Raw genomic sequence first — 57,671 nt, 5'->3', positions numbered from 1 at the left:
CGTTCCGTGAACATAAGCTATTCCCCATCTGCCATACCAGCTTCCGTCACGCTCTTGGCGCGACAACACCCACTTCACGGAATCGTCCACCCAACTGTGGCCGATTGTCATCTCCAGCTCCTTGCCTAGAAACTCCAGCACCCTGCAGCTGAGATCCGCTGTAGAAGGATCCGATGCGATATCGGATTTGCCGTCGAAGGTAAAGAACAAGTCCGTTATCGAGCTTCCCCTTCTTTCGAAAGCTGGCCATCCCCCATCGTCATTACGCATGGCTAACACGAAGTTCAACCCCCTCTGCCAGCTGGCGCGTCCATCCGGCAGCCGGCTCAAGTAGGGTCGGATCGTTCTCAATGCAGCTACGCTGTCGTCCACATCGGGGTAGAAGGTGTTCACGTCCGAAAAGCCCCATCCTCCCGGCTCCGTATGCGGGCTTCTGCGAATCCAATCTCCGACACGAAATTGCTGCCTGCCGGCAAGGTACAATGCGGCGTTCTCCAGCGATGTAGAGGTTTCAGAAGTCGGAAGACCGGCTTCTCTTAGTGCGTAACTAATCATGGCGGTGTCCCATATCTCGGACGAAGCTGTCTGAATGCCGGCACGATTCCAGCATTGCAGAGACAGGACGCCTTGCAGGAGTCGATCCATCAGAGGAGATGCGACAGGCTCTTGCATCGCCATAAGCGCAAATGCCATCAGAATGGTCGAAGTCGAGTATGTGAGCAGCGTCCCGTTCGGCTCCAGCCTCTCCAGCATAAATTGCCTAGCTTGCTCCAGCGCGTTCGGCGAACCGATGACAGGCAAGCTGTCAAACGGAATTGCCGATAAAAACACATTTAGCGCCGAGATCCATGTATGGTCGTTGGCAAAAGTTCGCTCCCCGTGAACAAACAGGTCTCCCATATCCGGCATCCATTCGTTGCGCGCCGAGAACTGCAGATTCGACATGATTAACGTCGGAATGAGATGGACGCGAGCATGCCCCGATAACGAAAAGAGATCGAGCCCTGCCTGCGAAAAAAACAACTCCAACGGCAGCCGCAACTGCTTCGGCCACTCTGCTTGCCCTGTCGCGGAGAAAATAACTTGCGTCAGCAAGCTTTTTGCCTGAGATAGTCCTCCCTTCGAGCGAATATATTGCTTAGCCCTTTCGATCGCACCATCCGTCTCCAAATAGAACCCTGCGCATAACAGCGCGTAACAGGCTTCCGCCGTCGCCTCCAAGCTGCCTTCCTCGTCGGGATACAGCTTCCACGCTCCATTTGGCTGCTGCAAAGAGGCTATCCGCGCGGCCAGCGGTCGGATAAAGGCGTCATCCCTTCGTCTGAGCGCTGTCAACAATACGATCCAATAACAATCCGTCGAGATCCCGGTGTCCAGGCATAAACGCCACGATCCATCCGATGACTGAGAAGCCATTGCCCCCATCGCGAGCGCACGAATCCCGTCCCTTATTTCATTCATGTCCATTGCATGCCCATCCTTTTCCCGTTTCTTTGCTACATATATATGCGTGTTAGGAGTAGGATAGGATCTGCACGAACAATAGAACTATTGACCTATACACAGGTCAATCGGCATGATATAGTCAACTAGAAGGTTCTGGAATTATATCCAGCATTCGTACCAGGCGAATCTCACGCTATCTCTGACTAAGGAGCACAACTCAATGGCACAAGAACAAGAACTAGAACAAGAACCAGCCCCCCTCGCGCCCCAACAACCGACAAAACCTTGGATTCGCTTCTGGGCGAGATACTTCGATTATTTAAGTCATGCGATTTTAATTTCTATTGTTTGGATATTAATTGATTTTGATAGCTTTCTCCAAATCAATGACAATCTTCTAGGTTTCATCCTATTGGTTGCCTTCGTTTTTCTGGATGCCCTGTACATGTACTTTTGGGGGACAACGCCTGGCAAAAAACTATTGAACATTAAAGTTCTGGATGCCGACGGAACAAGAATGCCCAAATCACTGGCCTTTAAGAGAGCCCGACTTGTCTGGTTGAGGGGAATAGGGCTTGGCGTGGGCATACTGGAAATCATCGCGAACATTATTGGCTATCGGAGATTAAAAAAAGAAGGAATAACATCGTGGGATCAGGAGTTAGGGCTTCAAGTCATACATGGAAAAATCGGCATTTTCCGAATGCTACTGACCCCTTTTATCGTCGTTCTGCTGCTAGGCATCGCGGTTTACGGCATGATATAAGAAATAACAGTATATCAGTAGGAAGAACTAGGGCGTGTCTGAATACTCCGAGGGGAGCAGATTTTGCCGAATTTTCGTTCCATGCAAGGAACTTTTGTGAAGACGTTACCTAAGGGTACGTCAAGCAAAAGTGACGAAGCAGGGGGCGGAAAGGCGGTGAAAGATGCCCCTGAGCGGGTTTTCAGACACGACCTAAACTTTCTATAACAAAAGCCATAGTTTCTAAGGGTTCATGCGGCTTTCTTTTCGGATAAAATGGAAGGAGCATTCACTCAACGCTCAAGGAGGAACTATGATGGCTAAACGCAACGAACCCTTGGTGACTCATATCTATACAGCGGACCCTTCCGCGCATGTCTTTGAAGGCAAACTGTATATCTACCCATCGCACGACCTCGATCATGAGAAAACCTCCAACGACAACGGCGATCAATACGATATGGAAGACTACCATGTTCTCTCCATGGAAGATCCGGACGCACCTTGCGTTGATCATGGGGAAGCGCTCCATCTGCGCGATATTCCATGGGCCAAGCAGCAGCTATGGGCGCCGGACGCCGCCTTCAAAAACGATACGTATTATTTGTTTTTCCCGGCGCGTGACGGGCAGGGCATCTTCCGTATCGGCGTTGCTACCGGCAAGTCGCCGACTGGTCCGTTCGAGCCCGAAGCGGACTACATCCCGGGCAGCTTCAGCATCGATCCCGCCGTTCTTGTGGACGAAGACGATAAAGCTTATATGTATTTCGGCGGATTGTGGGGAGGACAGTTGGAAAAGTGGCAGACCGGCAAGTTCCTGCCAGACGCCGAAGGCCCTGACCCGACGGAACCGGCTCTGGGTCCACGCGTGGCAAGGCTGTCAGACGATATGCTGGGTTTCGCCAGTGCTACCATGGAAATTGCCATCGTGGACGAGAACGGACGGCCTATTCTTGCGGGAGACGAGGAGCGGCGCTACTTCGAAGGGCCATGGGTGCACAAGTACAATGGACTTTATTACTTATCCTATTCGACGGGCTCTACCCATTACATTGTCTACGCGACCAGCACGAATCCCGAAGGCCCCTACCATTATAGAGGCCGGATATTGACGCCGGTTATCGGCTGGACGACCCATCATTCCATCGTGCAGTTCAAGGAACGTTGGTATCTGTTCTACCACGACAGCTCGCTCTCAGGCGGCGCGGATAACAAACGAAGCGTCAAATTTACCGAGCTCCATTACAACGAAGACGGCACGATTCGAACGATCGACCCTTACGAGGTTTAACTATTACGGTGACGTCTGGCTCTGCCGAAGGGGCTATCCCAAAAGCCAATTTGCGACTTTTTTGGGACAGCCCCAATCGACAGATCATCATGGCTTGGGTAACGATACGACCATTCATTCAAGCAACCAGCACTACCCGCTTTGCTCCGCTCCCTCCCGCCATGCCTGTTCCCGGTATTGCCCCGGCGTCTGCCCCGTCCATCGTTTAAAGGCGCTTTGGAACGCGCTTGGCTCCGAGAAGTGCAAGGCATAAGCGATATCGCCGACCGAAACACCTCGCTTCTCCAGATAACCTTTGGCCAGCTCTTTGCGAACCCCGATGGACAAATCATTGTACGACGTCCCCTCCAGTTGGAGCTTATGCTGGAGCGTTCGCACGCTAACGCCAAGCGCCTCCGCCGTCTGCACGACGGTTGGAAACTCGGCGGGCAGACATGCCTTCATCCAAGCTGTCACCCGTTCCCCCATCCCGTGACTCTCCGTCTGTGCTAGCTGCTCAAGCGTCTGCCGTGCCATATTGTCGAACAGCTCCAACAGCTTGGAGTCGGAATACATCACTGGATAGCCGAGTACCTCAGCAGAAAAACGAAGATATGTCTCATGTTGTTCGAACATCGGCGATACACCAAACACACTCAGGTAGGGATCGACGTCAGCCGGTGGGGCATGTTGGAACGATACCTCTTGAAGGGCTATGGAACGATTGCTTAATTTGCCCATCATTTTAAATATGGAGCAAGTCATATCCTCCACGCAATGGCGGGACATCTTGTCTTTATCGGGATGCTGAAGCCGTATGACGATTCTGACCTCGTCACCATACGGCTCCACGTCCATTAGAAAGCCGCTGCACAATATATCGTTATACCGCCTATACGCGGCGAGCGCTTCGCCGACCGTGCGGGAGTGCATCATTACGTAACCGAGAATGCCCATATCCGCAAAATCCGTAATCTCGCCCTGGCGCAAGCCAAAATGATCGTCATCCGTATAAATAGCGGCGGCAATCATAAGCCGTTCCAGCTCGGCTGCAGGAATACGCGCCTCCGGATCCCGCAGCAATTCGTCGTCAAGCGATACCGATGCGCAGAATTGCTCGCGATCGTATCCTTTGTGCACAATGGTCTTTAAAATGGGAAATACCATCGTGATCGCTACCTTTTCGCTGCTCAAGCGCCTCTCCCCTCCTTTCTCTTGCGTAAATTCACAATCCGGGTTGCGCCATCCATCATCCACATGCACTTCCAAATGGCGTATGCTGAATCTGGCATTACGAATCCCATGATCGATGGAGGTAACTTCCCATGACCCTAACAAACAAATCCAACATTCTTATTATTAACGGCCATCCCGATTCTGCCAGCTTTAATGCCGCGCTAGCCGACGCTTACGCAACCGGCGCCCTTGGCAGCGGCGCGCAGGTACGCAGGCTAAATCTTGCCGAGCTTGCTTTCAACCCTAATTTGTCCTTCGGCTACCGTAAGCGCACCGAGCTCGAGCCAGACTTAATTCGCGCTCAGGAGCTGATCCGGTGGGCTCATCACCTGGTATTCGTCTACCCAACCTGGTGGGGAGCCATGCCAGCCTTGCTGAAGGGCTTCATCGATCGTGTTTTCCTGCCTGGCTTCGCCTTCAAATACCGCGAGAACTCCGCTCTCTGGGATAAGCTGCTTGTCGGCCGCACTGCGCATTTGCTCGTTACGATGGATACGCCATCCTGGTACAATCGGCTCGTATATCGCAATGCGGGACATATTGTGATGAAAAAAAACATATTGAAGTTTTGCGGGATCAATCCTGTCCGCATTACAGAACTTACTCCAATCAAACCATCCACTCCCGAGCAGCGCGCCAAGTGGCTTAAGAAGGCAAAAACTCTCGGCGAAAAAATGTCTTAAGCAGGTTTTGAACCGCTTCCTAACCACAATTATTTGGCCACGGCGAGCGATAGCTCGCCTTGTAGATGAAAAGGTGTTCGGGAAACAGCCGACAGCTAAACAGACCGTTACTGATTTCCGTTGTTTAACGGAGGCACATGGCCAAGCTTGTCGGGGTTGCAAATGCAATAAATATGATCGATAACCCCGTCCCGGAAGCCGAAAGAATAGATGTATCGGTTCCCGTCGTCGAAATCGAAACGGAGTCCCGGCGTGCCGTTCATCCAAACATAATCGAATTGGTACGTAGCGTCATACATGACAAGCAGATTTTGCAGCAAGGACAGAACGGCCTTTGCGCCGCGCACAGGCACTTGAGCCGCCCGCACCTTGCCGCCGCCATCTGACAGAAAGACGATGTTGTCGCTGACCAGTTCCAGAATTCGCGACTGATCGCCCTTAAAAACGGACTGCACGAACGACTTGACAAGAGATTCCGCAACTTCTGCAGTTGGATGCTCACCCTTGCTGTCGCGAATGCTCTTATGCGCCCGATGATAAATTTGCCGACAATTCGCTGCATGCTTGCCGACGATCTCCGAAATGTCCTCATAAGAATATTGATACAGCTCCCGGAGCAAAAATATGGCTCGCTCTACCGCGTTCAGCTGCTGCAGCAGCATGAGATACGCCGTGGACATCGATTCGCTACGCTCGTAAGCCAGCGCGGGATCTTCGCCGCCTGTTGCACCGCCGTTGAAGTCTCCGAGCAGCGGCTCCGGCAGCCATGGCCCGACATAGAGCTCCCGCTTCTTCGCCGAGGACCGAAGCAAATCCAGGCAGCGATTCGTCGCGATTCGATATAGATAAGCCCGTACGTTCCGAACCGGCTCGACGCTTAAAGATTGTCCGTACGCAATAAAGGTTTCCTGTACGATATCCTCCGCATCCATAACGCTCCCCAACATGCGGTACGACAACGCGAACAGCTCCGCTCGATGTTCCTTATATAACGACTCGATGTCCATTTCTTGAGTTGCCCTCCCCGATGCCGCTCCCCAGCATATGCCGGACGGCCCTTTTCGCGCTGGCCGTGGCGGCGTCTACCAACAATTCGCCATGGGACGCCCATTCGCCTGCCACATATAATCCGCTGATCTCCGGTACGTTCGGACCCGGATGCACTCGACCGCGAACATGGAGGAAATCATGGCACACTGTTATTTTCGGCAAATATTGTTTCGCGACCAGCTCCCCTCGCCATCCCGGCTGCACGAGATCAAGCGTCTCCTCCAGCTCCTTCAGATCCTTCTCCGGATTCGAACCCGCCCCTTGATACTTAATGAGACATACGACTTGGGCGCCATCATCGCTTAGTCTGGCCGCACGGGACTGATTCGTCAGGAAAATCGGCCTATCGATGCCATAGACGAATTGCTGGTTAGGCATCGGGAGCTTCCTCAGCGCAACATCCAGGCAAGCGGACGTGATTTCGATGGATTGTTCCTTCCATACGCGCAGTGCGGTAGCGTCGGCTTGAGGAACGAGCTTATGCGCAACGGCTGGCGACGACGCGACAATGACATGTTCTGCGCTAATGGATGACCCATCGTCCAGCACGACGCCAGTAACGGCACCTAGCTCATGCAAAACGCTTGCCGCGTTTGTACCGGTCAAGAACGAGGCTCCCTCTCGGGAAGCTTTCTCCTGCAGCTCCCGAACAAGCGCCCCCCAGCCTTCATCCAGATAAATAACGCCTTGCATGGCGCTGGCAAGCCCTCGCAGCACCGGACCCGCCGCTTGCAGATCGGGCGCCATCCCATAACTCGCCGTACGCAGAAGCGAATAGAACACATGCCGCACCATAGGGTCTTTGATATTTCCTTCAATCCAATCTCTTAAGCTGATTCCATCGTAATTCCGGGTATCCATCTTCGGAAATTTCATCAGCCAACTCGCGAACTCCAGCTTGCCCCTCCAAGACAACAGCGGCGACGCCAGCAGCGAAGAAACGCTGGTAGGCAGCACGCTGAGCTTCCCGTTCCATATGCCGAAGGCGTCAATGGACGGCTCCCCTCCCTGCAACGAACATCCGAACTCCCGGAACGTCTCGTAGGCATCGCCTTTGTATAAAGCATGGCCTCCCAGGTTGAAATAAGCTCCTTCCTTCCGATTCGTCATCGCCCTGCCGCCAAGCCGGTTCTGCTTCTCGATGACAACAACTCGTTTGCCAGCCTTGCTGGCCAGAACCGCGGCCGTTAATCCAGCAATACCTCCGCCCACGATCGCCACGTCATACCTTTCCATCCCCATCACCCTTTCGCGTATTTGCCAATATGACGGGGAGGTCGATTGATTTGTGACATCTCTATCCGAAAAAAATAAACCAGCATGTTCGCATTTCCATATCCTTCCGCAGTCCTGCTGTGCTATAGTGAACCTAATTATGCCAAATGGGAGGAGAATAATGGACTATATTCGGGATTATGCCATGTACGCAGCCATTTTCGGCATGTTCAGCTTCAGTTGGTTCGGCTGGGCACAGGAAAGACCTCGCAATTCATGGCGTCTTTATTTGGGAATCGCTTCGGGACTGGCACTCCTCGTTTGTTTACTAGGCGTTTATCTCAGCATTACGAACTGGGATGAGGCATCCGCATTAAACGAAGCAAGCTCGTTCCGTGTTTATCTCATAACCGTGTACGCCGAGTTTATTATCGCGGGCATAGGGGCTTTGCTTCTCATTCGCAAGAAGCTGTCCGATTTCGTGGCGCCGTTAATCGCCTTTATCGTCGGTATTCATTTTATCGGGCTTGCTCCGGTGTTCGAGGATGCCAGCCTTTACGTGCTTGCCGCCTTGCTGACGGCTGCATCCATTTTATCGGTATTCGTCGCACCCAAGCTGGGAGTCGCCCGCAGCGCGATTGCTGGCATTTGCAGCGGAACTGTGCTGTTTGCTTTCGCAGTTCTCGGTCTTATTCGTTACTTCTCGGTATAAATCCAAGTAAAGCAGCCCCTTCTTGATAAACGGAACGATTCGCTAGTCGGTCGCTCGCTGTTTAGACAAGATATAGGGCTGCGTTTTCTTGCCACGATGTGATTGTTTTATTAAATCAACTTATGCTTGTACCACTTGTCTCCTTTGTACCTCCAGTAGAACACAGCCCCGCGCACGCCCCATTCGGCAACCATCGCGACCCATACGCCCATTAATCCGAACCCGAGCGTAATGCCAAGCACATAGCCCAAAATAATGCGGAGCAGCCACATCGTCAGCAGCGACGATATGGACGTAAACTTCGAATCGCCCGCGGCCCGAAGCGCCGAAGGCAAGATGAAGCTAATCGACCACAGCAACGGCTGCGAGACGGAAATTAAGACGATAAGTGCGAATATATCCGGCACAATCTCCTCCGGCGGTGCGTACAGATGAACGAGAAGCGGGAAGATCGCCAGCAGGATGATCGTAATCACCACGAAAAATACGTTGGACAAGCCAAGAAAAGAGGAAATAAACTTTCTTGCGTCGTCCATATTTTTGCGTCCTATGGATTGTCCGACGACGGTAACGATAGCCGCTCCGAGCGCCATGCCCCCAATCTGGAACAGCATGGACAGCGAATTCGCAATCGCGTTGACCGTAATGGCCAGCGTGCCGAGCTGGACGATAAACGTCTGCGTCAGCAGCTTGCCGCCATTAAAGAACATCTGCTCCAGCGCAAAGGGCACGCCGATGTACATAATCTTGCGAAGAAGCGACCAGTTCGTTTGCAACAGATGTTTCAGTTTGAAGCGCAATGTCTGGTTATAACGAAGCAGGTAGATAATCGAGACGACCATCCCCAACACACGTGCGGCAATTAGCGAGATGGAAAGCCCGACTACGCCCAGATCAAACCCTTTAACCAGCACGAGATTGAGCAGGAAATAAGAGAGATTCATGATTACCGATAACATCAGGCATGCTTTCGTCTCCGCGACACCGCGCAGGGCGCCGGTCACCGCCTGATAAATGGCGAGGAACGGATACGAGATGCAGCTCCCTATCAGAAAGATCTTCGCATTTTGCAGGACGTCTGCCTCTGCGCTCCCGAAGAGCATTTCAATCACCGAGCCATGAAAGACGATCATGACCACGCAGAGCACGATCGACAGCAAGGCCACGGTCGATACCGATTGGGAGGCTGCCTTCGACACCATCGCGTCATTGCCGCTGCCCTTGTATTGCGCGACTATGACCGTCCCTCCCGTCGCAACGGCCACGAACAGATTGATAATGAACATGTTAATGGAGTCGACCATGCTGACGGCGCTCACCGCCGCAACCCCCGAGGAACTGATCATGGCCGTATTCATAATCGCCATCAATACGATAAACGCGGAATCCACGAAGATGGGAATAATAATGGCGAAAATTTGTTTGTAATCCATAGAACTACCGGTAAAAAAACGATTCAATAGCGCCACGCTTCGATTGCGCAGTCTCGTTGTCAAGCCGTGCACGGCATCATCACTTCTTTTCTGTTACGATAGCGGGAGTAACGACATCGTCGCCTCCAGCCTTCCCAGTATAACAAATAAAGCAGACTTTCGGCCGCTTTTCGAAATAAAATTTCAGTTCTTGAGCGCACCAAGATCCGGCTTGCCAATCGGCGTATATGGCAGCTCATCCATTATGACGATGGACCTGGGCAACTGGTATCTGGCCATACGCGGCCGAAGCCATATCATCAGCGACTCTTCCGACAGAACCGCTTGCTTTTTCAGCTCTACATATGCGGCAAGCCGTTGACCGAACGTATGATCATCTACCCCGATAACGATTGCGTCTTCCACGTCGGGATGCTGTCGCAAAATCCCTTCAACTTCAGCGGGAAAGACGTTTTCTCCTCCGGATACGATCATGTCGTCGATTCTGCCCAACAGCCGGTACAACCCGCTGCTTTCCCTGACGCCGACATCCCCCGTCTCGATCCAGGAGGCGCGTTGTCCCGGCAATCCTTTCCGTCTTCTTATGCACAGCCGTCCGACTTCGCCAGCCCGAGCCAAGCGTCCTGACTCGCTCAGCACATACAGCGGGACGCCTCTAATGGCTTTGCCTATGGTTCCCGGTATCCTTCGCATATCCCGCGGCGTCGCAATTGTAGTGAGTCCTCCCTCTGTTGTTCCGTAAAGGTTAAATAACACCTCGCCCAGCGTGTTCATAGTCTCCATTGCCAGATTGCCGCTCAGCGCAGCTCCTCCTGATACGATGCAGCGTAGCGATGCCAAAGCTCCGGAATCATGCCCGAGCATCCGCTTCACCATCAAGGGAACGACGATCGTTACCTCTACACCATGCTCGCGGATCAGGGCGCAAGCATCTTCGGCTTTGAATCGAGGCGTCAGAATCAGCTTATAACCAAGCGCGACAAACAGGAACAAATTCGCGATCCCATAACCGTGGGCCATAGGCGTCGCAATATAGACGGTACGGCTACCAAGCAGGGGCAGTCTGTTAAGAAGCGCGGCAAACGGTGGCAAATAATGCAACAGGGAAGGTTTATGCGCCACGCCCTTCGGCCGCCCGGTCGTACCGCCGGTCAGCAGCATGATGCGTCCGGATGAGGAGCGAGGAAGGTTTGACGTCTCGCCTGCCGTCAACAATTGCCAATCCAATGACGCCAAGCTGACGATCGCCCAGCCTTTATGCTCCGGCGTCTCTATGTCGAGCGCCCTTATGTCATCATATATAATAAGATCCAGTTCGTTGTTAGCCGCCAATTCCTTTAATTGGCTCGGGCTCAGCTCTGCATTCATCATATACAGATCCGCTCCGGTTGCCGAGACGGCAAAAATAGAGCGCACTAATGCCAGCTTATTCCTCCCTATGAGTCCAATCTTCATGCCACGTTTTACTCCATGACGGGAAGTTAGAAGCGAAGCAAGCCGATTTGCCTTCGTAAGCAGCTCGCGATAGGAGACACTGCCTCGGTCATCCACGATGGCTGGAGAGTCTCCATGCGTTCGCTCCGCAATTCTAAGCAGGGCCATCACATTTATGCCATGCCTGCCAATCGCCGACAACAGACGCCACAGGCCAGCTGGCGTAAGCAGCCGAAGCTTGTACATCACCTCGAGCAGAAGCAGAAATCGCATTACCGCCTCTCCCTTCTCCGCAATAGGAGAGGAGCCGCTCGCTCCCATGCCCCTCTGCCCCATAAGGAAGCAAGCTCACCGAAAGGAAGCCACCATGGCCTGATTCTTCTTTGTCGCGTGTAAATGGCTCTTGCGATAAGCTGCGCGGCATGTTCGGCGCTCATCGCCGGACTGCTCTCGTAAGCTTTGGTCGGCGCGATCATGGGCGTGCGAACAAGCGGAAGATAGACCGACGTCGTGGCGATCCCTGCCGCATTCAGCTCCGGCGCGGCAGAACGGAACCAGGTGTCGAAGGCGGCTTTGGACGCTTGGTACGCAGACCAGTGGGGGAATGGAATTAAGGACATATTAATCGTGGAGATATTGATGATTTGACCGCCATTACTTCGCAGACTGGGAATAAGCCCTAGCAGAAGCCTAAGCGGCGACGTATAATTAATCGCGATCGTACGATCGAAGTCATGAGCGCGATCGAGTGAGTCGAAGATGGCTCTGCGGATCGATAAGCCCGCGTTGCTCACGACGATATCCGGCTGGTTCGGAAGTTCCCGAATAAAAGCATGCAGCGCCTCCAGCTGCGCCGCATCCCGAAGATCCGCGCTAAAAATCGACACTTTCGCTCTCTCCGCCTCCTCTTCGATCGACCTCTTGACCGCCAGCAGTTTCTCCTCTCGTCTTGCCGTAAGAATGAGACTTCCTCCACATCTGCCTGCCAGATAAGCAAGCTGTTCCCCTATGCCGGAGCTGGCGCCGGTAATTAGAACCGTTTTGCCACTCAGCGCCTCCTTTAGTTTCATCTCGCTCAATCGAGTACGGGGGAACAAAATTCGCTCCAGTACGCTGTAGCTCTTCATGTTGTTCGCCCCCCTTCCGTCTTCGTACTATCCGAATCATTGACCGTCGAATAGATTTTTATAGTCGCTTCGAGCCGTCTTCACCTTTGACTATCGAGTAAACCTTTAAGTCGCAATGAACGCCCTTGTTCAACACAACCTTGCGCAACGTTCCTTCGTAAGTCATGCCCGTCTTCTCCATCACCCTGGCCGAGCCAATGTTAGGTACGAGACATCTTGCCTCGAGACGGATAAGGTCCATCTCCGTAAAACCGAATTGAATGATTGCGGCCGCGACCTCTGTCATGTATCCCTTACCCCAATAGCGCCGGGACAACGCATATCCCAGTTCAGCTCTACGGTGAACGGGGTCCCAATGCACGAAGCCGCAAGTACCGATTAATCGATTTTCTTCCTTGTCCACGATACCCCACGGCGCAACTTCGCCGCTATCGTATTTGCGCTCCAGATGGCGGATAAAGCCGAGCGTGTCATCGAGCGTCCCATGGGGATACCAGGTCGTGTATTCGGAAACGGCTTCGTCCGAGCAATAGCGGTACATATCTTCAACATCCTGTAAAGTGACAGGACGAAGCTTCGTCCGCTCCGTCTCTAGTAAGGGAAGCTTTCCAAATACGTCTTTTATTTGCATAGCCGCAGCCTCCTTAGTATTCGATTCAATAGGTTGATGTATAAAGAGTCCTTATAGTCCGAAGCTTGAATAAGGTGTATCATTATAGTTACATCAAGTGCGGGATGAAGGAGAGTGGACGTAATGTCTCGTTATATAGATCAATTTGTGCGCAATGAAGAAGAACGTTTACGTGTGGAGAAAGTCGAGCGTTTGGCTGCGAAATTCGCGGAACGTGCGGCCCGGCATGATGAGGAGGGCTCCTTCCCATTCGATAACTTCGCCGACCTGCGGGAAGTCGGTTATCTAAAGCTGACTGTCCCGGCGGAATACGGCGGCGACGGCATCGACTTGCATGGTCTAGTCCTGCTGCAGGAGCGCCTGGCTTACGGCGATGGCTCCACGGCTCTCGCAGTAGGCTGGCATGTCGGGCAAATGTTCCACTACCGGGAATCGGGCAAGTGGCAGCAAAAATTGTTCGCGGAATTATGCCGCTCCGTCGTTCGGGACGGCACGATGATCAACACGTTCGCAAGCGAAGCCTCGACGGGAAGCCCCAGCCGCGGCGGCAGGCCGGAGACAATCGCCGTCCGTTCGGATGGCGGCTGGCGGTTGACGGGCCGCAAGACGTTTAGCACTTTGTCGCCGATTCTGGACCGATTCGTCGTATCCGCCTTTATTCCGGAAGAAGCTGCCGTCAGCGAATTTCTAGTCATGAAGTCGGAAAACGTAACGCTGGTAGAGACCTGGAATTCGTTAGGGATGCGGGCGACAGGCAGTAACGATGTCATATTGGACGGCGCGTTCGTTCCATCGGAGCATCGCATCGCGGGCGGCGGCATCGACGACGGGTCCGGCTGGCTGCTGCATATACCGGCATGTTATATGGGCATTGCGCTTGCCGCCAGAGATTACGCGCTGGAATTCGCCCGCACCTATCAACCGAACTATACGGACAAGCCGATCGCTTCCTTCCCGGCCGTTCAAGCTTCCATCGGCGAGATGGAGCTGGCGCTGCGTTCTGCGCGTACCATCCTGTTCGCTGCCGCGGACCGATGGGACAAGGAACCGGACAATCGTTCCGCTTTGAAGTCCGAGCTTGGTCTCGCGAAACATGTCACGACCAACAACGCGATTCGCGTCGTGGATCTTGCCATGCGGATTGTCGGGGGCACCAGTCTCTCTCGCAGCCTGCCGTTGGAACGTTACTACAGGGACGTGCGGGCAGGACTGCATAATCCGCCCATGGACGGCACGGTCATTCAGAATCTGGCATCCTCCGCCCTTTCCGACGGCGTTTCATCGTAAATATACCGCTCCAAAAATCCGTTCCGGAATTTCCGCTCGGGATCGAACTTCTGCACCAGCTCCCTAAAGGCCGGCAGCTTCGGATAGAGGGCTTGCAGCTTGGCCGGCTCCATGGCGAAGAGCTTGCCCCAATGCGGACGCGCGCCGAACGGCTCAAGACCGGCTTCAATGATCGGCAACGCCGCGCTGACTCCCTCCCAATCCGGCTTCCATGTAAAGTGGATGCCAACGGAGTCTTGTCCGAAGCACGGACTTAACCACAGGTTATCGCTTGCAATCGTTCGCACCTCCGTTACGAACAGAAGCGGAGAGATGAGATCGCGCAGGCCATCCAGCGCCTCGAGAGCAGCGTAGGCATCCTTGCGCGCCACAAAATATTCGCTCTGCAGCTCCTCGCCCGCGCTTGGCGTGAAGTCCATGCGGAAGTGGGCCAGCCTCTCATGCCAAGGTCCTACGATGCCGCGTTGATCGCTGCAATTGTCCGCCGCATAGCCCGGCACTGGATGGAGATTGACATCGGATAACAAGGCTCCGTAACAGCTAATGGGATCTCCCCCCGTTGGCTCATCGCCTGGCTTTACAACGGACTTCCTCCACACTTGGTGGAAGGACGAAGACTTCCAATCCGTAAACAGGCTGACGCTGTATCCGGAAGCGAATAGGTCCTCAAAGCAGTCCGCAAGCTTGGAGAGCGGCAAACCCTCGTAGACATGTTGCTTTATTTCGAAGGCTGGCACGAGATCCAGCGTCAGCTTTGTCACGACACCCAGCGCTCCAAGACCAACGATTGCTCCCGCGAACAGACCATCCTCGTCATCCCTGGTCAGAGTGATCAGTTTCCCATAACCTGTAGCCAGCTCGATGCCATAGACCACTGTTGCCAGATTGCCGTTGCGATCCCCGGAGCCGTGCGTCGCCGTCGCGCAAGCTCCCGCAATCGTAATATGCGGCAGAGAAGCCAAATTGTGAAGCGCATAACCATTCTCATGCAAATAACCGCACAGCTCGCCGTAGCGGATGCCGCCCTCGACGGTTACTCGATGTTGGACACGATCCAGCTCAACGACGCCATTTAACCTCTCCAGTGACACATGTGCCGCGTCCGTATCCGCGATGGCGTTGAAGGAATGTCTGGAGCCAAGCACCTTTATTTGATCCAGTCGGCCCACTAACTCGCGCACCTCTTCGGCCGTCCCCGGCACATGACATTCCTTGGCTTGGTACATGTAATTGCCTGCCCAATTCCGTTCGTATCTCAAGCTGCTTCGCTCCTTTGGCGTCTTTATTTCACTAAAATTTATTCAATAAAGTTCTTATTCAGTTTATCGCAGAACGGAATTCTTGTCTTTATCGAGTTGCCAGGATACCGAACAATGATTGCCCAGTATTTGCTAAAACGTGGTAAAATAGGCTTAGTCTTTTATCATTCAAAACTGCAAGGGGGATTATCGCATGGGATTGTTCGACGGTTTAATGGGCAACGCCTCGGAGCTAAAGATGGAAGAGGTTCAGAAGGAATTTGGTCATATTCTGAGCAAGTCGGAGAGGTTCGAAAAAGCCTATAAGCTCATTCGGGATTTGTTCGTCTTTACGGATAAGCGGCTCATCCTGGTCGATAAGCAAGGACTCTCAGGCAAGAAGGTCGAGATTCACTCTTATCCTTATAAAAATATAACGCATTTTAGCATCGAGACCGCGGGCACGTTCGACATGGACGCCGAGCTGAAAATCTGGATTTCCGGCTCGGCGTTGCCCGTTCAGAAAAAATTTAATAAAAGCCTGAATATCTACGAATTGCAAAGCGTGCTTGCGGAATACGTATTGAAATAATTGCTATTCGTAAAGGGATACGGACTTCAATAGTCCATCTTCTTTGGACAGCGAGTAGGTAATGAGAATATTTCCGTTAGGAAACGGAACGTCCATTCGGAATACGTCGACTGCTTCGTTGCTGGATTCGGAATCTTGCAGCTCGGCGTACCCGAATTGTTCTCCCGCCTTCGTCAGGTATTGAAGCAGCATCCCCACTTCAGTCCCTTTATAGAGGTCTCGCAATTGCTCCGTCCACTCCTCCTCGTCCCAATCAGGGCTTTTCACATGTATCTCATGGTTTCGCAGCATGTCGAGCAGATCGACAACCATCCTTCCGTCCCCTTCCTGCAGGGCAACCGCAAGCGCGATTTGACTTCTGTTCAACGTCGGCATATAACTTTCCAGGTTTTTCGCTGCCAGCATGTCGAATATGGCATCCGGTTCATGATGTTTGGCGAACCAATAGGAATGAACGTCCATCGGATTCAACGGACTAGTGCCCGGTATGAGGAACCTGCCGTCCGCCGATACACGGTTTAATGCAGATGATTCCAGACGGGCCGAATATTTCAAGACGAACACGTTTTCGCCGTTTCCGTCGACGAAAATTCGTACGAATAGCGGTTCGCGCGGCTTCTCGTCTCCTGGAAGAATCGCAGCATAACCGTTATCGCTGGAATAATAAACGCTCCCGTCGTTCGAGCCATGACGGACAAGCCGATACAAGATCCGACTCTTGCGCTTCATCGGCTCTACCCAGATACTCGTAGTATTTCCGCTCGTCGTTCGTACCTCTTCATCTATTTCCCATGCGATGTCGGCAATACCCCGAAACTCGTCTGGCTGTCTTTCATTCCCCAGTTCCGGCAGCTTCATATCCAATTTGTAATCTTCTGAACGCCATTCGTATGCGGTGTAACGTTGTTCGGAAGCATAGTAGACATCCGAGAAGTTTGAACGGCTCATGATGCCTTCATAAGTCGGCTTCCGTGCCGAATCGAACAGAGTCAGATGTTTCCCCGACGAGGCATACACGCCTCCTGCAACCAATGTCGGAATAAGGAGGACATGGATAATGGCGATGAGGCGGTTATGCGAAGTGACGACGGGCTGCAGTTTGGGGATTGAGTCGCCGTCTTTCTTGAGATTGGATGCCAAGGTAAACATGAGAGCCACGATTAGCAGCGTGCCTATGCTGGAATGGAGAAGCAGCGGGACGGCGTAACCATACGGAGCCGGCATCATTCTCGTCAAACTGATCGCGAACGTGCACAACATGGCGATCAAAGCTAGCGGGAGCATCGCGCCGAAATAACGGCGGAACATGCCGGGCGCTTTCGCAAGAGCGTCGCCTAACGTCACGTCTTGCAGTACCATGAAGTAGGGCGTTATGGAATAAATCATCATGACCACGAGTAAAAGAAGTCCTAGCGGGAAAAATACCGCCGATAAAAAGAGCATAAGGACTCCCGCCAAAAACTGAATAATCGACCACGCCAGCATTTCGCTAAAATAGCGGCGTCCGTTTGCCCAAAACGGCGCAACCCTTCGATCGACAACCCATCCTCTCACTCCTCCCAGAAACATGCCCCTTACAAAGCTCTGAAGGACCAATACCGCTGCCGAAACGAGCACGCTTGCCGCTCCCCACAGTGGCTCACCTCTCTGAAGCGATGTATATCCCGCCTTCAAGTCCTGCAGCGACGGCATATATAGCGGCAATGTGGCATGGAAGCTTTCCGACCGGGTTTCCCAGCCTGATGCCCCGCCTCCAATGAGATTAACCGATGAGGACGAGGAAACATAGGGATAAACAGAAAAGCCGTAATAATAACCCGCCACGATCAAAGCCGTAATAAACACCTCAAACAACAACACCAGCACAATTAAACGACTATATGCCACTGTCCCTCCCACTAAAAGGAACCTCCGCACATAAGCCGATTCCACTCCTCGAGCTCCGGAAGCTCGCTTTGCTGGACGCCCGGTGGGGTAATCGCGCACAACTGTTTTAGCTTGCCCCTGTTTCCGAATGTTAGGATAACCTCCGTCCGAATCGGACGGCTGTCAATCTCGAACGTTAACTCCGCATGTCCGGTGCTGTAGCTGCCATCGTCGAATTCGGCTCTGATCCCATCGAATGTCAGCAGCTTGAAATCTTGTTTTTCGAATAATTCCCGCATGTCATTCGGCCAACTGTTGTTGGCGGTGGAATCCTCGAACCGATTCATCGCCTCATTAAAATCTTGCTTGCGAATCTGCTCTAAAAAAGCTTCTGTGTTATTTTTCAGGAGTGGCGGATTCCAAAACCAGCCTATCGTCTGGAAGAAAAAGTAGGCAGCTGTACCGATGCCAATCGCGAAAATGACAATTTTAATCCCTAAACTTGTTCGTTTGCTCACGTTATACCTCCGCTATGCTTACATATTACCCTATAATTAGAAACGCATGTTGTTCAGAAAAGTTGCCTTTCTATAGGCGATTTCTGAATTATGGCTATCTGGGAAAAAAGATCACTTTAAAAATAGAAATGGCGCTGCTAGAGAAACTTTCCCCGCACCGCCATTTCCGGCTTTTTCGCAGAAACCTGTTTCAGCGACGTTATCGTCTGTTTGCCGAAAGCTAATCGGACAATCCCCCATGTGGCTCAAACGTCCTTCGGATTGCTTCGCAATTCGCAGCCGTTATCTCGTCTTAAGAGCCGAAAGTTTCCAGCGGAATGGACATGACGTTAATTCGCGAGCCGTCCTTCGCGCTGTATTCGAACAACTCCAGCGTCAGCGTGCCGTTAACGGGCTGCCCAGATTCCGGAATTTCGAGTTCAATCGCGAACGGTGACCATGCCGGAGCCCCTTCCGCAAGAGTATGGAATTGTTCCAGCAAATAATTATGCCCGTCCTCGACGGCATAATTCATGACTGCTTCGAATACCCGCGCAGTTCCCGATACGATATATCTGCCATTAGAACCGTTGACGCTGACATTGCAAAATGCATTGTTGCATGGGCGCATATCCTCGCTTGCAGTGATATGGACTCGCCTTAAAGCATCATCCCAAGCAACCGATGCCCCCAACAGATCGCCTACGGACCGAAGGGGCACATACGTACTTCCCTGATAATTCAGCATGGGCAATTTTCCATCCGTATAAGCCACATTATTTACGAATACCGGATACGATGCTTCCGTCAAAGAATACGTCGTCTTCTGCGTCGCCGCCATCGAAGGCAGCGCCGTCATGAGCAATCCTCCCATGACCAAGCCTATTATGAATCCTTTCGCATTTTTAAACAAACTTGCACCTCTCTTCTCCTCAATTCCCTCAGCGGGATTTATTCCATCTTATGCAGAAGAATAGTGAATCCATGAATGACGAATCTTCGGCGATAGAGAAGGCGCTGGGCAAAATCGCATACAAACAAAGCAAATACTCGCCCTTGCAACTCGATTGCGCGCACGATACGGTTGTATGACTACTAACAACAGAATGGAGCGTGCGCCTGCTATGTTTGTTAATCGCCTTTCAATAAGCAGCTGGAGTCTTCATCGCTGCCTTGGTCCACTTCGCTGGACCGTCTGGGATCAGACTTCCCGGACTCAGTCCACCAACATTCAGGAGCAGCCGGAGCTTTTTTCGCTCCTTGATCTGCCATCCGACGCCGCTTCCCGAGGATTGTCGTATCTGGAGCTCTGCCATTTTCATTTCCCATCCCGAGAGGACGATTATTTAAAGAAACTCCGTTCCTCGTTTGCCGATGCCGGTATCGCCTTTCATACTTTGTTAATTGACTATGGCGACATCTCCTCTCCGGATCCCGTACGCCGGGAATCCGATATCGCTTATTTGAAGGGCTGGATGGAGACCGCTGCCCTGGCGGGCGCCGCTGCCGTCCGAATCGTCGCCGGCGAACAGCCGGCCGGAGACTCGGAGGCGATCCGGCGAAGCGCGAATGCTCTGCTTGAACTGAGCCATTACGGGACGCCGCTAGGCGTTAAAGTCGTCACGGAAAATTTCCGCGATCTGACATCCACCGTAGACAGTTGGAGAAATCTGCTTGCCGAGACGGGCAATGAGGTGTCCACTATCGTCGATTTCGGCAATCTGGCTAAGAAGGAGAAGGAAGCGGGCATCGTCTTTGGAACGCCTCTCGCGCACTCCTTCCATGCCAAGCCGGAGTACGGCGACGATGGTTCCATTAACGCCGAATCGCTGCGGCAGCTGCTCCGACTAGCCGGAGCGGGCAATGCCGATGCGCCGGTGTCCCTTATTTTCGACCGGGACGGGGATATGTGGGAAGGCATCGAGAGGATCAAGAGCGTCGTTCTGAGCGTATAAGAATAGCCCCGCGAAAAAAACAAAGACGCTCTGTCATCCAGTACATTCACTTGGATGCGAGCGTCTTTATTGTTCGGCATAAATATTGCCGCTTATGACATTTTTACGAGGCTGTAGTTCTTTTTGCCTTTGCGGATAATGATAAAGCGGCCGCCAATGGCTTGATCTTCGGACACCTCAAGCGTGAGGTCGGTTACGCGTTCGCCGTTCATGGAGATGGCGCCGTTCGTAATATCTTCGCGCGCTTGGCGTTTGGATGGTTCGATGCCGAGATCCACGAGCCAGTCGACGATGTTTTTCGCCTCGCGGCCCGATTCGAACGTCGGCATTTCCTTGAAGCCCTGCTCGATCTCGTCCGCCGTCAAGGAGCCGATATCGCCCGTGAACAGAGCCGCCGTAATACGCTTCGCCTGCTCCAGCAGTTCCTCGCCGTGCACAAATCTCGTCATCTCTTCGGCAAGCTTTTTCTGAGCTTCGCGTTTATGCGGCTCTGACTGCACCTTTTCCGCGAGCGACTCGATCTCTTCCATCGACAAGAAGGTAAAGTACTTCAAGTATTTGACGACATCGCGGTCGTCCGTATTCGCCCAGAACTGGTAGAATTCGAACGGCGTCGTTTTGTTCGGATCGAGCCAGATCGCGCCGCCCGCCGTCTTGCCGAACTTCGTCCCGTCCGCTTTGAGCATGAGCGGAATCGTTAGTCCAAATGCCTTGGCTTCGCTGCCTTCCTTCTTTCGGATCAGGTCCAGGCCGCTCGTAATGTTGCCCCATTGATCGGAGCCGCCGATTTGCAATTGCACATCCTCGTTCTGGAAAAGGTGAAGGTAGTCGAGCGATTGCAGAATCTGGTACGAAAACTCAGTGAAAGAGATTCCGCTGTCGAGACGACTGGACACGACGTCCTTCGCCAGCATCGTGTTGATGCTGAAGTTTTTGCCGTAGTCGCGCAGAAATTCGATAACGTTGATCTTGTGCGTCCAGTCGTAGTTGTTGACCATCCGGATGTTGTTGTCGCCATCCGTGACGAACAGCTTGCGCAGCTGCGCCGTTAGCGCTTCAACATTGTCCTGGATCTGCTCCAGCGTCTGCAGGGATCTCTCCGACGTACGGCCGCTTGGATCACCAATAGTACCCGTTGCGCCGCCGATCAGGATAACAGGACGATGGCCGGCCAGCTGGAATCGCTTAAGCACCATAAAGGGGATCAAATGTCCGATATGCATGCTGTCGCCCGTAGGATCCACGCCGCAGTATAGCGACACGGCTTTCTCGTTCGTCAAGGCGCGGAGTCCCTCCGCGTCGGTCTGCTGATTAATGGCGTCGCGCCATTCCAATTCGTCGATAATGTTCATTTGCTCTGCACTCCTTCGATTATTCGTGAAATAAGGGGAAACGGTTGCGCCAACCCTTTAAATGCCTGGAAACTAGGCAAAACGGCTACGCCGTCCAGTGGAGGCGGGGCGCGTTTCGTTTCGAAAATTATTGAGAAAGCACGGGGAAATCCTATACTTTCTTAACAATTAAAAAAACGCCCCTAGTCTATGGAAGACATAGGGACGATTATTAACCGTGTTACCACCCAAATTGCATCAACTAAGCAGCGCCCGCGGACGTGTCGTTGATACCACTCTAGGCGAGATATCGTTCGCCAATCCGCCCGGCATTACCCGAGATGCTCCAGAGTGTATTTCGCAGGCTTAATGTGTGCCGGGTTCCATCGCCCCCCGGCTTTCTGGGACAGGGACTAAGCCGCTACTGCGCTCTTTCGACGCAAGTCGCTTATAAGATTAAAGCAAGTATAGAGAATGACGCATGGATTGTCAACCGTCTCTATCGATGTCTGTGTCGATGCCTGTGTCGACGTCTCTCCCGGCTAAGTCTCTGTCCGTTCTATTGGCCCGTTTCTCTCTCGCATCCGAAGGGGGGTACCCGTAATATCGTTTAAACAGCTTGCTAAACGTATAAATATCGGCATACGCCAACGCATCCGCTACTTCCGTTACGGTCATGGCCGTCTCCTCCAGCAAGTGGACCGCGCGCTCCATGCGCAGCTTCGAAATCGTTTCCTTAAGCGTCAGCCCGGTATGACGTTTCATGAGCGAGCTAACGTAACGAGCGGTGAGACCCGAGGGGGCTGCTACAGCTTCGTAATCGATCTCCTCCGACAGCCGAAACCGTATCTCGTTATGCACTTGCTGGATCATCTGTTCAACATAATAGTTGCGCTGCGGCATAAGCTGCCTTTCCTTTGCCTTGCGCCAACGGGTCAGAATCAACTTAAGCAGCAGGTCGAACTCGGCTTCCTCCCCCGTCTCCGCCAAAGAAGCCAAATCGACAAGCTGGTGAAGCAACGGCTCCATCCGGTAAGTATCACCAATATGGACGCAGCGCTGCTCGGTCAAGGGATCGGGCAGCTCTCTCCCGTGCTTCGTTTTTTTATTCACGATTGTAAAATGGCAATAGAGTACAGTAAGCGGATTGTTCGGGCGATGGCTGGCTTTGATCTCGTCGCCAGGATGCAATATAAAGCATGAGCCAGGCCGAATGTTATACTTGTCTCCGTTGATCCACATATCCCCTTGTCCTTTGGCGGCATACCAGAGGTCGTAATCCGTCAGCGGAAGCGGCTGCCAGGACCAGTTCGGCTCACATCTGGCTTTGCCGCTCGAGCCGCTTCTCGCAAAAAAACGCTCTTCCCAAGGCCATGCTGCCGACTCTCCGCCAAACTTGATTCCCATCATTGCCACCCCCCATTATTAGCATCTTTGTCCAAATTCATGCGATTGGATTCCATTTCTATATCGTATGCTCCCTGATACTCTATTGGCAAGGGATATTTATTAATATTAAGGGAGGAATAGACAATGAAAGGAACCACGTTAACTCCGGAGCAAATCAATTCCATGTTATACCAATACGATAAGGTGCATGTAAGTCTAAACGGAATCAAAGAGCTGCAAGAGGTACATTATGCGCAATACAAACAAACGGGATTCCTTTCCGTCGATGGCGTGCTGAATGAGAATGAAGTTGGGCAAAGCATTCAAGCGATTATGGATTTGCTCCATGTCGATCGTAAAAAGTCGCGTCTGCAATTCACGAAACCCGAGCAAGAATTGAATACACCGGAAGAACGCGAACTGTCCATTCGGAAAATTCACGAATTCGTGGATTCCGAGGACCGATTACGCAAAATCGCCTATCACCCCGACATCATCGGCACGATTCGACGCCTATTCGGCGAAGAGCCGAAGCTGATTCAGGATATGGCGCTGCTCAAGCCCCCGCACGGCGGCGGCGAGAAACCTTGGCATCAGGATATGGCCTATGGCAACCTGACCTATACGAAGTCGGCTATCGGAGTATGGATCGCCCTTGACGAGGCTACGGCAGACAACGGCTGCATGCACGTCATTCCCGGATCCCATCAAGAGGGCGCCACGCCTCATTACGCTGTACGCGACTGGCAGCTATGCGACACGCAAGTACCGGTAAACAAAGACGTTATCGTTCCCTTAAAGCCAGGCGGCGTATTGTTTTTCCATGGATTGCTGTACCACGGAACCCCGTCCAACTTCTCCACGCTTCGCAGACGAGCCTTGCAATTCCATTACGTGCCAGCCTCTGCCGAAAAGATAAATGCTAAAGAGTACAAACGGATGTTCACGAACGAAATGACCGACGCGGAATGTTGAATCGAGCGGTGTAACTGACAAGGGGGTGCTCAACGTCTATTGTGACTTTAAGCAGCCCCATTGGGCCCGCGCATGGCCAAACGTGTATGAAATTTCATACTCAAACAGCCCATTAGGCCAGCGACTGGCCAAACGTGTATGAAATTTCATACTCAAACAGCCCATTAGGCCAGCGACTGGCCAAACGTGTATGAAATTTCATACTCAAACAGCCCATTAGGCCAGCGACTGGCCAAACGTGTATGAAATTTCATACTCAAACAGCCCATTAGGCCAGCGACTGGCCAAACGTGTATGAAATTTCATACTCAAACAGCCCATTAGGCCAGCGACTGGCCAAACGTGTATGAAATTTCATACTCAAACAGCCCATTAGGCCAGCGACTGGCCAAACGTGTATGAAATTTCATACTCAAACAGCCCATTAGGCCAGCGACTGGCCAAACGTGTATGAAATTTCATACTCAAACAGCCCATTAGGCCAGCGACTGGCCAAACGTGTATGAAATTTCATACTCAAACAGCCCATTAGGCCAGCGACTGGCCAAACGTGTATGAAATTTCATACTCAGACAGCCCATTAGGCCAGCGACTGGCCAAACGTGTATGAAATTTCATACTCACACAGCTCATTGGGCCCGCGACTAGCTGAACGCTGCAAAAGGCTTGTGAGTTACTAAGAACCCACCTAATGCCTCCGCTCGGAATGCCCCATCATCCCCACCGCTTCGCACCATTCTTCCTCACTCAGCGCTTCGCCGATCAGTTCCAAGCAAATGATGCCCATTAATCGACCATTGCGAAGCCGTGTTCGTCAACATTCAAGTAACGAATCGGTCCAGTCCCGCGACTTGAAGCCCAAGCAGAACCCCTAGGAGCTTCCCAGCGCGATATGCCAGGGATTCGATCGAAATCCTCGTACCGCCCCTGGCATGTGGACTATTTTGCCGCAGTCTCTCATTTGGCGAGCCTGTCCCCATTACGACTTGCAAGCAGCACAGAACACAAAAAAAATCGCCCTCGGTCCGTAACAGAACCGAGGGCGATTCGTCCTTTTAAATCCGTCATACCATCGGCTGGGTAATGGAGTTCTTATAACCCAACCGTTTGAGCCAATTGCCGCAAAGCTCCGTCCAACGCGCCGTATCAGGCAGATGATGCGCCAGCCCGACGCCGTGCTCGCCCTTCTCGAAAATATGCAGCTCGAACGGCACCTGATGCCGGCTCAGAGCCATAGCGAACATCATGCTGTTCTCGACCGGTACGGGTCGATCCTCGGCGGTATGCCACAGAAAAGTCGGAGGCGTCTCTGCACTCACCTGCATATCGTTGGATAACGAACGGAGCAGCTCCTCGTCCGGATTCGCGCCAAGCTGCGCTTCCACCGAACCTCCATGCGTGAAGGGTTCCATAAAAGAGATAACGGGATAACACAAGATTAGCGCGTCCGGTCTGCAGCTATGCCGTTCTACCGGATCCTCGCTCTCGACGTCGCCATTGTCAAAATGCGTGCCTACCGTCGATACGAGATGCCCTCCGGCCGAAAAGCCTAAAAGCGCTATCCGATCCGGATTAACACCCCACTCCGCCGCATGCTGCCGAGCGAATCGGACCGCCCTCTGGGCATCCACCATGGGAACCGGATATTGATAAGGTTTGACGCGGTAATGCAAGACTGCAGCAGAGATGCCAATGGAATTCAGCCAATCCGTGATGGGATAAGCCTCATGAGCCGCTCTCCCTCCATAGCCGCCGCCTGGACAAACGATGACGAGGCCTTCGCGTTCTTGTTCCGGCACGAGGAACAGCTCCAGCCTCGGGACATCTTCGTTCGACGTCCCTTTCGCCAGCGGAGCATCTCCTTCCCATAATCGGTATAGCATGTCGTTCTACCTTCCCTTCTACCCCCGGATAAAATGATGATCGCAATCGTCCTCGATCATCTCATAGTTGAGCCGCAACCGTCAATTGCTTCGCCGGCTCGACAGCATCGAACCACCAGTGGTATCCGTCCCGCGCCAGCAGTTCGTCGGCTTCGGCCGGTCCGTACGTGCCTGCCGCGTAAGTATGCAGCGGAACGCTATTTTCCTCGTAAGCTTCCAGGATCGGTTGCACCCAAGCCCATGAAGCTTCCACTTCGTCCCAATGCGCGAAGTACGTTCCGTCGCCCAAAAGGGCGTCATGAATAAGATTCTCGTATGCTTCGGGAAGATCGCCTTGGCCGGGATCGATGTCGATGCAGATCGGCTTGGAGGCTTCCTTGACGCTTGCGCCCATCGTGTTGAGCTGCAACGAGATGCTTTCGCCTGGACTCATCTCAATGACGAGCAGATTCGGTTCCGCCGCGCCGTCTTCGGATACCGAGGATTGCTTGAGCGGCTCCTTGAATTCGATGACGATGCGCGTCGACTTCTCCTTAAGGCGTTTGCCCGTACGGATATAGAACGGAACGCCGCGCCAGAAGGAATCGTCGATGCTCAGTTTGGCCGCAATGAACGTATCGTTCATCGAACCTTCCGCGATTCCGGGTTCGGAGGTATAGCCGTTAACCGGCTGACCCTGGAGGTAACCTGCACCGTATTGGCCGCGCACGATGGATTTGGCGACATCGGCCTTCTGAAGAGGCTCGAGCGCCTCCATGATATGTTTTTTCTTAAAACGCACCACTTCCGCATCGCTTCCGGTAGAAGTACGGATCGCCGTCATCATAAGCAGCTGCAGCATATGGTTCTGGAACATGTCGCGCAGCGCGCCGACATGGTCGTAATAACCCGCTCGCTCCTCTACGCCAACCGTTTCGTTTGCCGTAATCTGTACGTTGGCGATGCTGCGGTTCGTCCATAACGTCTGGATGATAGGATTGCTTTGCTGTAAAACCTTGAAGCGTTGAAGCATCGGCTTGCCAAGATAATGGTCGATGCGGAAAATCTCCTCTTCCGCAAACGCTTTGCCCAGCATCGCGTTCAGTCCTCTTGCCGTCTGCAAATCGTGGCCGAACGGCTTTTCGATGACGAGACGTTTCCAGCCGTTCGCGGAGCCAAGACCGCTTTCCTGAATATTCTCGGCAATCGTCTCGAAGTACTCCGGTCCGACCGACAGGTAGAACAATCGATTCGGCGCAAGATCCAGCTTTTGTTCGCGGGACTCGATGCGGCCTAGCAGTTTGGCATAATCCTCAAGATTGCCGATGTCCAGCACGCTGTAGCTGAATGCTTGCAAAAACGCCGCCAGCTTGGATTCGTTCACCGACTTGCGCCTGGAGAAATCGCGGATGGATTGTTCGATATTCCCTCTAAATTTGTCGTCCGACCAGTCCCTGCGGCCCAAGCCAATCAGGGCAAACGATGCTGGCAATTTATTATCAATAAATAAATTAAACAGGGCAGGGTAAATTTTGCGTTTGGCCAAATCGCCGGTTGCCCCGAACAATACGAATGTAGTTGGTTCCATGTTCCTACTCCTCCTAATAAAGGATGATCTATGTTTAGCTTAGCTTTACTATAATACGAAGTTAAGCCATACAAGTAATTAATATATTTCAGAGTAGCTATAAACACAGTGTATACCTGAAGTCACAATCGTTTTCCAACGTTTTCACCTGGGTATCCCCGCATTAATTCCGAAAGGCAATTTTAAATCAGATATTCCAGAAAAGCCGTCGCTATACCAAAGTAAATAAGGAGGGACAATATGTCGTTAAGCGTTGTAATGAGCGGACCCGATGCAACGGCCGGATCCACCTTAAGCCTGTACAGAAGGATTGGAATTACCGTTCCGGCAAGCGTGCCGATAACGAGCGTCACGACAAGCGAGCTTCCCACCACCAGTCCCAAGACCGGACTTCCTTGCCAAACGTAGGCGATAACGGAAATGAGCGTGCCGCAAATGCCCCCAATCAACAATCCCACCAGTAATTCTCGCCAAATGAGCCGTTTGATGACGCCGCTAGTCGCTTCCCTGGTGGTCAGCCCCCGTACAACGACCGCCAGGGATTGCGTACCCGTATTACCGGTCATGCCGGCAATCATGGGCATAAAAAATGCCAGTGCCACTACTTTGTCCAACGTTTCCTCGAATCGGCTAATAATCGTTCCGGATATAACGCCAATCAGCAGCAGCAAGATTAACCATGGCAATCGCCGCCAAGCGGCAACGATCGCCTTCGTATCGAAGTCGATCGACTTGCCCGACGCGGACAGCTTTGCGATATCCTCGGAAGCCTCGCGAATGACGACGTCGATGATATCGTCGACAGTGACGATTCCGACCAATATTCCGCCATCCTCCACGACAGGTACTGCAATAAAATCATATCTTTCGATCATGCGCGCTACATCCTCTTGGTCCATGTCGGAAGGTACAGAAATAACCCTCTCGTACATAATGTCGGCAATCCGCTCTTCCGCATCCGCCAAAATAAGATCGCGATACGACACGACGCCGAGCAGCTTTTTCTCTCCGTCAACAACATACAAATAACTGATCGACTCGGCGATTTCAGCGAATTCCTTCAGTTTCTCCACGGCATTGCGCACCGTAAAATGCAAAGGAATCCAGACATACCGGTTCGTCATGATCCGCCCCGCCGTTTCGGGCGCATAGGTCATGAGATGCCGAACGGCCTGAGACTCCTCTTCTTTCATATAATCCAGAAAGGACTGCTTCCTCTCCTCGGACAACCCGCCTAGCAGCCCAGCCAAATCGTCCTTGTCCATTCGGTCCATAAGTTGAGCCGTCCGCTCCACGCCGAGCAGCTCGAACACCTCGATTTGCGGTTCCCGCTCCATCTCTCCGACCATGGCGGTCAGAAGCTCCATGGTGAGATAGATAACGAATCCGGCACGTTGTTTGCCTGGCAACCGATCGTATACGCCTGCCAGATCATACGGTTGGAGCTCCTCGGCCAGAGCAAGAAGCTGTACTTTATCCCCTGCCTCGAGCGCGCGAAGTATATGCATATCAATTTCCGTTACGTTCATGTGCATGACCATCAACCCCTTCCCCGGAGGAACGTTGCCCCTGTTATTTATACCCAAACCTATCAGCGAATAAAACGGACGGGAAGGAATCGCTTTAGGTATGCAGCGAACATTCGAATTTCCATAACAATAGAAAAAACGCCGAAATAATCGACGTTTTTTTTATGATCGCGGCAACCTCGGTTCTGGTCGTATTTTGCCTAGGAGCAAGCAATGGTGGACCGTTACGTCTTGCGCATGTACGCGCGCACCGTCAGAGGAGCGAACACGATCACGATGACTGCAGCTCCTGCCAATGAAATGAATAAATGCTGGCCGACGGTGCCAGCCTGGGTTAGTTCCCTCACGGCAGAGATAAGATGGGACACGGGATTCGCGTTAACGAACCACTGCAGCCACTTCGGCATGGTCTCGACCGGAACAAAGGCGTTCGATAAAAACGTCAAGGGGAATAACGCCAGCATGGAGATGCCTTGCACGCTGGAAGCCGTTCTTGCGATGACGCCGAAGAAGGCGAAGATCCAACTGATCGCCCATGCGCAAAAGATGACCAGCACGCTGGCGAGCGCAACCGTCCCAAACCCCGCTTCGGGACGATATCCCATTATATAACCCATGGCGAAGGTCAAAGTCGTAGCGATGGTATAACGCACCGTGTCGGCCAATAGCGCTCCCGCAAGCGGAGCAATGCGCGCGATCGGCAGCGACTTGAACCGGTCGAACACCCCTTTGTCCATATCCTCCCGGAGCTGGACGCCCGTCACGAGGGAGGTCGTAATGACCGTCTGCACAAGAATGCCGGGTATAATGACCGGCAAGTAGCTCTGCACGTCGCCGGAGATGGCGCCACCGAAGATGTAAGTAAACATCAAGGTAAAAATGATGGGCTGGAGCGTGACGTCGAAGAGCTGCTCCGGCGTCCGTTTGATTTTGAGCAGCCCCCTGTAAGCCATCGTAAGCGAGTTTCGTATCGTCTGGCCGAGACTGGTGTAATTGCGAAGCTTCCCGTTGACAGAGTTTCCCGTTGTCGAATGGTTCATCCTATTGCCACCTCTTTCTTAGTCGCTCCGGCTTCCTCGGATGTTTTCACGCTGACTTTATCCTGTCCTGTAATGGTCAGGAACACCTCGTCAAGCGTCGGCTTCTGGACGCTGAACTCCGACAGCGGAATGCCGGCCCCCCGAAGGGCAAGAAGTAGATCCGTCACAGAATCCGCATTCGCCATTGGCGCCGTAATCGTGCCTGCCTCCGCCGTGATGCCCGCCTTCGTCCCCAATACCTCTTCGATGATACGCTTGGCTTGCGCCAGATTTCCCGGATCCTCGATGTTTAAGTGCAGCGATGAAGTGCCTACCGACGCCTTGAGCTCGTTGACCGTACCTTCGGCTACGACGCGTCCGTGATCGATTACGGCTACCCGATCCGCCAGTTGATCGGCTTCATCCAAGTATTGCGTTGTAAGCAATACCGTAGAACCCGTCTTTACGAGTCGTCTGATCGTATCCCACATCTGGGATCTCGTTCGCGGGTCCAGTCCTGTCGTCGGCTCATCGAGAAAGATGAGCGGAGGCTGCGAGATCAGGCTGGCCGCCAGGTCCAGGCGGCGCCTCATGCCTCCCGAGAACTCCTTGAGCGGCCGCTTCGCCGCCTCCGACAATCCGAATTCCTCCAGCAACTCCACTGCTTTGCGCTTCGCTTCGCCTCGTCCCAAACCTAGCAGCCTAGAGAATATAACAAGATTCTCCGTCGCGCTGAGCGATTCGTCGACCGAGGCGTACTGTCCCGTAACGCCGATCAATTGGCGAACGATCTGAGCTTCCTTGGCTACGTCATGGCCGAAGATCTGTGCAGAACCCGAGTCGGGACGAAGTAGCGTTGCCAGCATCCGGATCGTCGTCGTTTTGCCTGCTCCGTTCGGGCCCAGCACCCCATAGATGCTTCCCGCCTTAACTTGGAGATCCACTCCGTCCACGGCCCGGTTATTTCCGAAGGTCTTGACGAGTCCCTTCGCTTCGACCGCCCACTCCTTCGCCATGCCCTTTGTAGTTTTCGAATGTATGACCATCGTATTTCCTCCTATCCTGTACTCTGTTGATTGCTTCCATAAGGGCATCATATCGCGGGAATTTAAACGGAATTTAAACGCCCTCCGACTAAAATATGAAACTCTTTCTTCCTATCGACTTATAAAATTCGCCAATTAGCGGAATGGTAATGAGGTGAATTTATATTAGCAAATAACGCCCATGGGGGATTATAGGAATGGAAATGAATCTGGAAAAAATGCGGGAGCACGCGCACAGGCTTGCTCTGGAGCATGATCCCAGCGGCAAAAGGATTTCTTCGGCATCGCTGTGGAACCGAATGGAGGAGGATATTCGGGAGCTTCGCGCGTATATCGCCGAATTAAATGACGGAAGTGCGGTCTGCGGGCAACCTGCCGATGAGTGGCTGCTCGACCATTCCGAGTTTCTCGAAGCCGAGCTGGGGGAAATTCGCGAAGCGCTGGCGGATTTTCCGGCCAAGCGGCTGCCAACGCTGGAAACCGGCGCCCGAACTCGGGCTGCTTCTCTTTGCGAATCCTACCTGGCCTATGGCGACGGGGTGCTGGACGAAAATATATTCGCCGAATTCCTCGATGCCTACCAGGAGGTGGCCGTTCTTACAGCGGCGGAAGCCTGGTCGCTGCCGCTCTTCCTCAAAATGGAGCTCGTCCGCAAGCTGGCTTTAGTCGTGGAGCCGCTGCAGGAACGGCGCACCGTCTGCGCCCAGGTGGAAAAAATGCTCGCGGGCATACCCGCTTCCGAGCTGACGCCCGAGACGTTCAAGGCGGCCCTTGATGCGGAACGTGTGGAGCTTCCTCTCTCAGGCGCTATGATCGTTCATTTGATCAAACATTTGCGGGATCATGCCGAGGATACCGCCCATGTCGGGGAATGGCTTGTCTGCAAGCTGGAGAACCCGCCGGAAGATCTGGACTCCATCCTCTCATATGAATACCGATTGCAAGCCGAATACCAAGTCAGCGCCGGCAATGTCATAAGCAGCTTAAGGAAGCTCTCCCGCTGGGACTTTAGCGAGCTTTTCGAGCGCATCAGCATCATAGAACGCACGCTTCGGACGGAACAAGCCGGGGATTATGCCCGACTGGACAGCGGGAGCCGCCATACGCTGCGCCATCGCGTAGAGCTTCTCGCCCGCCGAATGGCCGTGCCGGAAAATCTGGTTGCGACCGAAGCCGTAAGACTGGCCGACGAGGCTTATTCGATGCAAGCAACGGAGTCATCCGACGATACCGGGTCGATGCAGCTGCCATCCAGACCTTGCTTTGCCGCATTCTATTTGTTGGATGCGCGCGGCATGCGGCTGCTGCAGGCCGCTCTCAAGCTATGCGGCAAAACCGGCGCTCTGCCGCAGGCCGGCTTCAAACGCCGTGCTTCGGGCTTATATATGCAACTGCTCGCGTTAGGTACATTAGCCGCTCTGGCCGTTTCCCTGGCGGTCACCGTCGGCGGCTTGCAGTCGCCTGCTTCCGCAGGCAGTCTGGCGCTTGCATTCGCGCTGCTGCTGATTCCCGCCAGCGAGTCGGCGGTTACAGCCGTACATTGGCTGATCGAACGCGTCACCAGACCCGATCGTCTGCTTCGCTACGACTTCTCCAAGGGCGTGCCGGAAGATGCGGCCACGATAGTCGTCATTCCCGTCATTTGGAGTCGGGGGGACCATGTTGCCGCAACGCTGGACAGACTGGAGCTGCATTATCTCGCCAATCGGGATCCTCATATCCGCTTCGGCATATTAAGCGATTTCCAGGACGCCGCGGAAGAGAAGCTGCCAGAGGATGAAGAGCTGCTTCGCATCGCCCGATCAGGCATCGATCGGCTCAATCGGAAATATCCGGATACCTCCTTCCATCTCTTCCATCGCAAGCGTCAATGGAATCCCTCGGAACGGACATGGATGGGCTGGGAGCGCAAGCGGGGCAAGCTGGAGGAATTCGTCAAGCTGTTGCAAGGCGATCGCCATACCAGCTTCGATACCGTAATCGGCGACGAATCCCGGCTCGGCGAGATCCGATACGTCATTACGCTCGACGGAGATACGAGACTTCCGCTGGAGAGCGCTCGCCGCATGATCGGCGCGATCCACTTGCCTTACAACCGCGCGCGCCTCGATGAGAGCGGGCGGAAGGTCGTTGAAGGTTACGGCGTGCTCCAGCCGCGCATCGGCATGACATACGAGAGCGCGCACAAGTCGAGACTGACGGCGCTGTTTGCATCCGAGCCCGGACTAGATCCTTACGCCTTTGCGGTATCGGACCCTTACCAGGACGCCATCGGGCAAGGCATATTCACGGGCAAAGGCATCTTGGACGTGGATGTCTTTCACCGCGTGCTGGGCGGACGAATTCCGGAAAACGCCGTGCTCAGCCACGATTTGCTGGAAGGCGGCTTCCTTCGGGCGGGTCTGCTGTCGGATATCGAGCTGATCGACGATCACCCGCCAACCTTTCTGGCGCAGCAGAAAAGGTTGCATCGCTGGACGCGCGGCGACTGGCAGCTGCTGCCGTGGCTAGCCAACTCGGCGCGCAACGCCCGCGGCGAACGTATACCGACCGCCTTGTCGCTCATGACGCGCTGGCAGATTGCCGACAATATGCGCCGCAGCTTGCTGCAGCCCGCGCTGATGGCGATGCTGCTGCTGGCGGGACCGCTGCCCGGCTCTGCCATGGCATGGTATGGCATCGTGCTGCTGACACTGCTGCTTCCGGTGTTCCGCGCGCTGTTGTCCGTCTCGCACTGGATTCGCCGTCCATCCGCTTTATTGCGGTCAGCCGCCCATGCCTGCCTCACTCTTTTGACGCTCCCTTTCCAAAGCGCCATGCTGCTCGACGGCATAATACGAACGCTGTATCGGCTGCTGCTGACCAGACGGCGGCTGCTGGAATGGACGAGCCAAGCCGAAGTCGAGCGGATGGCGGACAGCAAAGGCGCGCCGCCTTTGTCGGCAATGGCTGGCGGTTACGTGCTGACCGCACTTATGGCCGCAAGCGTGCTGATTGCGCCTGGGATATCGTCCGCTGCAACGACGATCGGTCTCGTTTTGGCGCTGTTGTGGTGTGCCGCTCCGCTCGTCGTGAAATGGCTCGACGGCTCTCCCGAACGCGCGGAGTCCGGTTTCTCGGAAAAACAACACCAAGAGCTTTTTAAGCTGGCTAGCGATATTTGGTCTTTTTACGAGGATTACGTGACGGAGAGAGACAATTGGCTCCCGCCGGACAATGTCCAGATCGAACCGGACCGAGGCATCGCTCACCGGACCTCCCCTACCAATATCGGGATGTACGCGTTATGCGCGGTTGCGGCCAGAGACTTCGGCTTTATCGATACGGAAGGGCTTATCGAGCGCCTGGAGCGGACGATCGGGACGATGGAACGCATGGAAAAGTGGGAAGGCCATCTCTACAACTGGTATGATACGGAGTCCCTTGCTCCTCTGCAGCCCGTGTATGTCTCGACGGTGGATTCCGGCAATCTGGTCGCCTCGCTTATAGCGGTTAAGGAAGGTCTGCTGGAATGGATGCAGGCGGACTGGGGCGGCAACGCCGAGGGGACTCGTCAGCAAGAGTCCGGCCGTTACGGGGGCGGACGCTTCGAGGTCGCTTTCGCCGGCGAGCTAGGCTCGCGGGGAGGCTCCGAGCTGGTGAGCCGCGGCAATCGTTTGCTTGCGCGAATCGATGCTTTGGCGCGGGATACGGACTTCCGTGCGCTTTACGATCCGCGAAGCAATCTGTTCTCGCTCGGCTACCACGTCACTAGACGCGAGCGCGACGAGGTTTTATATGATCTGCTGGCTTCGGAAGCGCGACAGGCAAGCTTCGTCGCAATCGCCATGGGACAGGTGCCCGTCTCGCATTGGAACGCGCTTGGCAGGACGATGACCAAGGTTTCCGGGAAACCTGCATTGCTCTCGTGGTCCGGCACGATGTTCGAATATATGATGCCATGGCTGCTTATGCGCACCTATCGGAATACCGTCTGGGACAGTACTTACAAGGCCGTTGTCAACCGCCAGATCCAATACGCCAAAGAGCGCCGCGTGCCATTTGGCATATCCGAGTCGGGCTACTTCGCCTTCGATCATCAATTGAATTATCAGTATCGTGCATTCGGCGTGCCGGGACTGGGCTTCAAGCGCGGTCTGGAGCAGGATCTCGTTCTGGCGCCATATGCCACGATTATGGCCCTTCCTTACGCTCCCGCCGAAGGGATGCTTGCGCTGGGCCAAATGGAAAAGCTCGGAGGACGAGGCCAGTACGGTTATTATGAAGCGCTGGACTTTACTCCACGCCGGCTCAAGCAGGACGGCAAACACGCCGTCATTTTGAGCTTTATGGCGCATCATCAAGGCATGAGCATGCTCACCTTGTCGAACCTGCTGCTGCCGCAATCCATGATCGACCGCTTTCATCGCAACAAGGAGGTTCGCGCCGCCGAGCTGCTGCTGCAGGAACGGATACCGGGCCGCACCAAGCTGATCCGTCATCCCTCCCTGCATCGGCTGCGGGAAGAGCGCGAGACGAAGGAAACGGCGAACGAGCCTGTTCGCGAATTCAAATCGCCGCATACGGCCGCTCCGGAAGCATGCGTATTATCTAACGGACGCTTTAGCACCGTCGTTACGGCAAGCGGCAGCGGATACAGCAGCTATGAAGGTTTGCTCGTATCGCGCTGGAGAGAAGATCCCGTGCGTGATTCATGGGGCACCTTCATCTACATTCGGGATGTCTCGTCAGGGAGCGTGTGGTCCCCCTCCTTCCAGCCTTGCCGTACGGATATGCAGGATCTTCGCGTCCGGTTCGAGCCGGACAAAGCGACGTTCGAGCAAAGCTTCGACGAAGTTTCCGCCCGGATGGAAATATGCGTATCGCCCGAGAGCGACGCCGAGGTCCGGCGCATTACGCTGACGAACAACGGCAGCGAGCACAAGCTGCTGGAAGTAACCACCTTCGTGGAGCTCGCCCTGGCGAACCCCATCGCGGACGAGGCCCACACCGCATTCAGCAAGCTGTTCATTCGTACCGCCTATGAGGAGAGCAGCGGCTGTCTCGTTGCCAGCCGCCGCAAACGGGAGGCGAAGGAACAAGCGTTATGGGCCGCCCACTCCCTCAGCGCGGAAGGAACGACGGTCGGCGGGTTGGAGTTCGAAACCGACCGCATGGCGTTTATCGGTCGAGGTTATCAGCTCGAGGAGCCCCAAAGCATTCGGACTCGTCTTAAGGGGAAGACGGGCTCCGTCGCCGATCCAGCCTTCGTTATGCGCAGGCGCGTCGGGATCGAGCCGGGGCGGCAAGTCGTTCTTTACGCGGTGACCTCCGTGGCTGCGACTAGGGAAGCCGCCTTGGACGGGGCCACGAGCCTGACGAAGTCTCAAACGGTGGAGCGGGCCTTCCAGCTTGCCTGGACTCGCAGCCGCATCGAACTGCGCAGTCTCGGCCTGGAGCTTGCGGACGCCTTTGTCTTCCAGCGGCTGGCCGCCCAAGTGCTTTATACGCCGCCCCTCAGCGGCGAGCGGACCCAGCGGATCGAGGCTAATGTCAAAGGGCAGCCAGGCCTCTGGGCATTCGGCATCTCTGGCGACAGACCTCTCGTCGCCGCGGAGATCGACAGTCGGAGTCGGATGCCTTTTATTATGAAGCTGCTGGCGGGACATGAATATTTGCGCAGACTCGGCATCCGTTTCGATCTCGCGCTCCTCAACGGATCAGAGGAGGGATACGAACAGGAACTGCAGGACGCGCTTAGCCGGGCGGTTGAGCATGGCGTAGACCGATTCGGAGCCGGTCATGGCAGCATAGTCGTACTCCCGGCCAAGCAGCTGTCGGCGGACAATCTGACGCTCATTCTTGCCGTCGCACGTTTGACGTTGAAGGCGAACGGACCATCCTTGCCCGTGCAGTTAAAGCTGCTACGCCGCAGCGGCGAGACCGGCGAGAGCTCACGAGGCTTAAAGCGAGCCGCGGAACGCGGCCCTGGCAGGAAAGCTCGCGCTGGCGCAATAGCTGCCGAAGATCCCGAATCTGGGATGCTCCAGACTCGCGAAGACTTTTCGCAGAATCCCGAGGAGTCATCCGCCGGCGTCTCCCTCGACCCCAAAGATGTCTTTTTCTACAACGGCTGGGGCGGATTCGCGGCGGACGGCAAGCAATACAAGCTTTTGATCAAAGGCGGCAATCATCTTCCCGCGCCATGGATCAATGTTCTGTCCAATCCCGGGTTCGGAGCCATCGTATCGGAACTTGGCACGGGTTATACATTCTGGCGCAACAGTCGGGAATGCAAGCTGACTCCGTGGTCCAATGACCCAGTTCTCGACCCGCCCGGCGAGCTCGGCTTCTTGCGGGACGAAGAGTCGGGTCTGGTTTGGACGCTGACGCCGTCAGCGGGTGCGAACGCAGCGTCATACCTCGTCACTCACGGCCTTGGAAGCACGGCCTACGAGCACAAACGCGGGGGGATTCGCCATGAACTCTCGTTATTTGTGCCGATGGAGGATCCCGTCAAAATTATGCGGCTCAAGCTGCGCAACGACTCCGAAACGCCCAGGAAGCTGTCGGTTACGTATTATGCGGAATGGGTGATCGGCGTGCAGCGGCAGAGCAATGCCTCCTTCATCTCCAGCGAATGGGACGAGGATGCCAAAATCTTGACCGCGCAAAACCGTTATCAGGAAATATTCCGGGAAGCGACACCTTTCCTCGGCATCTTCCCGGAACAAACGGAAGACGAAGATCAGGAAGTATCCTGGACATCCGATCAGCTCGGCTTCATCGGCCGCAACGGCAGCGTGCTCCAGCCAGTCGCACTGTCGCGCGCCAAACTTGACAAGCAAACCGGCGTTCATTACGCCAGCTGCGGAGCCGTTCAGCGCAAGCTGACCCTGCAGCCTGGCGAGGAAACGGAAGTGATCCTGCTGCTTGGATGCGGCACCTCCCGCAAACACGCCGCCGAGCTCGCGGGGCGTTACGCCAGCGCCAGCCGTTGCGACGAAGCCTGGCAGGGAACTTCGAGTTACTGGGCGGAGACGCTGGGCCAAATCGTCGTCGACACGCCTTCGCAGGAGACGAACATTCTGCTTAACGGCTGGCTGCTGTATCAATCGCTGGCTTGCCGGATGTGGGCTCGAACGGCCTTCTATCAAGCGGGCGGCGCATTCGGCTTCCGCGACCAACTGCAGGATTCTCTCGCTATCCTCCATACCAGACCGGAGCTGACGAGAAAACAAATTTTGCTCAGCGCCTCCCATCAGTACGAGGAAGGCGACGTGCAACACTGGTGGCACGAAGAGACAAGCCGCGGCATCCGCACCTTGTTTTCGGACGATCTGCTCTGGCTTCCGTACACCGTCAGCCGGTACATCGAGCATACGGGGGACGCCACAATTCTGGATGAGCTTGTCCCTTACATTACAAGCGACCCGCTGCGGGAAGGCGAACATGAACGGTACGAGGAGACGATCCGTTCGTCTCATAGCGGAACTATCTTCGAGCATTGCGTCAGAGCCGTCGAAAAGGCACTATCGCGAATCGGCGAGCATGGCTTGCCGCACATTGGCGTCGGCGACTGGAACGACGGCATGAATCTCGTCGGTGACGAAGGCCGCGGCGAAAGCGTCTGGCTGGGCTGGTTCCTCTGCGAAGTGCTGCGCAGGCTTGAGCCGTTATGCGTGTCGCGCGGAGAGCGGGATCGGGGCGAGAAGTACCTCTTCGAGCGGGACAAGCTGGCAGACGCGATACATGAGCATGGATGGGATGGGCAATGGTACAGAAGAGCGTTCACGGACGGGGGCACCTGGCTCGGCTCGCTTTACAATGAGGAATGCCGAATCGACGCCATCGCGCAGTCCTGGTCCGTCATCTCCGGCGCCGCGCCGGAGGATCGGGCGCTGCAAGCGATGCAATCGTTCGACCGCGAGCTGGTCGACCGCGAGATGTCGGTCGTACGCCTGCTGACGCCGCCGTTCGATCGGACCGAGCCGAGCCCCGGTTATATCCAGGGTTATCCGCCGGGCATCCGCGAGAACGGCGCTCAGTATACGCACGGCGTCATCTGGAGCATCGTCGCCTGGAGCAAGCTGGGCCGCGGCGACAAGGCGTTCGAGCTGTTCCGCATGCTCAATCCCATCAACCATACGCGGACCGACCGCGAGGTTCGGACCTACTACGGCGAACCATACGTGATGGCTGCGGATGTGTACACGGCCGAGCCGCATCAGGGCCATGCGGGCTGGACCTGGTATACCGGCGCCTCCAGCTGGATGTACCAGAGCGGCATCGAATGGATTCTCGGCATTCGCAAGTTTGGCGACAAGCTTTTCTTAAATCCTTGCGTGCCGTCCGATTGGCCGGGCTTTAAGGTCGCCTACCGATTCGGCGAGACCCGTTATCTGCTGGATTTCAAGCGGGAGCATATCGAAGGCGCGCCATTCGATCTGGAGGCAGGCCCCGAAGCCTATATAGAACTGGAAGATCGGGGCGGTGAACATGCCGTTTCGATTAAGCTGACCTAGCACTGCAACAGGAAACTAAGAGCGAATGCAACATGAAACAAAGAGCGAATGCAACATGAAAAAAAAAGAGCGAATGCAACATGAAAAAAAAAGAGCGAATGCAACATGAAACAAAGAGAAACGGCTGCGCCGTCCTCTGGCGTTTCCATAAAGCTGACTTAAATGTCTGCAGCATGTAACAAGCGACTGCACCGTCCTCTGGCAGAGCTGTCCTCCGGCAGTGCAGGTCGTTCCATTCCGGGTATTCCAAGCCCCAATAAGCTGCAAACCTATAAATGGCTAGCGTTTAACAACCGGCGGTATCAGGATTTGGCAATTGCCACCCTGTGCCGCCTTTTTTTTCGTCAACGCGTTGCACGAATTTCCCGTCCCAATGAACAATTCATGCCCGCTCCAATCATTCCGTTTTGGTTCTTACGGACACCACAGACCTTAATTCAAGGAAAATGCCCGTTTTCCATTTCTATCGGACTCATAAGACATTATTTTCAAGAAACAGACTCCAATTCTTTGCTTTTCAACCGTTAGCCACAGTACCAAAAGTTTCGCCGAACCGAAGAAACTTTAGCGCCGCAACGTTCACCGCCACTCATCGTCTCGACTAACTAAATGTAATCAGCCTTCCTTCGGGGTAAGGTGAAATTCCAAAGCAGCGGATAAGTGAAGGTCATGCGAGGCTCATAAAAGGTCAAACGGAAGGTCATGCGAAGGTCAGGGGGCAACGGAAAGACAATGAGAAAAAACGTCAGGGACAAACCACCCTGACGGTTCTTTGAGTACGAGTTACATAGCTTGAACATTAAGGGGCTTGCCGAATAGGTATGAACATCCTCTCGAACACCCCTTACTTATAAGGTTCTCCATCTCCCATAGTGAAACTCATCGCCTTGGCTGTACATGGCATGGCCCGGAAATCAGCCTTGCTGCACATTTGTGCATTTCTCCCCAATTTCTATGACAAATGGGGTCCTGTCCAGCAAATTGTACGAAAATACACAAATTCTCGCTTCCTATCGTCCTTCGGGAACTCTTTGAACCTATATTTGTGTATATATGTACAAATGTACGAAAAAATGGCTCTAACTTCATCTTAATTGTGTATTTTCGCTCAATTGTTTTATCGTTTGTTAAAATAGCCAAAGCGTATGCTAGCACTAGCTCTCCAACATCAGCACTCCAACAACTCTCCAACACCAGCACTCCAACAACTCTCCAACACCGGTACTCCAGCATTCCAGCTCTCCAGCACTCAAAAACTCCTGTAAACCGTGCCCCTTATCCCCAAAAGGATCGGCAACCGACTCGTCGAATAACCATAGTACGATCAATGATCAAAAGGGGATGGTCTCGTGGAACACATACTGGATAACGTGATGCGGAAAAGAACGTCGATCGCTGGAGCAACGCTCCGGGTCACCGATTAGCGATTGGCTTTATCGATAAGGCCGGGACTCGCTACTCGCGCAATGGACAATGGCTGCATGAGCCGGATGCAGCACTCGCGGAATCGTTATACGAAGTCGGCTCCATAACCAAAACAATGACCGGCCTCCTGCTCGCCATAGGCGAGCAGGAAGGAATTTGGAGCGTCGACGACAAACTCTCCGATCTCGCGGTCGAATACAGCTGGATGTTCTACAAAGAGCAGGACGGGTCGACGACGCATTGGCATAACGGAGGCACATATGGCTCCAGCAGCTTCGCGGCCTTTAACCGCGACAAAGGCAAAGGGCTCGTCGTCTTGTCTAATCGGGGCTCCGACGTTTGGAGTCAGTTTCCTTTCATTGGCAAGCACTAACTGAGCGTCGACAAGCTCGCGCGCATGCTACTGGACGGCTTCTACCGAATGTCGGACTGAGTTGGTCCCCTGAACAAAGCGATACTACAGAAAACGTAATCCTTCCATTGCTTCAAATGTGTACTACAGCAAAGCGTCACGTTAACCATTCCCCGGCTAACAACAAAACTGCCCCAAGATCATATTTGACCTCGGGACAGCCTCGTCATACGTTAGTTTGCTACTGTCGGCATAAAACATTTGGAATTTCGTTGATTGAGGTTGTCAGTTTAACTTATAGAGCGTCTATCTTATCCAGCATGCTCTCCTAACGTTGCTCCGTCACCTGTTTCTCTCCACCAAATTAATGCCGATGCCCATAAACAGCACGGTGACTAAAAGCAGCTTCGCAATTGGCAAATACAGCTCGGTCCAGCCGAAGTCGTGCATGGAGATGCCAAGCATGGCATCCATGGCATGCGACAGCGGGAATAGTTGCGCAAAGGCTTGAAGGATCGCGTTATCGAATACGCCCGGCGGCATGTATGCTCCGCTGATAAGGGGAATAACCGGAATGATCGATGGATAGATCATGTTGAATTTCTCCGGCGTGCGGGTAATTCCCGTGAACAGCATGGCCATAGCCACGACCGATACGACGTAGAGGAGCGATACGGCCAGCAGCTCGCCATAGCGGTCGCCGATGGCGAATCCGAATCCGAAACGAAGGATCGCAAGCACAAGAACGACCTGAATGAAGCCAATAATCGTGCTGTATGTCAGATGGCCCATGTACATCGCGGTTTTGCTCAGAGGCGAAAGCACCATCCGATCCCAGATGCCCGATGTCTTCTCTGCGTTGATCGCGTTGATCTTGAAGCCGATCGTGAACATGACGACGAACAAGGCGAACGCAAAGGTCAACTGGAGTCCCATATTATAGGATTCAACGCTCCCCCCATCGGGGGAGGCGAGCTCCATAGTCAGCGGAGGATTCTCCAGGTAGCGCAAGACGTCTTCGCGAAAGCCGCTCGGACTGCCGGCAGCTGCCATGGCGGAGCGAATCTGCAGCTCCTCCTTGTAGACGCTCGCCACTTGGCTCTCCAGAAGCTGGACGTTGTAATCGTTCACGGAAGCCAGGATGCGAAAGTCTTCGGCCATTAAGCGTACGGCTGCCGCCGACCGCCCTTCCTGCACATTCTTTCTGACTTCTTCTTCTTCCAACATGCGGAACACGAACGCTTCGCTTTCGTTCAATCGGGCAACAAGCAGAGAGGCTTGCTCTTCCGGCATTCCGGCATCGGAGAATACGTCGACCTTCAAGCTGCCTCCGTTGCTCGAGCCGAAGAGGAGGACGGCCAAAACGCTAAGCACGATAAATAACATGAGAACGTAGGGCGAGCGTCTTTCCTTCATCCATTGCGATAACATGACGGCCGACATCAGATCCGCCCCTTTCTCGGAAACATGGCGATTCCGACGATGATAGCCGCTACGGAAAAGATCAACAGCAATGCCGTAGACTTATATAGATCAGGCACGATACCTTGTTGGATCCAGTCCGTGTATGCCGCCAGCGCCATCCCGTTCGGCGTCCATTCGCCGATCCCGCGCATCCAGTCCGGAAGCACGTACACCGGCACGAATCCGCCGCTCAGCGTACCGAACACCATGACGACGATCATCATCAAACCGCTGGCCGAATCCTCTTTCAACCGGAACGTAATCGATGTAAAGATGGTAGCTAAACCCGCCATTCCGATGCAATAAACCGTCAAAAGCGCCGAAACGCCAAGCCAGAATGACAGCGATTCGCCAGGGAATAAGTTCAATACAAAGTGGCAAACAAGAAAGGCGATAACAGCCTGCAGCATCGTCATACAGAAGGTAGACATCGCCTTCCCCGCAACATAATGAACGGGCCGTGCTCCTGACAGCAAGATACGCTGGAATACATGTTCCCTCTTCTCCGTCATCGCCTTGGTCGCCGTCGTCATGGCCATAAACATGGAGAACAGGACGCTCATGGACAACGTAAAATATTGACTGGACGTAATGATGCGGAAACCTTCTACCTGTTCGATTCCGCCTATTGGCGCAAGGGCTGCGTCGACTCCTCCCGTTGGCACGAAACCGGAAGCCTTCATAACGGTATCGATAGCCATGGAGAAATTGAGCGAGCGGTAATAATCACCGAGCACGTCGCGAAGAACGTCCAGCTCCATGGAGGTTTCCTCGGCTGTTATCCGAAGCGGCACGGTCTCCTCTTGCCCCAGCAGCATGCCGCCAAGACCCGATTGCGTGTATCCAGCCGGTATCGTCACGATGGCTGTCCATTTTCCGTTCTCAAGCTGACCGAGCGCCGCTGCCGCATCTGTCTCCACGACCTCTGCGATGCCCCGGAACTCCTCGCTGTCCAACAATCCTCTCAGAAGCAAAACTGGATTCAAGTCATCCGCCGCCGCTGCGAGAGCAGCGATCTCCCCTTCCGTCCTGCCTGATCCGCCCAGCGATTCCTTAAACGCCGCAATTCCGCTCGCTGCATCATCCTCTACCACAAAACCGATCTTCATATGAATGGAAGGCGTCTCGTTGCCGAACCAGTTCGGTAACGCAAAGCTCATCACGAAGATGAGAACAAGCGGCATAAGGATGGCGATCAGTAATTCCTTTCGATCTCGCCAGTAGGTCAGAAAATCTTTCCGAAAAAAAATACCCATCTCTCTTCCCCCTCAATCCCGGAGCTTCCGGCCCGTAAGGTGGAGGAAAACATCCTCCAAGCTCGGAGAGTGGACATGCAGGTTAAGAATCTGCACCTTATGTCGATCCGCCGTTCCCACTACCTCGGACAAAATATTGGTTTGTTTGGCCACGATCAGCTTTACCCCGTCTCCGGTCTCTTCCGCTTGTCTCACCGATTCAAGACTTGTAAGCTCATGGACGAAACCCGGGCTCGGAGCGCTCATCTTTACATAAAGAGTATCCTCACCGGACAGGATGCGTCCCAGTTCATTATGCGTGCCGGATGCGATAATCCGTCCATGGTCCATAATGTAGACGCGGCTGCACAGCTGTTCGACCTCTTCCATATAATGGCTCGTATACAGGACGGTCGTTCCTTTCTCGCGGTTCAAGAGGCGCACCGTATCCAAAATATGATTGCGTGACTGCGGGTCGATGCCCACTGTCGGCTCATCCATAATAACGAGCCTGGGATCGTGCAGCAGCGCCGCCGCAATATTAATGCGCCGTTTCATCCCGCCCGAGAACGTCCGGATCAGTTCCTTTTGGCGCTCGCGGAGACCTACCATCTCCAGCACCTCCTGCATCTTCGTCTCCAGCAGCTTTCCTTTGAGCCCGTAGATTCGGCCAAAAAACTTCAAGTTCTCATAGGCGCTTAACTCCGCGTACAATGCGATCTCCTGAGGCACGACGCCAAGCGTCCGACGGATCATGGCGGGATTTTTCAGCACGCTTTGTCCGTTCAGACGAACATCGCCGAAGGTCGGCTTCAATAAGGAAGCGATCATCGAGATCATCGTCGATTTGCCCGCTCCGTTCGGCCCGAGCAGCCCGACGGCCTCTCCTTCCTCCAGATAAATGCTGGCGCCGTCCACCGCCGTTTTTCCTTTAAACGTTTTGCCAAGCTCCACTGTTTCCAGCATGCGGTTGCCCTCCATTTCGATCCACTAAGTCCTTCTGTATCGCCTTGGTCTAATTGTAATAGAAAAAAGACAGTACGATCACTGTCTTCAGTCACTCATCGGGAAGGCAACCATGACTTCCGTCATTTTATTTGCAGCGACGCTTACACAATGCCATGACGAATCGCATAGATGGCAAGCTGCGTCCGGTCGCGGAGATCCAGCTTGTCCATGATGCCGCTGATATGGTTCTTGACCGTCCCGACGGATAGTCCGAGCTCCTCGGCAATTTCCTTATTGCTCCTGCCTTCGCCAACCAGCCTAGTGATGGCAAGCTCTCTGGGCGTAATCGACGCATCGACCGAAGGCTCCTTCGCGTCGCCGAGCAGCCTTGGGATCAGCTTCGCCGCCACATTTTCTTGCAGCGACAAACCGCCGGACAAGCAGCTGCGGATAGAGCGAACCAACGCCTCCGGCTCCGCATCCTTCAGCATGTAGCCGTGCGCTCCGCACTTCATCGCTTCTAAAGCGTATTCGTCGTCGTTAAAGGTCGTCAGCATCAGCACCTTGCAGCGAGGCCAGCGGGAACGAATGCTTCTGAGCGCCTCGAGTCCCGACATCTCCGGCATCTGGATATCGAGCACGGCCACATCGAAAGCCTGTTTCTCGCACAGGGCTACGGCTTCCTTCCCGTTTCCCGCCTCCCCTGTTACGATCATCTCGGGATCCGTTTCCATCATCATTTTCAGACCTTGACGCACCATGGCTTGATCCTCGGCAATTAAAATACGAATCATATTATTCGCCCTCCCTGTCGACCAAATTATAGGTGCCTCTAACAATAAAAACATCTGCGAATGAGGAAACCTCGAGCTGCCCGCCCGTCTCCTTGATACGTTCGCGCATGCCGCGCAGCCCGAAGCCTTCGAAGAAGGCACCGCCCTGCTTCACGGGATTCGTCACCTCGAAGCGGAATACGCTCCCTCCGCCCGGCGCTTCGAAGCTGATCTTCGCTTCCCTGCCGACCCCATGCCGCATGGCGTTGGTGAGCGCCTCCTGAAGCGCCCGGTAGATCGCGATGGATTGGGCCGGAACAAGCGGCGCCGTCAAAGTGCCGTCCTTGACCGTAAATTCGATGCGCATCAAGCTTTCGGCCTCCAATTTGCGCAGCAGTCGGAGAATCGCGGCCAGGCCTCCGCCCTCCTCTTCGTTTAATGTTTTTACAGCGCTTCTCGTCTCCTCCAAACTTTCTTTGGCCAGTACCTTAAATTCTGCCAGCATCTCCTTCGATTCCGCTTCCGCGGACAACCGGTGCATCTCGATCTGCATCATCAGCGCCGTCAGCTTATGGCCAACGGAGTCATGGATTTCACGCGCCACTTGCGATCGTTCATCCTGCCGCGCTTCCTCCTCGCTCGTCGCCAGCCTGCGCTTCATCAACCTGTATTCGCTTAACAGCGCCTCGCTTCTCGCCGTTGCTTCGTCGCGCTCCCCGATCATCGTACCGGCCAGATAGGCGACTATGCCGAACGCGATGGCGAACAGGAGCAGGAACAGCGGCGGATAACCGGGCTCCCCCAGTATGGCAGGCGCGGCAGCTCCCGCCAGTGAGAACGCCCCGACGATTACGGCATAACCCCCGGGTAACCGAAAGGCAGCTTTGCCGGCCAGCAAAGCGAACACCAGAAGCGGGTAAGGATTATGGCCTTGCCCGTCGGATGGCCATAATGCAATGGCTGCAAACACTGCGGCACCGCACAGAAGCGCCGTTAACGCCGCTGGTTTTCTCCGCAATAACGGCGCCGCGAAATAGGCTGCAAGCAGCAGCGCAGAGAACAACATGCGCCTCGCCGACTCATCCCCATCGGCATTTTCCTGAAGCACTGCCAGCAATAATGCCGCGGACAAAAGAACAAACCATAACCAAAACGAACGCATTCGCCAAGTCTCCCCTGCATCTTAGTAATGCCGTTACCAAGTTCCGTTCCACAAGCATCACCAAATTATACCGAATCGAATTACAAGCGTCCAACGATCTCGGAATCGTTTTCGAATTGAACAATTTATTTCGAAAACGTCCGTCCGAATTATAGTCCTTTTGAACTATTCACTGATTGTCGAATTATGCCGAATAATCGCCTATACATAAAGAAAGAGGTGACCATCTTGTCAAAACTGCGCAAGCTGTCGCTGGCTATGAAATTCACGTTAGTCGTCTGGGTTATGCTGGTGCTTGTGCTCGGGTCGAATCTGTATATTAATCTGGGCGAGCTTGAGAAACAAAGCATCGAAAAGGGGGAACTGGAAGCCAAAACGGCAGGGGTGCAATACGCCACGGATCTTCAAATTACGATGTCGAGCATGAGCGCGACGCTGAAGTCGCTGTCCGACCTGCTCGCCATTTCGCGGAAAGACCGGTCGGTATCGCGGGAAGAAACGATCGAGCTTCTCCATCATGTTCTGGAGAGCCGGCCGGAGCTCTTTGCCATCTATACGTTATGGGAGCCGAACGCCTTCGACGGCAACGATGCCCTCAATCGGAACAAAGCGGCATATGACGATGCAACGGGCAGATTCCTTCCTTACCTTGTCAAGAAGAATGATAGCATTCACTTGGAGCCGCTTGTTGATTATGACAAGCCTGGCACTGGCGATTATTATTTGATCCCGAAAGCCAGCAAAAAACTGTCGTATATAGAACCGTATACTTATCAGATCGCAGGTAAAGAGGAACAAATTATGTCGATCGTCGAACCAATCCTGGACACTGACGAGAACTTTGTCGGCATAATCGGCATCGATTTATCGCTGGAGCAGCTTCAAGAAGAAGCGTTGAAGTATACCCCAATGGAAGGTTACGTGTCCCTGGTCACGGACAAAGGCATCTATGTCGCCAATCCCAACGATCCCGCATCCGTAATGAACGGCTACGGGGATAATCCTCAGAAGGTATCGCTATGGCAGCAAGTCAAGGAAGGTTTGACCTTAAAAGGATATACGCCGAATTCTAAGGGAGTCGAGATGTTACGCCTATTCGAGCCCATAACGCTGCCAGGCTCCGAGCAAACTTGGTATGCCGTCACCACCATATCGAAGTCAACTATCATGTCATATTATTACGAGGCTCGCACGACAGCTCTGGCAACCGCACTGGCGGGCATACTGGTTTTGGCGCTGATCATGACGATTATGATCCGAATGATGGTTACCCGGCCGCTCAAGACATTATCCGGCAAGCTGCTTCTAATGGCGCAGGGCGACCTGACCCAGCGGATGGAGGTTAAATCCGGCGACGAGATCGGAGTGATGAGCGGATACTTCAACGATATGACGGAAAAGCTGCGCGACATGTTCCGCTTGGTCTCCGACTTGTCCATGGCTGTAGGAGCGACCTCGCAGCAGTTGACGGCGAGCGCGGAACAGACCAGCCATGCCGCCCAGAACGTAGCTGAATCGATCGGCCGAATTGCCGACGGCGCCGTCACGCAGAATGAACACGCCATCGAATCCTCGCGAATTATGGAAGAGATGACGATCGCCGCCGAACGCATCGCAGGATCCTCCTCATCCGTCTCGACTTCGGCCGACGATGTAACGGCACAGACGCGGACGGGCAGCATTGCCTTGCAGGACGCCGTCTCGGAGATGGAAATCGTCGTTCGTTCCGCAGAAGAGACAGAGGCGGCTATCCGGAGACTTGAGGAGCGTTCCGTCCAGATTGGCGGCATGATCGACGCCATTACGGCTATCAGCACGCAAACCAATCTGCTCGCGTTAAACGCGGCAATCGAAGCGTCCCGCGTTGGCGAGCATGGAAGAGGCTTCGCCGTCGTCGCCGGCGAAATCCGCAAGCTTGCGGATGGAACCCGCAAGGCTGCGGACGAAGTCACGCAGCTTGTCGCGGCCGTTCGTACCGATACCGATAATGCTTCCAGAATAATGGCCGCGGGAAATGCGAATGTACAAAATAGTCTCGCCAGCATCACGAACAGTCAGCGATTATTCGGTCGTATTCTGACGGAGATGACTTCCGTCAATGTTCAGATTCAGGAGGTATCGGCGGCGGCGGAAGAGCTGTCCGCAAGCACCGGGCAGATCGCGGAAAACATGAACGGACTGTCCGGGCTCGCATCCGAAGCTGCCGCCGGTTCGCAAGGCGTTGCCGCCGCATCCGAGGAGCAACTTGCTTCCATGGAAGAAATATCGGCTTCCTCTGCTCAGCTAAGCAACATGGTCGAAGAATTGCTCGAAAGGTTGTCAAAGTTCAAAATTTAACGATTCGTCAGACCAACAAGGCGCCCAAAGCGATGTATTCGCTCGGACGCCTTGCTTATTTTGCTTTGGTACATTTGTGTTTGCATATTTACATACATACTGTATGTATGTTAAATTAAAAATATTCCAATACCAAAGGAGACTTAAAACAATGAGAGTTGCAAGCTTATATCCCGTTTTACTTACAGTAAATGTAGAGGAAACAGCGAAATTTTACTGCGAGCACTTCGGATTCGGAATCGTGTTCGAATCCGAATGGTACGTCAGCTTGCGAATCGAGGGAACGGGTCCCGCCTTCGAGCTTGCCATTCTCGAGCCTAGTCACGGCACAATCCCGGAAGGTTTCCGCAAGTCGACGCAAGGCCTTATTTTGAATATCGAAGTCGATGATGTAGACCTGGAATACGAACGTCTCATTCGGCAAACGGGGCTGCCGGTCGAGCTCGATATTCGGGACGAAGCTTTCGGCCAGCGCCACTTCATCACGCGCGACCCCAACGGCGTCCTGATCGACGTTATTACCAACATTCCTCCAGCCGAGAATTATGCAGATCATTATAAGAATTGAAGCTTCGATCCGGGAAGCGCAAAATGATAGTTGTGAATATCCCGCAAGGAGGCTTCCTAACCGATGAGAAGAACGAAGGAGCATTCGCAAGAGACGGCGGACAAGCTGCTTGACATCGCCAGAATACGGTTTACGGAACACGGCTACGCCAAGGCGTCGCTAGAGGAGATCGTCGCCGAAGCTGGCATGACGAGAGGAGCGTTATATCATCATTACGGGAACAAGCTCGGTTTGTTCAAGGCGGTTGTGTCGGTCGTGCAAGCGGAGCTTGGCGAGAAAGTAGAGCGTGAAGCGTCGCGAAGCGATGATCCGCTTGAGCAGCTGATTCTCGGCTGCAAGGCATTTGTGGAGGCGGCTGTTTCTCCTTCCGCCCTGCGCATTCTCCTGCTGGACGGACCTGCCGTGTTAGGGTGGGAAACTTGGAGGCGCTTGGACGAAGAGAACGCGATGCGGCATCTTCGCGAGCAGCTCGAGATTTTACAGGAGCACGGGTATTATTCCGGGCTTTCTCCAGCCGCCATGACCCGCTTCCTGTCCGGAGCGCTTAATGAATCCGCGTTATGGATTGCGGAGCGCCCTAACGAGCCGGAAGCGCTGGAAGAAACGATGGCCGTTATTCTGCATATGCTGAAGCGGCGTTAACCTTACGGTCTTTCCGATAGACGACCGGAATTGCCGTTTATGTTAATCCCGATTTTCGTGGACGCGATCGATAAGCGATTGCAAATGCTCCAATTGACGAATGCGCGAAATCGCGTCGTACAGATTCCATCTGCTCTCCTCGACCACAAACGCGAGTCCGCGCCGCACTGCCGGAATGCTAAGCCACAGGTCGCTCCGGAGCATTTGCTCCGTTGTTTCGCGAGACGATGAATTCTCCGGCATGGGAATAAACAGGATATCGCCGGCATGTTTGGCGATATCCTGCCGGTCGATCATCAGGTAAGCATCTCCGGCAGCAATCAGCGCCCGGATCCCATCGGTAAGGGACGTCCCATCCACGTTATGCAGCAATTCAGATAAACCTAACCTTCCCATTACGAACCATTTGCGTCCCCTATGGCATATAAATACCGATGCCTTCTCGCCGTTGCTCATACCTTGCTTCCACGCGAGCCTCGCATCCTCGAGAAGCAGCGAATACCGATCCATAAAGCTGTCCGCTTCCTCGCCTTTTCCCAGCCACTCGCCCAGTCTCCGCAGTCTCGGCAAAAGGGAATCGTAAGAATTGTACACAATGGTAGGAGCGATAGCGCTGATCTCCCCATAGATGCGTTCATCCATGTTGGACAGAATAATCAAGTCGGGCTCCAATGCCCTTGCTTTGCTTAAGCGAAACGGAATTCCAATATCCTCGATTCCTTCCAGGCCGCCATCCTCTTCCGACAGCCATGAGGTTCCCAGTTCGTATAGATTGCTCCCCACCGGTCTGACGCCAAGCGCCAGCAAATCGCCTAATACTTCTCCGAAATACACAATGCGTCGGGGACTCAGCGGTATACGCACCTCGTGACCGGCATCATCGATAATTTTCTTGCTCCCCCTCATGGATTGCGCATATTGCCTTGGGGCAATTCCCGTGCTCTGGCGAAATCGTCTGCTGAAATAATATTCGTCCTCGAAGCCGACCTTTTTCGCGATTTCCCGAAGAGGGTCTCCCGTCGTCACAAGCAGCGTCTTCGCGTGTTTTATGCGAAGCTGATTTAAGAAATCCAGCGGGGCGGATCCCGTCAGCTGCTTTATCATGGATACATATTGACTTTGCGGCATGCCGGCTTGCTCGGCCAAATGTTTGATACTTAGAGGCAGATTATAATGCTCCTCTATAAAAGCGATCGAACGTTCCGCGGAAGGAAGCGCTCCTCCACTCGTTATATGCTCCGAGTTATGCTCTAGCAGCATTCCGATCAAGGTCTGGAACACGAGACGACGGTTGAGCCAATCCATCCCCGGGTTCGCGGAAAATCCGGATTCCGCACCGCTATCGGGCTCCTGCCCCTCTTCGGCGGTCAATTGCCGGGTCAATTTGAGCCCGCGAGAATAAGGAAACAGTCTCCAATTATAATGAATCGGCCGCAGCGGCTCGCGAAAGACGCTTTCGGAATCCGCGTCTATCATTTTAAAGGTTATCTCATAGAGAAGGACTTCCTCCCCCGAATAGTTGCTAATGTACCATCTTTGTCGAGGCGGCAAAATGAAGCAGCTTTGCTCCAGCGCCGGGATCAGACCGTCATCCGCATACAAGCTGCAGTCGCCGGAAGCAACAAGAAGCAGCGTATAAAATGAGCGGCTCCGCTCCTCCGTCACTTGATCTTCGCGAAGCATCCACTGTCGTGCTTCAAGCATATGAAAAAGCAAAGAGCGAAGCCTCTCCCCGTGAGATCTTGCTTGATCCATCCTACGTCCTCCAGACATGACATGACAATAAAATTGTTATCATTGTAGACGATCGAAAGCCGCTTATCAACCCAACGATAAGCGGCTTCGAATCATAGAAACGGTTTATTCGGACTTCAGCAGCGCCATCGGCAATTGCTGGATCAACCATTCCCGCGATAGCGCATCGCTATAGGCTTCCAGCAAACCAAACGTATACACATTGCCCTTCTTGACGGCTTCAAGGCCGCTCCACACCTGGCCCTTCTCCAATTCCTTCAACTCGTTCACGGCTTCGCCATCGACTGGCGTGAGCAAAAAGAGATGATCTCCCGCGTACTCCGGAAGCTTTTCGAAGCTGATCTCGACGAAGCCTTGTCCGCCGTCCAACGCTTCTTGCACGAGAGGCGTCGGCTTAAAGCCGCCTTCCGAGTACAAAATTTGCGACAACCCCGTGTTAGCCATGGCAAACAACCGATTGCCCGGATACATGGTAAATACCGTGGCCGTCTCGTTTTCGCCAATTCCGCCGTCCCTGATCGCCTTCCACATCGCCGCTTCTTGCTTATGGTAGGCTTCCAGCCATTGCTTGGCTTCTTCTTGCTTGCCAAGGAGCTGCCCCAGCTTCGTCAGACGTTCGTCCAGCGATCCGAAGGTATCGAAAGTCACGGTAGGCGCAACCTTCGCTATCGTCCCGTATTGGGTTTCATCCGAGTTGCCGAAAATGATTAGATCCGGATCCAGTTCCACGGCCTTCTCCACGTTAAACGGGAACCCGACATCCTCGGCATCCTGGAATTGCTTCTCGCTTAAGGTACCCTCGACGGAGCTCAACATAATGCCTACCGGACTAACGTCAAGCGCAGCTAGATCGCCTGTTGTCTCCCCATGGAAGATTACCCGTTGCGGTTGTTTCGGCACTTCGACCGTATGACCGGTCCAGTCTTCGTACGATTGCGTAGCGTCTTGCGACGTTCCGCCGCTCTCCGGCTTAGCGCTCTCTTGCGACGATTCGTTCCCCCCTTTATTCGCTTCTTCTACTTGACCCGTTGCGTTGTTATTGTTTTGTCCTCCGCACGCGGACAGCGCTCCGGTCGTGAGCGCGGCCGCCATCAGGATTGTCAACCATTTTCCTGCCTTTTTCATTTTGTTGCCCTCCATCTGTCTTTTCGCCTGTTTAATGGATAATGATAATCATTATCTATTAATGTATCATACGAAAATCCAAATGCACTCTCAATGGACAAATAAAATCAGGCTTGTTTTTTTGTCCATTTTTCTTCTCTGCGGCTTTAACCCCCAGTAGAAGTATAAAATGTTGCCTCCCATAGTCTATAATCAATCTCCATTCTATGAATACGGATTAAAGCTCCGCAATTTCTTGTTTGGCGTCAACAAGCAGCTTCAGCTTCTGCTCCTCGTCAAGCAAGCACCCTAAGTCAATCTCCCACTTCGCAGCCTCTTTATCGTACGAGACGGAATCGATGACGGGCAATCCGTTCTCCCACTTGGTTTTGGCATAATCCAGGCTTGCGATAAGCACGCTCCGCTCCCCTTTGGGCTGCTGTTGCTGCTTCGTTTTCTTCGATAAAGATAACCCGGGATAGGAGTCGGCCCGAGCTCCCAGCTGCACTTGCAGCAGGTTGCCAACTTGATTTCTGTGCAGATTGCCAACCCATACAGCGGCTCTGAAAGTTTTGTCCGATTCAGGGTCTTCGTTCAACGGTTCGACGACAAGCACGCCCTGCTCGGAATGAGCTACGGCATAACCCACCAACGTTTCGGACACGGAGCCTCCGCAAGCTGCTGTCAACAGCAGTACAACGCCAAGCAGCACGATGCTCATCCAGTTTCTACAATGATTTGGTTTAACCAAATCCGGCACCCCCTCATTTTTTTGTTGCGGTCGTTCTACTACAAATCCGCTGTATTCTCGAATGTATTAGAAGCCTTTTATCCCTTCAGCCCAACTGCCTCCATGCTCCACTTCCATAAACGTTCGGCCGATTCATCGTCTGCCGCTTTGCCCGCAAGGGCTTGAGCTTGTTTCTTGTAGAAGTATTCTCCGCTCGCATCCTTCACCTCCGGACTTAACGCCAGATGCAGCGCCGTCTCCGATCCTTGCTCCGGCGTGAGGAAAAACGGTTTGAGCAAAACATGCACGCTCTTCCCGAATCCCGTCTCTCTGCTTACTCCGATGTTGGTGGCGACCGCGCCGGGATGAAGCGAATTGACCGTCGTCGTCGTACCGGCCAGCCTCTTCGCGAGCGACCTTGCGAACAGGATATTGGCAAGCTTCGATTGTCCGTAGCCCTTGGCGACATTAAATCCTTTCGTCAGATTGAAATCGTCGAAGTTCAGTCGCCCAGCCTTGTACGCGCCAGACGCCACGACGACGATCCTTCCTTGCTTCGCTGCCTTGATTCTGTCCAGCAGAAGCATCGTAAACAAAAAATGTCCCAGATGATTGATTCCGATCATGGATTCGAAGCCGTCCTTCGTCAGCGTCCGCTTTAGACTGACGACGCCCGCATTGTTGACAAGCACGTCCAGCGCGTCGCCGCGGCTGTTAAATTCCGCGGCAAACCTGCGAATATCGGCGAAGGAACCCAGATCGCACAACATAAGCTCCGCCGCATCGCCGCCCGCCGCATCCCGCACTTTCGCCAGAGCTTCCTTGCCTCTTGCCTCGCTGCGGCATACCATCACGACGCGCATGCCCGCCTTGGCAAGCCCGATTGTAGTAGCCAGACCCATCCCCGAATTCGCGCCCGTCACCATCGCCAGCTTACGACTCATTCCGGCACCTCCGATTCTCTTAATTTCTATCTATTGTAAGCGTATTGACTTACAATCCGCAATAATCAGGACTTTACTATCGAAAATATACTTGATATGATATCGATATGATAATTCCTCTATCGAGGCCTTATCACCAAATAATTCTATTGTGGCAAACTATCGGAGGTGCTTAAATGTTCAAACCAGGGGTAACTGTATGGTACAGTGTCAAGAGCTTGGATCAAACGATTGATTTTTACAAGGAGAAGCTAGGCTTCGAAGTAAACTTCCATGATCCCGACACTGGCATGGCTATGGTCAATACGAACACGAAGGATTGTATCATTGGCTTTTCGGAGGCAGAAGAGGTCGTCCCTTCCACTTCTTCCACCGTATTCGAGGTTTATGACATCGTACATACCAGAGAGTTGCTGGAGCAGCGCGGCGTCCGATTTATCGGCGATACCGAAACGGTGCCAGGCATGGCCAAGCTCGCGACGTTCGTCGATCCGGACGGGCATAATCTGATGTTATCCGAAGAGTTGGAGTCCGCCTGAACACGGAACAACGTATTCTAGGCCTGGCTCAAGAGCTGTCGGGACAATGGACCGTTCCTTTGCTGCTGGAGGTTGAGCCTAGCGGCGGCAGGTTCACTCCGCTGCAAAATCGGCTGCAGATTACGCCAGCACGGCTTAGCGACAATTTAAAGCGGATGGCTGAGCATGGGCTGCTCCGGCATTTGTCGCCGCTGGAACGACGCCACCCCGCCTTGCCTGAATATGTGTTGACCGAAAAGGGATTACTGCTGCGGGATGCGGCCAAAGCCGTTCAATCCGCCGAAGGCATGCTGGGATACGGTCGACTCTCGGCAAAAGCCTGGAATCTTCCTCTTCTGCTCGCTCTTCATTACGAGCATACGAGGTTCCAGGATATCCGATTCGCTTTGGGCCAGGTCACGCCTCGCATGCTGTCGGGACGGCTGGACGAGCTGCAGCTGATCGGCGCGGTGGACAAGTCCATTGCGGAGCTGCCCCGTCCGGCATATATTTACTTGCTCCATCAGGATTCGAAGCCGCCCGTCCGGCGTTTGGCAGCCGATCTATCGTCCCTCTTGTAGCGACACAGGCGACGTTAATTGCACGATCCGAGCCGCATTTTGCTCCGTTTCGACCAAATAATTTCAACGATCAACGATTCATCTGCTGGTCCGTTATGTATAACAACGCTGCATTGTATCTAACGACGACAAAAAAACCGCGGAAGCTCCGCGGTTTTTCTTCTGCATTTATTAAAATGTCATTAAGCTCTCAGAGTCTTCAAAGCGCCGCTCCATGCCACGACTTGGTCCAGCATCGCGTTGACATTCGTCAGATGAAGGTCAGCCGGTTTGAAGACGGAGTAGTTTTCGAAGTCTGTGAACAGCGACAGTGTCGGATGAACGCGTACGTCAGCGACCGACAGCTCGCCCAGAATGCCGCGAAGGTGCTCTGCAGCACGCGCTCCGCCAGTGGAGCCATAGCTGACGATGCCTGCAGCTTTGTCATTCCATGCCTCGCGAGCAGAATCCACAGCGTTTTTAAGCGAGCCAGTAATGCTATGATTGTATTCCTGTACGATAAATACAAAGCCGTCCAAGCTGCTCAGCTTGGCATTCCAAGCCGCCAAGCCCGGCTCTTCGCCTGTACCCTCGCCGAGGAAAGGAAGATTGTATTCTGCGATGTCCACGATTTCGTAAGAAGCGTCGCCGCGTCCATCCGCTATGCCTTTAACCCATTCTCCAACCTGTGGACTTACACGTCCTTGACGCGTGCTGCCCAGAATAATACCGATATTCAAATTCGACATTTCTTTACCTCCTGAATTTAAGTTAGTTAATAACTATATAATACTTAGTTAGTATAACTCTTTTAGTAGCAAAAGGGAAGTGTGTAATTTAAAATTATCCGATTCCTAAACATGCCAACTGTTCAAGGAATAAAAAGATTGCTGTGCTAATCACTCCGCATCATCATCGCGCGTATTTGCTCCATTACAACCTAATCATGTTTTCCTATTCAACAAAAAAAGCCAGCCCAATATTTCGACTGACCCTAATTGTTCATAAGCATGTCTTGGCGCGCCTATACAACCGCACCTGACCAGGAAGGCTCCGTACAGCGCAAGGCTAAAAAATCGTTGGCACCATGCCGCCGTCCATGCGAATCGGCGAACCCCTGAATGCGGCTGCATACGGACTGCAGAGAAAGGCAGCAAGTCTGCCGATCTCATGTGGACGTATAAATCGTCGCAGCTCGGATTGGGGCAGGCTGGACTCCATAAATTGCCGCTCCTTTGCCGCGAATGTTAAGCCCTTCTCCGAATAGAGGCCATTAACGATGCCTTCCACGTTCTCCGAAAGCGTCGGTCCAGGCAAAATACTGTTTACCGTTACCTCTGTTCCTGCCGTCAGTTTCGACAAGCTTCTGGACAAGGACAGAAGCATCGTTTTGGTCATGGCATACTGGGGCATATGACCTGCCGGCATAACGGCCTCCTCGCTTCCGATAAAGATCAGCCGTCCGAAATTGTTAGCAACCATTTTAGGCAAATA

General features: G+C 53.7%; 45 protein-coding genes and 1 other annotated feature (2 of these 46 cut by a window edge). Of the genes, 15 read left to right on the top strand and 30 right to left on the bottom strand.

Features of this window, described 5'->3' with window-relative positions:
* Positions 1–1,467, bottom strand: the 5' portion of a protein-coding gene (locus B1748_RS22565) for a prenyltransferase/squalene oxidase repeat-containing protein (RefSeq protein ID WP_256975871.1). Its footprint begins 399 nt before the window's first position; only the first 1,467 of its 1,866 coding nucleotides appear in the window; it begins with the start codon at positions 1,465–1,467; its stop codon lies off the left edge, out of view.
* 199 nt (positions 1,468–1,666) lie between these two features.
* Between B1748_RS22565 and B1748_RS22560 the strand changes: the two genes are divergently transcribed.
* On the top strand, positions 1,667–2,212 hold the full coding sequence (locus B1748_RS22560) for an RDD family protein (protein ID WP_087570206.1): 546 nt from the start codon (positions 1,667–1,669) through the stop codon (positions 2,210–2,212).
* 295 nt (positions 2,213–2,507) lie between these two features.
* Positions 2,508–3,482, top strand: coding sequence for a glycoside hydrolase family 43 protein (locus tag B1748_RS22555; RefSeq protein WP_373271296.1), 975 nt, complete (start codon positions 2,508–2,510; stop codon positions 3,480–3,482).
* Between the two features lie 132 nt (positions 3,483–3,614).
* Here the strand turns inward: B1748_RS22555 and B1748_RS22550 are convergent, their stop codons facing one another.
* Positions 3,615–4,655: an AraC family transcriptional regulator gene (locus tag B1748_RS22550; protein WP_087570204.1), complete on the bottom strand. Its 1,041-nt coding sequence runs from the start codon at positions 4,653–4,655 to the stop codon at positions 3,615–3,617.
* 131 nt (positions 4,656–4,786) lie between these two features.
* Between B1748_RS22550 and B1748_RS22545 the strand changes: the two genes are divergently transcribed.
* On the top strand, positions 4,787–5,380 hold the full coding sequence (locus B1748_RS22545) for an NAD(P)H-dependent oxidoreductase (RefSeq protein ID WP_087570203.1): 594 nt from the start codon (positions 4,787–4,789) through the stop codon (positions 5,378–5,380).
* Between the two features lie 107 nt (positions 5,381–5,487).
* Here the strand turns inward: B1748_RS22545 and sigJ are convergent, their stop codons facing one another.
* Both sigJ and B1748_RS22535 read right to left on the bottom strand, forming a co-directional pair.
* Positions 5,488–6,387, bottom strand: a complete 900-nt coding sequence (gene sigJ, locus B1748_RS22540) for an RNA polymerase sigma factor SigJ (protein WP_087570202.1) — start codon at positions 6,385–6,387, stop codon at positions 5,488–5,490.
* Entirely contained in the window at positions 6,365–7,666 is a 1,302-nt protein-coding gene (locus tag B1748_RS22535) for a phytoene desaturase family protein (RefSeq protein WP_087570201.1), read from the bottom strand. The genes sigJ and B1748_RS22535 overlap by 23 nt, the downstream gene beginning before the upstream one ends.
* Positions 7,667–7,826: 160 nt before the next feature.
* On the opposite strand from B1748_RS22535, the gene B1748_RS22530 reads away from it, so the two are divergent.
* The gene (locus tag B1748_RS22530) at positions 7,827–8,357 is read left to right on the top strand and encodes a hypothetical protein (RefSeq protein WP_087570200.1); all 531 of its coding nucleotides are present in this window, start codon (positions 7,827–7,829) and stop codon (positions 8,355–8,357) included.
* A gap of 110 nt (positions 8,358–8,467) precedes the next feature.
* Here B1748_RS22530 and B1748_RS22525 read toward each other — a convergent pair whose 3' ends face one another.
* The 4 genes from B1748_RS22525 to B1748_RS22510 form a co-directional block, all read right to left on the bottom strand.
* Positions 8,468–9,862: an MATE family efflux transporter gene (locus tag B1748_RS22525; protein ID WP_373271295.1), complete on the bottom strand. Its 1,395-nt coding sequence runs from the start codon at positions 9,860–9,862 to the stop codon at positions 8,468–8,470.
* 111 nt (positions 9,863–9,973) lie between these two features.
* Entirely contained in the window at positions 9,974–11,497 is a 1,524-nt protein-coding gene (locus B1748_RS22520) for an AMP-binding protein (protein WP_087570199.1), read from the bottom strand.
* Positions 11,497–12,351 carry an SDR family NAD(P)-dependent oxidoreductase gene (locus B1748_RS22515; protein ID WP_087570198.1) on the bottom strand — a complete coding sequence of 285 codons (855 nt, stop codon included), beginning with the start codon at positions 12,349–12,351 and terminating at the stop codon, positions 11,497–11,499. Before B1748_RS22515 ends, B1748_RS22520 begins: the two co-directional genes overlap by 1 nt.
* A gap of 58 nt (positions 12,352–12,409) precedes the next feature.
* The gene (locus B1748_RS22510; RefSeq protein ID WP_087570197.1) at positions 12,410–12,982 is read right to left on the bottom strand and encodes a GNAT family N-acetyltransferase; all 573 of its coding nucleotides are present in this window, start codon (positions 12,980–12,982) and stop codon (positions 12,410–12,412) included.
* A 123-nt stretch (positions 12,983–13,105) separates the two neighbouring features.
* Between B1748_RS22510 and B1748_RS22505 the strand changes: the two genes are divergently transcribed.
* On the top strand, positions 13,106–14,269 hold the full coding sequence (locus B1748_RS22505; RefSeq protein ID WP_087570196.1) for an acyl-CoA dehydrogenase family protein: 1,164 nt from the start codon (positions 13,106–13,108) through the stop codon (positions 14,267–14,269).
* On the opposite strand, the gene B1748_RS22500 is transcribed toward B1748_RS22505, so the two are convergent.
* Positions 14,224–15,528, bottom strand: a complete 1,305-nt coding sequence (locus B1748_RS22500; protein ID WP_087570195.1) for an FAD-binding protein — start codon at positions 15,526–15,528, stop codon at positions 14,224–14,226. The two genes, B1748_RS22505 and B1748_RS22500, sit on opposite strands and share 46 nt — an antisense overlap.
* Positions 15,529–15,721: 193 nt before the next feature.
* Here B1748_RS22500 and B1748_RS22495 point away from each other — a divergent pair, with 193 nt between their 5' ends.
* A complete protein-coding gene (locus B1748_RS22495; protein ID WP_087570194.1) occupies positions 15,722–16,099 on the top strand; it encodes a PH domain-containing protein in 378 nt (125 codons plus the stop codon).
* Positions 16,100–16,102: 3 nt separating this feature from the next.
* Here B1748_RS22495 and B1748_RS22490 read toward each other — a convergent pair whose 3' ends face one another.
* The 3 genes from B1748_RS22490 to B1748_RS36975 form a co-directional block, all read right to left on the bottom strand.
* Positions 16,103–17,986, bottom strand: a complete 1,884-nt coding sequence (locus B1748_RS22490; protein WP_143810358.1) for a hypothetical protein — start codon at positions 17,984–17,986, stop codon at positions 16,103–16,105.
* A gap of 11 nt (positions 17,987–17,997) precedes the next feature.
* Positions 17,998–18,483, bottom strand: coding sequence for a hypothetical protein (locus B1748_RS22485; RefSeq protein ID WP_087570192.1), 486 nt, complete (start codon positions 18,481–18,483; stop codon positions 17,998–18,000).
* A gap of 292 nt (positions 18,484–18,775) precedes the next feature.
* Entirely contained in the window at positions 18,776–19,321 is a 546-nt protein-coding gene (locus tag B1748_RS36975) for a Gmad2 immunoglobulin-like domain-containing protein (RefSeq protein ID WP_256975870.1), read from the bottom strand.
* Between the two features lie 265 nt (positions 19,322–19,586).
* Here B1748_RS36975 and B1748_RS22475 point away from each other — a divergent pair, with 265 nt between their 5' ends.
* Positions 19,587–20,417 carry a sugar phosphate isomerase/epimerase family protein gene (locus tag B1748_RS22475; protein ID WP_087570191.1) on the top strand — a complete coding sequence of 277 codons (831 nt, stop codon included), beginning with the start codon at positions 19,587–19,589 and terminating at the stop codon, positions 20,415–20,417.
* 92 nt (positions 20,418–20,509) lie between these two features.
* Here the strand turns inward: B1748_RS22475 and tyrS are convergent, their stop codons facing one another.
* A complete protein-coding gene (tyrS, locus tag B1748_RS22470) occupies positions 20,510–21,769 on the bottom strand; it encodes a tyrosine--tRNA ligase (RefSeq protein ID WP_087570190.1) in 1,260 nt (419 codons plus the stop codon).
* A 197-nt stretch (positions 21,770–21,966) separates the two neighbouring features.
* Positions 21,967–22,195: a binding site (T-box leader), on the bottom strand.
* Positions 22,196–22,237: 42 nt separating this feature from the next.
* Entirely contained in the window at positions 22,238–23,158 is a 921-nt protein-coding gene (locus tag B1748_RS22465; protein ID WP_087570189.1) for an AraC family transcriptional regulator, read from the bottom strand.
* Between the two features lie 123 nt (positions 23,159–23,281).
* On the opposite strand from B1748_RS22465, the gene B1748_RS22460 reads away from it, so the two are divergent.
* Positions 23,282–24,112, top strand: a complete 831-nt coding sequence (locus B1748_RS22460) for a phytanoyl-CoA dioxygenase family protein (RefSeq protein WP_087570188.1) — start codon at positions 23,282–23,284, stop codon at positions 24,110–24,112.
* A gap of 1,064 nt (positions 24,113–25,176) precedes the next feature.
* Here the strand turns inward: B1748_RS22460 and B1748_RS22455 are convergent.
* The 5 genes from B1748_RS22455 to B1748_RS22435 all read right to left on the bottom strand — a co-directional run bounded on the left by B1748_RS22455 (position 25,177) and on the right by B1748_RS22435 (position 31,156).
* On the bottom strand, positions 25,177–25,995 hold the full coding sequence (locus tag B1748_RS22455; protein ID WP_087570187.1) for an alpha/beta hydrolase: 819 nt from the start codon (positions 25,993–25,995) through the stop codon (positions 25,177–25,179).
* A gap of 61 nt (positions 25,996–26,056) precedes the next feature.
* Positions 26,057–27,562: a glucose-6-phosphate dehydrogenase gene (zwf, locus tag B1748_RS22450; protein WP_087570186.1), complete on the bottom strand. Its 1,506-nt coding sequence runs from the start codon at positions 27,560–27,562 to the stop codon at positions 26,057–26,059.
* 182 nt (positions 27,563–27,744) lie between these two features.
* Positions 27,745–29,103: a magnesium transporter gene (gene mgtE, locus B1748_RS22445; protein WP_087570185.1), complete on the bottom strand. Its 1,359-nt coding sequence runs from the start codon at positions 29,101–29,103 to the stop codon at positions 27,745–27,747.
* Positions 29,104–29,315: 212 nt separating this feature from the next.
* Positions 29,316–30,131 (bottom strand): ABC transporter permease, encoded by an 816-nt coding sequence (locus B1748_RS22440; protein WP_087570184.1) that lies wholly within the window; start codon positions 30,129–30,131, stop codon positions 29,316–29,318.
* Positions 30,128–31,156 (bottom strand): ATP-binding cassette domain-containing protein, encoded by a 1,029-nt coding sequence (locus B1748_RS22435; RefSeq protein WP_087570183.1) that lies wholly within the window; start codon positions 31,154–31,156, stop codon positions 30,128–30,130. The genes B1748_RS22440 and B1748_RS22435 overlap by 4 nt, the downstream gene beginning before the upstream one ends.
* A gap of 197 nt (positions 31,157–31,353) precedes the next feature.
* On the opposite strand from B1748_RS22435, the gene B1748_RS22430 reads away from it, so the two are divergent.
* Positions 31,354–39,660, top strand: coding sequence for a glycoside hydrolase family 94 protein (locus B1748_RS22430; protein ID WP_087570182.1), 8,307 nt, complete (start codon positions 31,354–31,356; stop codon positions 39,658–39,660).
* Positions 39,661–41,200: 1,540 nt separating this feature from the next.
* Entirely contained in the window at positions 41,201–41,458 is a 258-nt protein-coding gene (locus B1748_RS36970) for a serine hydrolase (protein ID WP_087570181.1), read from the top strand.
* Positions 41,459–41,779: 321 nt separating this feature from the next.
* On the opposite strand, the gene B1748_RS22420 is transcribed toward B1748_RS36970, so the two are convergent.
* The 5 genes from B1748_RS22420 to B1748_RS22400 form a co-directional block, all read right to left on the bottom strand.
* Positions 41,780–42,880 carry an ABC transporter permease gene (locus B1748_RS22420; protein WP_087570180.1) on the bottom strand — a complete coding sequence of 367 codons (1,101 nt, stop codon included), beginning with the start codon at positions 42,878–42,880 and terminating at the stop codon, positions 41,780–41,782.
* Complete coding sequence (locus B1748_RS22415; protein WP_087570179.1) at positions 42,880–44,157, bottom strand: ABC transporter permease; 1,278 nt, start codon at positions 44,155–44,157, stop codon at positions 42,880–42,882. The genes B1748_RS22420 and B1748_RS22415 overlap by 1 nt, the downstream gene beginning before the upstream one ends.
* A gap of 12 nt (positions 44,158–44,169) precedes the next feature.
* Complete coding sequence (locus B1748_RS22410) at positions 44,170–45,102, bottom strand: ABC transporter ATP-binding protein (RefSeq protein ID WP_087570178.1); 933 nt, start codon at positions 45,100–45,102, stop codon at positions 44,170–44,172.
* A 143-nt stretch (positions 45,103–45,245) separates the two neighbouring features.
* Positions 45,246–45,878 carry a response regulator gene (locus tag B1748_RS22405; RefSeq protein ID WP_087570177.1) on the bottom strand — a complete coding sequence of 211 codons (633 nt, stop codon included), beginning with the start codon at positions 45,876–45,878 and terminating at the stop codon, positions 45,246–45,248.
* 1 nt (position 45,879) lies between these two features.
* Positions 45,880–47,019 (bottom strand): sensor histidine kinase, encoded by a 1,140-nt coding sequence (locus tag B1748_RS22400; RefSeq protein ID WP_087570176.1) that lies wholly within the window; start codon positions 47,017–47,019, stop codon positions 45,880–45,882.
* Positions 47,020–47,247: 228 nt separating this feature from the next.
* Between B1748_RS22400 and B1748_RS22395 the strand changes: the two genes are divergently transcribed.
* From B1748_RS22395 to B1748_RS22385, 3 genes are all read left to right on the top strand, one after another.
* Positions 47,248–49,356 carry a methyl-accepting chemotaxis protein gene (locus tag B1748_RS22395; RefSeq protein ID WP_179215744.1) on the top strand — a complete coding sequence of 703 codons (2,109 nt, stop codon included), beginning with the start codon at positions 47,248–47,250 and terminating at the stop codon, positions 49,354–49,356.
* 151 nt (positions 49,357–49,507) lie between these two features.
* The gene (locus B1748_RS22390) at positions 49,508–49,924 is read left to right on the top strand and encodes a VOC family protein (RefSeq protein ID WP_087570174.1); all 417 of its coding nucleotides are present in this window, start codon (positions 49,508–49,510) and stop codon (positions 49,922–49,924) included.
* A gap of 63 nt (positions 49,925–49,987) precedes the next feature.
* Complete coding sequence (locus B1748_RS22385) at positions 49,988–50,566, top strand: TetR/AcrR family transcriptional regulator (protein WP_087570173.1); 579 nt, start codon at positions 49,988–49,990, stop codon at positions 50,564–50,566.
* Between the two features lie 42 nt (positions 50,567–50,608).
* Here the strand turns inward: B1748_RS22385 and B1748_RS22380 are convergent, their stop codons facing one another.
* The 4 genes from B1748_RS22380 to B1748_RS22365 form a co-directional block, all read right to left on the bottom strand.
* Complete coding sequence (locus B1748_RS22380; RefSeq protein WP_179215743.1) at positions 50,609–52,321, bottom strand: helix-turn-helix domain-containing protein; 1,713 nt, start codon at positions 52,319–52,321, stop codon at positions 50,609–50,611.
* Between the two features lie 105 nt (positions 52,322–52,426).
* Positions 52,427–53,446, bottom strand: a complete 1,020-nt coding sequence (locus B1748_RS22375; protein WP_087570171.1) for an ABC transporter substrate-binding protein — start codon at positions 53,444–53,446, stop codon at positions 52,427–52,429.
* A 217-nt stretch (positions 53,447–53,663) separates the two neighbouring features.
* Positions 53,664–54,176, bottom strand: a complete 513-nt coding sequence (locus B1748_RS22370) for a hypothetical protein (RefSeq protein WP_087570170.1) — start codon at positions 54,174–54,176, stop codon at positions 53,664–53,666.
* Between the two features lie 77 nt (positions 54,177–54,253).
* On the bottom strand, positions 54,254–55,099 hold the full coding sequence (locus tag B1748_RS22365) for an SDR family oxidoreductase (protein WP_087570169.1): 846 nt from the start codon (positions 55,097–55,099) through the stop codon (positions 54,254–54,256).
* Between the two features lie 176 nt (positions 55,100–55,275).
* On the opposite strand from B1748_RS22365, the gene B1748_RS22360 reads away from it, so the two are divergent.
* Together B1748_RS22360 and B1748_RS22355 are read left to right on the top strand one after the other, a co-directional pair.
* Positions 55,276–55,638, top strand: coding sequence for a VOC family protein (locus B1748_RS22360; RefSeq protein ID WP_087570168.1), 363 nt, complete (start codon positions 55,276–55,278; stop codon positions 55,636–55,638).
* Positions 55,614–56,198, top strand: a complete 585-nt coding sequence (locus B1748_RS22355) for a winged helix-turn-helix transcriptional regulator (protein ID WP_306299339.1) — start codon at positions 55,614–55,616, stop codon at positions 56,196–56,198. The genes B1748_RS22360 and B1748_RS22355 overlap by 25 nt, the downstream gene beginning before the upstream one ends.
* Positions 56,199–56,380: 182 nt before the next feature.
* Here B1748_RS22355 and B1748_RS22350 read toward each other — a convergent pair whose 3' ends face one another.
* Together B1748_RS22350 and B1748_RS22345 are read right to left on the bottom strand one after the other, a co-directional pair.
* Positions 56,381–56,926, bottom strand: coding sequence for an NADPH-dependent FMN reductase (locus B1748_RS22350; RefSeq protein WP_087570166.1), 546 nt, complete (start codon positions 56,924–56,926; stop codon positions 56,381–56,383).
* Between the two features lie 319 nt (positions 56,927–57,245).
* Positions 57,246–57,671: the 3' portion of an SDR family NAD(P)-dependent oxidoreductase gene (locus B1748_RS22345; protein ID WP_087570165.1), read on the bottom strand. The gene runs 369 nt beyond the window's last position; the window shows 426 of its 795 coding nt (coding positions 370–795); its start codon lies off the right edge, out of view; the stop codon is at positions 57,246–57,248.

The sequence above is a fragment of the Paenibacillus sp. MY03 genome (assembly GCF_002165585.1).
Classification (GTDB): Bacteria; Bacillota; Bacilli; order Paenibacillales; family Paenibacillaceae; genus Pristimantibacillus; species Pristimantibacillus agaridevorans.
This window is presented reverse-complemented; position numbering and strand designations above follow the sequence as displayed.

Excerpts from the sequence above, each read along its gene's own strand:
- B1748_RS22460 (WP_087570188.1), top strand. The coding sequence starts at position 23,282 with ATGAAAGGAACCACGTTAACTCCGGAGCAAATCAATTCCATGTTATAC.
- B1748_RS22360 (WP_087570168.1), top strand. The coding sequence starts at position 55,276 with ATGTTCAAACCAGGGGTAACTGTATGGTACAGTGTCAAGAGCTTGGAT.
- B1748_RS22420 (WP_087570180.1), bottom strand. The coding sequence starts at position 42,880 with ATGTCGGCCGTCATGTTATCGCAATGGATGAAGGAAAGACGCTCGCCC.
- B1748_RS22505 (WP_087570196.1), top strand. The coding sequence starts at position 13,106 with ATGTCTCGTTATATAGATCAATTTGTGCGCAATGAAGAAGAACGTTTA.
- B1748_RS22560 (WP_087570206.1), top strand. The coding sequence starts at position 1,667 with ATGGCACAAGAACAAGAACTAGAACAAGAACCAGCCCCCCTCGCGCCC.
- B1748_RS22475 (WP_087570191.1), top strand. The coding sequence starts at position 19,587 with ATGTTTGTTAATCGCCTTTCAATAAGCAGCTGGAGTCTTCATCGCTGC.
- B1748_RS22535 (WP_087570201.1), bottom strand. The coding sequence starts at position 7,666 with ATGGAAAGGTATGACGTGGCGATCGTGGGCGGAGGTATTGCTGGATTA.
- B1748_RS22465 (WP_087570189.1), bottom strand. The coding sequence starts at position 23,158 with ATGATGGGAATCAAGTTTGGCGGAGAGTCGGCAGCATGGCCTTGGGAA.
- tyrS (WP_087570190.1), bottom strand. The coding sequence starts at position 21,769 with ATGAACATTATCGACGAATTGGAATGGCGCGACGCCATTAATCAGCAG.
- B1748_RS22365 (WP_087570169.1), bottom strand. The coding sequence starts at position 55,099 with ATGAGTCGTAAGCTGGCGATGGTGACGGGCGCGAATTCGGGGATGGGT.
- B1748_RS22510 (WP_087570197.1), bottom strand. The coding sequence starts at position 12,982 with ATGCAAATAAAAGACGTATTTGGAAAGCTTCCCTTACTAGAGACGGAG.
- B1748_RS22440 (WP_087570184.1), bottom strand. The coding sequence starts at position 30,131 with ATGAACCATTCGACAACGGGAAACTCTGTCAACGGGAAGCTTCGCAAT.
- B1748_RS22405 (WP_087570177.1), bottom strand. The coding sequence starts at position 45,878 with ATGATTCGTATTTTAATTGCCGAGGATCAAGCCATGGTGCGTCAAGGT.
- B1748_RS22545 (WP_087570203.1), top strand. The coding sequence starts at position 4,787 with ATGACCCTAACAAACAAATCCAACATTCTTATTATTAACGGCCATCCC.
- B1748_RS22350 (WP_087570166.1), bottom strand. The coding sequence starts at position 56,926 with ATGTCGAATTTGAATATCGGTATTATTCTGGGCAGCACGCGTCAAGGA.
- B1748_RS22390 (WP_087570174.1), top strand. The coding sequence starts at position 49,508 with ATGAGAGTTGCAAGCTTATATCCCGTTTTACTTACAGTAAATGTAGAG.
- B1748_RS36975 (WP_256975870.1), bottom strand. The coding sequence starts at position 19,321 with ATGACGGCGCTGCCTTCGATGGCGGCGACGCAGAAGACGACGTATTCT.
- B1748_RS22385 (WP_087570173.1), top strand. The coding sequence starts at position 49,988 with ATGAGAAGAACGAAGGAGCATTCGCAAGAGACGGCGGACAAGCTGCTT.
- B1748_RS22430 (WP_087570182.1), top strand. The coding sequence starts at position 31,354 with ATGGAAATGAATCTGGAAAAAATGCGGGAGCACGCGCACAGGCTTGCT.
- B1748_RS22455 (WP_087570187.1), bottom strand. The coding sequence starts at position 25,995 with ATGCTATACCGATTATGGGAAGGAGATGCTCCGCTGGCGAAAGGGACG.
- B1748_RS22415 (WP_087570179.1), bottom strand. The coding sequence starts at position 44,157 with ATGGGTATTTTTTTTCGGAAAGATTTTCTGACCTACTGGCGAGATCGA.
- B1748_RS22555 (WP_373271296.1), top strand. The coding sequence starts at position 2,508 with ATGGCTAAACGCAACGAACCCTTGGTGACTCATATCTATACAGCGGAC.
- B1748_RS22380 (WP_179215743.1), bottom strand. The coding sequence starts at position 52,321 with ATGGATCAAGCAAGATCTCACGGGGAGAGGCTTCGCTCTTTGCTTTTT.
- B1748_RS22400 (WP_087570176.1), bottom strand. The coding sequence starts at position 47,019 with ATGCGTTCGTTTTGGTTATGGTTTGTTCTTTTGTCCGCGGCATTATTG.
- mgtE (WP_087570185.1), bottom strand. The coding sequence starts at position 29,103 with ATGGTCATGCACATGAACGTAACGGAAATTGATATGCATATACTTCGC.
- B1748_RS22410 (WP_087570178.1), bottom strand. The coding sequence starts at position 45,102 with ATGCTGGAAACAGTGGAGCTTGGCAAAACGTTTAAAGGAAAAACGGCG.
- B1748_RS22520 (WP_087570199.1), bottom strand. The coding sequence starts at position 11,497 with ATGCGATTTCTGCTTCTGCTCGAGGTGATGTACAAGCTTCGGCTGCTT.
- B1748_RS36970 (WP_087570181.1), top strand. The coding sequence starts at position 41,201 with ATGACCGGCCTCCTGCTCGCCATAGGCGAGCAGGAAGGAATTTGGAGC.
- B1748_RS22530 (WP_087570200.1), top strand. The coding sequence starts at position 7,827 with ATGGACTATATTCGGGATTATGCCATGTACGCAGCCATTTTCGGCATG.
- B1748_RS22435 (WP_087570183.1), bottom strand. The coding sequence starts at position 31,156 with ATGGTCATACATTCGAAAACTACAAAGGGCATGGCGAAGGAGTGGGCG.
- zwf (WP_087570186.1), bottom strand. The coding sequence starts at position 27,562 with ATGGAACCAACTACATTCGTATTGTTCGGGGCAACCGGCGATTTGGCC.
- sigJ (WP_087570202.1), bottom strand. The coding sequence starts at position 6,387 with ATGGACATCGAGTCGTTATATAAGGAACATCGAGCGGAGCTGTTCGCG.
- B1748_RS22375 (WP_087570171.1), bottom strand. The coding sequence starts at position 53,446 with ATGAAAAAGGCAGGAAAATGGTTGACAATCCTGATGGCGGCCGCGCTC.
- B1748_RS22495 (WP_087570194.1), top strand. The coding sequence starts at position 15,722 with ATGGGATTGTTCGACGGTTTAATGGGCAACGCCTCGGAGCTAAAGATG.
- B1748_RS22515 (WP_087570198.1), bottom strand. The coding sequence starts at position 12,351 with ATGAAGAGCTACAGCGTACTGGAGCGAATTTTGTTCCCCCGTACTCGA.